The organism is Microcoleus sp. C2D2, from assembly GCF_036702495.1.
In the GTDB taxonomy this organism is placed as follows: Bacteria; Cyanobacteriota; Cyanobacteriia; order Cyanobacteriales; family Microcoleaceae; genus Microcoleus.
In genome coordinates, this window is record NZ_JAUBTO010000038.1 from 1 (window position 1) to 57,671 (window position 57,671).

The following is a 57,671-nucleotide window of genomic DNA, read 5'->3' on the forward strand; positions in this document are numbered from 1 at the left end:
GAAGATCCTGAGTTTGAAACGTTCTACACTAAGAACATTCTGCTTAACGAAGGCATTCGTGCTTGGATGGCTCCTACAGACCAACCCCACGAAAACTTCATCTTCCCTGAAGAAGTTCTGCCTCGCGGTAACGCTCTGTAATCACCGCGAAATATCAAAAATTCCAACATTTTAAAAGGGTCAGATAAAGCAGTTTAGGCTTTACCCTTAATGCTTAAAAAGCTCCTGTCCATGGGCGGGAGCTTTTTAATTTATTAAAAGTCTTGTTACGCCCTGCTATAAAAAATCAAAGCGACATAGAGGTAAAAACAAGGGGTACACCAAGAACGGCAGCAGCATTAAAAATTGCGATGGAAGTTGCCCAAAAGCGTGAGGCTGCTAAAATCGCGCAAAAACTCGCTACTCCCGCAAAACCTTATACGCCCAAAGAATTATCAACTCAAGTGTGGGTCCCGATGATTGGCAACGAGGGCAAAACTTATGTTAAATTCCCCATCCGAAACAGTGTTTACACTCGTATTACAGGGTCACTTGAGGCATTAGGCATTAAAGCAGCAAACGCTAACCCTGGTACACGAACTTCAGTTGTAGATTTTCGAGGCAACCACAAGAACGTTTTGCGAGTCCGTGTATAGCTGCCTCAGTAACCGCTCTTAACAGACAAACCTGTCGAATCCTATTAACATTGCCTTAACTTTTGAGGGGGTTTGGGGGAGTCCATATATCCCACGCTGTACCCTTTCAGCGTTGGGATATATAGACTCCCCCAAGCAAATTTTATCCGGTCAAACCCGGTAAAATTTGCAAACTAGGTTGATTTTTTATCAGGAATATATATAATCCTAACTGGAGATGAAAGCAATGCAGCATCAAGCCGTCAAAGTTAGACTGTATCTGACAACTGAACAACAGGCGATATTAGTTCAGCACTTTGGCTGTTCTCGCTGGTGGTGGAATTACGCACTCAATATGTGTATTGAAACCTACAAAGCGACAGGTAAAGGCTTTGACCCAAATTGCGTTGAACAAGCTCCTACCAAATCTCAAAAAACAAGAGGAAACACAATGGTTGTCGGAGTGTTACTCTCAAGTTTTGCAATCAACTACGCTCAACTTGGTAACTGCTTACAAAAACTTTTTTGAATAAGCGGGTATTTAGCCCGCTTATTCAAAGCCAAGAAAAACAGGCAGTCAATCCAGTACCCGCAGTCAGTCAAACTTGTTGACGGCTTTCTCAAGTTTCCCGGTCGTGTCGGCACTGTCAAAGCTTGCATTACATCGACCGATTGAAGGAACCATCAAAACCGTAACAGTCAGCATGACTCCTTCAGGGAAATATTATGCCTCCGTGCTGACAGAACTCGAAGGAGACAAGCCAGTTGCTTGCACCGATGGAAAAGTTGCAGGAATTGACTTGGGATTGAAAGATTTTGCTGTTGTCAATGATGGCATCAGGACATCCAAGTATCCTAACCTTAAGCATTTAGCAAAACAGGAGTGAAACCTCAAAAGGAAGCAGCAAAAATTAGCCAGAAAGGAGAAAGGAAGCAAGTCAAGAGACAAAGCCAGGAAACTGGTGGCTAGGGTTCACGAACGAATTAGCAATGTCCGCCAAGACGAATTACATAAGCTTTCAAGAAAGCTTGTTGACGATAACCAAGTCATCGTAGTCGAAAACCTTCACGTTAAGGGCATGGTTCGCAACCACACACTAGCTAAAGCAATGGATGATGTAGGTTGGAGAATGTTTGTCAATTTCTTGCATTACAAACTAGACCGCGAAGGCAAAGTGTTGGTAGAGATTGACCGATGGTTCCCTAGCTCGAAACTCTGTTCAAATTGTCACGGCATCAGGTGAGTGAAATGCCACTAGATGTTAGGACATGGACTTGTCCTAATTGCGATACTCATCATGATAGAGACGGAAACGCGGCAACTAACATTAGAGCAGAAGGAATCAGAATGTTATCAGTCTGGGGAACCCGGACTGCTGCTGATGGAGGGGATGTGAGTCCGAAACTGGGACGTAAGTCTAAGTTAACGCAATCCCCGTTGAAGTCAGAAGCTCACGCTGTACCTTTATGTCAGCGCTGGGTAGTTCACCCCTCAAAATCTCGATCGTCCAATTGCTGTAGAGATCGATCGAATACCTTGCAGCAGCAGTAATTTCCCCCGAGCTTGCAAAAATGTCAATTTGCATCCCCCATTTCTAATTCCTTGTGTTATTCTGATAAATGTGACTACTGGAATGATACTCAGAACGCAAGTTCTTTCGGTAACGCTGGCAATGGCTAGCGCACAAATCATCACCTTAAATCTTGTATTTAGGTGATGTGCGTTCAAATATGAAGCCATTTAGCTAAACTGGAGGTGATGCCCATGATAGAAAGTAGTAAACGCATGGGTCATCAGATTGGAAACTACCGGCTGTGCGCCGGGGCCGCTCACTAGCAGTCAGCCGTCGTCTCCAACTGGAAACGACTTCCACGGGGAACCAGGCTGAGCTAGGGATTCTCCCGGCAGTCAGGTTCTAATCTGAAGACCCGCTAGACCGCTCTCACCTCAAATAGTGTTAAATCTTGAGTATTAAAACTTGAGCTTCCACACTATTGGTGAGAGCGGATAGTTGTTGGTCAGGTTTTCTACAGGTGGGCATATCCATTTAACCCGGTAAATTTAGGAGTTGTCCCAAATTTACAGTGTAGGCTGCATCTGGTCTTGCCGTAAGCTCGATCGGGAGGTATCTCTCAAAGCTTTCAACAAAATAGGGAAAGCGCTATTAAACACATTGTCTTGCGGGTGACTATTCCGTTACGTTTACTACAAAACTTCTGTAAGAAGCCTGATGCTTCTACGCTGGTTTTAAACGGTAGCTTATGTACTCATACCTATTACTACCGGATGATTCACGTAATTTACAAAAATTAATATTCTGTAGGGATTCAGTTAACCTGCCATGGCTAATAAAAAAAATTATGGCTGACCTACTTAACCATAATGAAATTCAAGAGCGCGCCAGTCAATTGTCAGGCCCGACGGTTGAAGGCAAGCAACTGCGCTGTACCCGTTTATTAAAAGATTTTACCCTTAGGGATCGCCTTTGTGAATAAGTGGGTCGCCCCCTCAGAAGTCGCAGCACATCACCCAGACATCGAAAACTCCTACAACAAAGTTACACTTAACTTGACAACTCACGATGCCGGAGGCTTAACTGAGAAAGACTTGGCCTGCCGCCCAAGAGATTTCTACGCTAGATTAAAAGAGTTCCTGTTGGTCCAACAAGAGCCACTGTATCTAGAGACAGTCCCCGCTCGCGGAAAGCTCGCAAAAAAAATCGACTCGGGGTTAGCATCAGGTGTAAAAAAGTCGAGATGCCAAAAGTCCAATGTATAAAAGGCTATTCCCCATCATCCGACCATGATCGTATTTGAAAAGCCAGAGTTCAAGAACGAGTCTGCTGTAGAAAAAACCGATCTGATAGAAAAGCTTTTAGATATTGGCGCGGCTCTGTCGAGCGCCCAAGATTTGGGCGAGTTGTTAAACTTAATTTTATCCAAAAGTAGGGAAATTACCTACAGCGATGCTGGCAGCGTTTACTTAGTAGATAACAGCCAGGAAACATCTAAGCTGCTGTTCAAGGTAGCCCAAAACGGTTCTAAACCCAGACTGTCGTTTAAGGAGTTTTCCCTGCCGCTGACAGACAAAAGCTTGGCGGGATACGTGGCAATTACAGGTCAAAGTTTGAACCTGTCTGATGCCTACGACTTACCCTCGGGCGTACCCTACCAGCTAGATACCAGTTTTGACAGGGATATTAATTACCGCACTTGCTCGGTAATGGTACTGCCGATGCAAAACCGACAGGGCGAGACAATAGGCGTACTGCAACTGATCAACCGCAAAACAAAGGCAGATACGGTGCTGACAGCAGACAATGCCTGGGAATCGACGCAGCAGTATTCGGATTGGGAAGAAAGGATTGTTCGATCGCTCGCTTCTCAAGCAGCAATCTCGATCGAGCGCAATCAACTCCAAGAAAGCATAGAACATTTGTTCGAGGGCTTCGTCAAAGCCTCGGTGCAAGTCATAGAAGCCAGAGACCCCTGTACCTACGGCCATTCAGAACGAGTAGCAGCCCTCACAGTACGCCTGTCAGAAGAAGTAAACACCGTCAGCAGCGGACGACTGCGCTCTGTTTACTTTAACAACCGCCAAATTCAAGAAATTCGCTACGCCGCCCTGCTGCACGATTTTGGGAAAATCGGAGTGTCCGAAGCAGTTTTGACCAAGCAGAAAAAGCTCTACCCCGCACAGCTAGAAATCATTCGCCACCGCTTTGGCTTAGCTCAGCGGACTATGGAAATGGAATGCGTCCAGTCTAAATATAAATACTTGCTGGAGCATTCAGCCTACCGAAAACACCCGAGCCAGGAGCCAGAGTGCGCTCAATGCCAGGAAATCGAACAGCTAGACACTAAGCTAGCAGAGGCGAAAACCAGATTAGCCGAATACTGGGAAGTGCTGCTAGAGGCAAACGAGCCTCACATTTTGGCAGCAGAACCCCTAGCTCAACTGCGAGAGATTTCTCAACAAACTTACAGAGATATAGACGGCGCAAAGAAACCCCTGCTGAGCCCAGACGAGATCGTGCAATTGATGGTGTCAAGGGGCAACCTGACGCCGGAAGAACGAGCGGAGATAGAATCTCATGTAACTCACACTTATGATTTCCTCAAGCAAATTAATTGGACAAAGGATTTAAAAAATGTTCCAGAAATTGCCTACGGACATCACGAAAAACTCGACGGCACAGGCTATCCGCGAGGTTTACAAAAGTCAGAAATTCCAATTCAAGCGCAATTAATGACGATCGCCGATATTTACGACGCCCTGACAGCAGGCGATCGACCCTACAAACGAGCTCTGCGAACAGATGCAGCGATGAAAATTTTGCGGCAAGAAGCAGCTCACAACAAAATCAACGCTGATTTGTTAGAATTGTTCGACCATCGCCAAGTCTTTAGCGTCCTCGGACACAACTTGGATGTTAAAGTCGAATCAGCCTAGACGAGTGGGGCGGGCTGTGGTAAAAAGTAAATAAGGCGATCGGGCGCTATCTTGTGTCATCCGTCAAATCAATCGACAGCCCAAGTCGGGTATGGTTTTGACGCAGTTGATTGCAGGTTAGAAAACAGGCTCTGTGCAGCGGCCAGTCATATCTATACACTCGGTCAGCCCGAAAGAATCAAAAGAAAAATTGAATTTTAGGTCTTTTTTTAGATTATGCTAGTTGAGCAACGACTGACCACATAGAAGACTAGAAAAGTTTCTCTGTAATCGGTGTGAGGATGAGAGTGAATATGTCGAAATTTTTGTGGAGTTACCTACTAATCAGCCCAGCAGTCTTAGGAGCTACCCTAGTAGTTTCTTCGAGCGCCATGGCAGCAGACGCTCAGCAGGCTGCTGATGCGCTCAAGCCCACTGGCGCCAAAGCTGAAACCGCTGAAACCTCCGAAGCGAAACTCAATGCTTTAGCTGCTGTTTCCGAAACAACCGCAGCCTCCGAGCCAGTCGAAGAAATTTCCCAAGCCGCGGCGGGCAACGAAACCCAGGCAGCGATTGCAGATTCGGAGACCGGTGCAACTGAAAGTGCGATCGCCGGAGCCAACACAGCCCCTGCCGCCGCAAATCCCGAAGCGGCATCACAACCTACAAGTGAATCTTTAGCCGCCGCCGGGCCAACAGTCGCTCAACCAGTAGAAAATTCTGCCCCTGCAGCCCAACTAGAAACTCCAGCCCCGGCAGCTACCGCTCTCCCAGAGCAAATCGGTGCAGTTCAATTAGAAACTCCAGCCCCGGCAGTGGCAGAGTCGGCAGCACAAAGTTTGCCCAAACCGGCTGAATCTGTAGCCCAAACTGCCGCACCGCAAGATCAAAACCCAGCCGCCACATTAGAACAGCTCAACGAGTACAGCAGCGAAGGTGCGGCCAGCGGTGAAACTCAAAGTCAAGTTACCTCAGTATCTCAACTTTCCGACGTGCGGCCCACAGACTGGGCATTCCAAGCACTGCAATCCCTAGTTGAGCGCTACGGCTGTATTGCCGGGTATCCCGACGGCACCTTCCGGGGCAACCGGGCCATGACCCGCTACGAATTCGCAGCCGGTTTAAATGCTTGCTTAGACAAGGTTAGCGAGTTAATTAGAGGAGGCACTGGCAACTTAGCTACTAGAGATGACTTGGCAGCCCTCCAACGGCTCCAAGAAGAATTTGCAGCGGAACTGGCAACCCTGCGCGGCCGCGTCGATGCTCTGGAAGCTCGGACATCCGAACTCGAAGCAAACCAATTCTCCACTACTACCAAGCTGACTGGGGAAGCAATTTTTGCCCTCAGCGACGACTTTAGTGGCGACGTTAGCCTTTTTGACACAAACGGCAACAAAATCGGCAGCGACAACAACGAAACTGTCTTCCAACAGCGGGTGCGTCTCAATTTAAATACGAGCTTCACCGGCAGAGACTTGCTGCTGACCAGGCTTCAAGTCGGCAACGGCCAAAGGTTCAACCTTGGGGCTACCAGCGAAGGCACTCAAACTTGGAATGTTGTCGGCAGAACTGACAACGTTGTTGCCCTCGACACCTTGCTGTACAAGTTCCCCGTCGGTCAGCGACTGAACGTTACCCTTGCAGCCAACGCTGTCGTCTGGGACGACATTCTGCCGACAGTCAACCCTTACTTTGAAGACTTTGACGGCGGCAACGGGTCATTGAGCACCTTTGGACAGCGGAACCCGATTTATCGCTTAGGTGGCGGTGCAGGTATCGGCTTTGACTACGCTTTCGGCGGCAGGGGCTTGCTGGGCGGTGTGTTCGGTCCGACTTCTCTGTCCTTTGGTTATTTGGCGTCAAATGCAGCCAGTCCGGCTAAGGGTGCAGGCTTGACGAACGGCGACTACACGGCGATGGGCCAGTTGACTTTTACCCCCGGACGCAACTTCCAAGTTGCTTTCAACTACAACCACGGTTACTTTAGCAGAGGTAACTTTGGGTTTGACAATGGTTTATCGAATGGGCCAGACAGTATAGGCGGTTTCACCGGTACCGGCGTGGCTAATTCTCTCAACGGTTTGAGCGAAGGCTTTGCCGGCTTCGGCGCTCGCAAAGTTGTCAGCAACTCCTACGGTGCTCAGGCTTCGTTGCGGCTGAACCCGAGGTTTATCCTTGGCGGCTGGGCTGGTTTAACCAATGCCCGCATTATCGGCATCGGCGATGCGAAAATCTGGAACTACGCTGTCACCTTGGCTTTGCCCGATTTAGGGAAAGAAGGCAACTTGCTAGGGTTCGTGGTAGGTCGTGAGCCTTACTTGGATAAACTTGAAGCTGCCAGAAGTTTGCGGAGCTTCCGCAACGATGATTCGTATCACGTCGAAGGGTTCTACAAGTTTCAGCTATCGGACAACATTTCTGTTACTCCGGGCGTGATTTGGGTGACCAATCCCAATCAAGATGACGATAACGACGACATCATTATTGGTACTCTGAGAACTACTTTCACGTTCTAAGAGCACGTTAGAGGAGGCGTGGCGGGTCATACCCTCTCTGCTGCCAACTCTAGCTAAATTTAGCCCTGCTTCCGGCAGGGCTTTTTTGTGCGGTGGACGAATCAGGAAATTAAGCCCCTCAAAAAACTCGATCGCGCCCCTATTTGGCAGAGGGCTAAACGTTAAAGGTGACACCTTCTTCACCTGACTCCAAAACCCGAAAGTATAATTGCTCAAAGGAGCGATCGGACCGCATCTTATACATCTTATTTAAAAGCTTTTTTCCCCACCTTCCTCTTCCACCAGCACCCCAAGCCAAAAGCTAAACCAACACTTGCGATCGTAGTAGGTTCCGGCACAGTTTCAGACTCAGACTCGTACTCATAGCTGAGAGTAAGAGTTGAATCAGCCGCGACAGTGCCCGCGTAAGTTCCAGTTGCAGGCGTTCCTAAAACTTTAACAGTACCCATTGTCGCAATGCTAGCAGCAATTAAATCGCCCGCACACCCACTAAACATATTTAGAGACTGCGGCGAACTATAAGTCCTTGAAACTCCTGCCATCGCACTCCCACCTGTAGCCCCCGCAGCCCCCGATTCAATACTCATTTCCGGCGGATTTGCAAACAAACTCAAAACCAAATTGGGGTCAGCTTTTAAACTAGGTAAATTCACAGCAATTTGAGCATTCGTTACCGCAGTACCAGTAAAATTGCTAGCAGGAACAATACTGATATCGCTGTTAACCGTTGACTGAACTGTAACATAAGCCTTTAACAGCGTCCCCAAAAGCGAATTAAACTTAGGAAACACCCCATTCAGCGTACTATTAACTGGCTGCTGCTTCAAATTTACCGTATAAGTTTGCGTGAGAACAGCAGCTTGTACAGGTATTGCCAACTCATTGAAGCCCGAGCTAAGAACCCCAGAAACAACCGCTACTCCTAACTTTTGATATCCGTTCATTGCGACACACTCCTAAATAATCACTCTTCTTTTCGTTCGGGAAAAGTGTCTGCCACTTTCCGCTTTTTTTTAACTGCCCGACGGCAGGTAAAACTTAGAAAAATCGATAAACGTCGGCATATTTTGCACCGCCCAACGAACAACAGCAGAGAACAGAAAACCTAAAAACCAGACAGTATAAGCTATGCTAAAAGGAGCATAAGCAGCCAAAGTCCAGCAGTCTGAAGGTTCTTCCCAAATGTGTTCGCGCCGCAGTAAACGAGCGTAAAATTGAAAAGACCTCGATCGCAAATTGTTAATGCCAGTCAAAGCAACTAGCAAATAATAGCCATCAAACTTATTCAAAGGGTTGAGGTTAAAAACTACAGTAACAAGGGTTGCTACCATCAGCAAATAGCTAGCAAAATGCCAACCAGCGTTAGGCTTAGACAAAACCCAAACCCAAACCGAAAAAGCCCAGATAGCCACCTGCACCAACACCCCTGCTGCTACTACAAAAACGCGGTGTTTCCGCCTCACTAAACTGTACTGATCTGTCGTATCTGTATAGAAGCCCGGTATCAAGCACAAAAACAGCAGCCCCATTTCTGGGACAACACCGCCGTAGTGCTTCAAAGTAAAAGCGTGGCCTAATTCGTGCAGACAAACTACTACCACAATCAGTAGCACAAATGTTAACAAGGTTGTAATTTCTCCTGTTGCCCAAACCTGTTGATTGGCAGCAGAAACTTCGTCAGCCAAAGCCAGCCATACAGCCAGAGAAGCACTGATTAAAACACCCATACAAAAGCAAAATTGCCAAGTCCAAATCCAGCGGAGTTTACCTGTGTGTTTGGTTAGCCAAGCATCAGGATTGAACAGGGGAATTTGGAAAGACAATAATTGCTGAATGTTGAATTTATTTGGGGGTGGTTTTTGAGGTTGGGTTCCCTCTAACATTCCCGTTTCTGCTAGCATCTGCAGCAAGTATTGCAAATCCTCCAAAGTAATGTCATATTCCGATGCGATATCGCTTATTGGCTTCAAGCCTAACTGTGACATTACCTCTTTGTCAGCATTGTCAACTTGCAAGCAAGTAACGCCTTCTGAGTTGCGGAGTATCCAATAGCCGTCTGGGTGCGGTATCCACTGTACCGTTGATTTGAGTTTGGGGCCATAAAGAATCGTTGGAGAATCTTCACTGGGATTTTGAACTCTCGATTCCCCCTCTTCCTGAGTCACGCCGGGACACAAATTTTCTTGACTTTCTATGCGTGCAAATTTTTCACCATTTTGCATGATGTTGGGAGTTATAAATTGTAGGCTGCACTGAAAAACATTGGCAATGCAAGCAATTTGTATTTTGCTATACATATAACCGTTATTTGTATTAACTAATACCAAAAGCAACCTTGTGTTTACAAGTTGCGATCGCTGCATGATGATTTATACAGAAAAACATTGGCAATGTCAGCAATTTGTATTTTGCTATACATATAACCGTTATTTGTATTAACTAATACCAAAAGCAACTTTGTGTTTACAAGTTGCGATCGCTGCATGATTTATATGGTAATGTTTAATTAGCTAATTTTCCAATCTACGTAGTTAATTATTAATTAATAAACTCAATTAACTGCCTGGGTTTTCAAGGTCACTACTAAGCGCGGGGGCTTCAGTGTATGGGTTGGCATTCAAAAGGCTTTCAAGTTCGCAAGAATAAAGGGGTTGAGAACTCTCCCCCAAAAACTCGTCGCCCGCGAAAGACATTCATCCTGGAACGAATTATCACCCCCAGCGCCCTAGTCCCTGGTGGTGTGGATGACCGTGACGCCCTGCACCAACTCCTCAACTCTCTATCGCTGCTGAATTTTGACTTTTCAGACTGGGCCGAAAAACTTAATCACGCGACCAATTTACATTTATTTGCAGATAGCGGTGCGGGTACTTGCCCAACTTCCCCCACCCCCGATGGCGACTTGCCGCCGATTGTTGACTTTGACCCCTTGGGCTTGCACTCTCCACCAACACCAACACCAGGGCCTAATGTTCAAGGGGCTTTTGATACGCTGCCGCCCCCAATTATACTGCCCGTAGATCCGCCTGAAAGCAATAATAAAGTACCTACTGATTTAGGTGGCGCTTACACATTTACAGCCAAAACAACATCAGGTAATAACGATGCAGGGAAAGCGAACCAATACACCTTTAGCATTGCTAGTTCCGAACTCAATTCCACAGATTCAGACACCGTAGTCGTCGGGATTTCAGTCGAATCAAAAGACGGCAGTCAAGGACTCCCTCAACTGCCAGAAGTAGATGGGCTGACACCGATTCTCACATCTAGCGATACAAATAGTACCTATTCCCTATTTTCCATCAACCGTTCTGGCTTGAACCTGCTTAATTTGAACGGTGCATCAAGTTCAACCAGTGGCGCGTATTCTCTACAACTGAACGTAGCAGGCGATATCAATAGCGACGGCCGAGTTGATGCCACTGACAGGCAACTGCTAGATAACGCTTTAGGCCGCACGGCCTCTGACCCCGGTTATACAATTGACCTCGACCTCAACCGGGATGGCATCATCAACGGGGCCGACCAAACTCTCTTCAACACCAACTTCGGCTTTATTGCCAACCGGCCGCCTGTCGCCTCGCCATTCTCAACCAGTACCCATACAGAATTGGAGACAACCATACCCTTAGTCGGTAAGGCAACTGACCCCGAAGGCGACTCCATCTTGTACAAGGCACTCAATCCTGTTAACGGTACGGTGCTGTTCGATTCTAATACTAAGACGGCTACCTTCAAACCCGCGCCGGGATTCTCAGGCATCGCCAGCTTTGAATTGGCCGCCAGCGATGGCTTGAACTGGGGAGTACCAGCGAAAGTAACGGTTAACGTCAGCGGTGCACCGCTGCTTTCTTTGGACTTCGCCGAGCGTCGCCCCCAGCTTTATGCTGGAGATAGTACACAACTGAGAGTTTTGGGCGACTTTGCCGACCAAAAAGGTGTAGTGCTGCCAGCTTCTTACTTGACTTATGCTTCGTTAAACCCAGGGGTAGCACCCATTGACGCTTTCGGGAAAGTGACGGGGCTCGCTGACGGTACTTCAATTTTGAGCGCGTCTCGCAATAACATTCAAGCCGTGACAGCGGCGCGAGTAGGCGAACTGCCGATTGCTGCTGCCAACGATGACGAGTGGAAGGCGCTACTAGCAGAGATTTACGGTTTGGATGTTTACCCGAAAGCAGTAACTTTAACAACAGGAGTAAAGCGCTCTTTACTGGTAGGAATTGAAGGTTTTACTGACTCTCCAGACCTCAAATTTGGCTCTGTCGGCACTCGCTACTTCGTCAGCAACCCCAATATATTGCAGGTGAATTCAGATGGCGTAATCACTGCTTTGGGTGAAGGGGTTGCCAGCGTCACCGTCATCGACGGAGGAGCAGAAAAGGTAGTTCCAGTGCGGGTAAAAACGCCTTTGATGGGCCCGGCGATTGTGGGAGTTGATGGCGGAGTCGTACAAGGCAGCGACGGCTCAGTAGTAATGGTAGCTCCTAGTGCTTTAACTCAGGATACAACGGTTAACATAACGCCACTTAGCAGCGCTTCACTGCCACTGCCATTCCCCGACAGCATGGAGTTTGCTGGGGGATTCAATTTGGACTTGGGGAACACCCCCTTGAATATACCCGTCCAGTTGGCAATTCCAGCCCCAGTTGGCGTACCAGTCGGCACCGAAGTTTTATTTATGCGGAAGGGGTCGCTGCCGGCTGGGGCTGATAGCTGGAACGAAACTTGGCTGATACAGGAATCAGGAGTAGTAGGTGCAGACGGAATGATCCGTACCACTTCGCCACCTTTTCCAGGCGTGACAGAGAGCGGTACTTATACTATTGGGTTATTGCCCGCAGGAATGCCCTCAGTCAGTTCAATTGTTAACGCCGGCACAAAAGCAAATGCTGGACTCATCAAGCTTTCTACTAATCTCAACTTTGAGAATAGCTATTTAGGAGGACAAACGGGTGGAGTCGGTGCAGTCTCCGCCACAGAGAATCAATTCGAGGCGACAACCTCACTATTAGCTTACTTGGCGCAATCTTCAAACAAGCCGCTGGAAATGATCGGAATTCCCAAAGTTGGGGAACCCGCGGTCACTACAGCTCAGGTAGGGCTCAATGCAGAAGGAGTTCCTACAGTCTCGGCAGTTCTCAATGGGCCTGACACAGGGTTAGCAGTCCCCCTCGAACCGCCGTCGCTGGAGTCAGCCGAACTGAAGTTCTCGAACAGCGAACCTGTGATATTTTTAACAGGTAACAATTTCCTCAATGGACTCAACGGCAATCTCGGCTCTAGTTTCGGGGATTTGAAGGTAGACTTCTGGATGGGAGGTAAGAATTACTCTGGGACTGTTGTGCCGGAACTGAGCAGCTCCCTGGGAGAGAACCGCTATAAGGTGGCGGTAAAAGCTCCTATTAACATACCTCTGGGCGAGTCGGAAATTGTGCTGTCACGGCCGCAGAAGGAGCATTTTGGCCCTGGCCCTCTTGATTCTGGTGTGGTTGAGCGTTCGAGTGTTGAAGACATCCAGTTAAAGCCTATATTTTCTGATCTGATTCTGGTAGCGCAACGGAATACTGACAAAATTCAGGTAATTGACGCTCTCAGTTCGGGGACGACTCCGCCGAACCCGCAACAGCAGCCTCCCGAGAATGTGTCGGTAGGCATACCGGGGACAACGGGGAAAGACTGGGATCGTCCGGGACAGTTAGCTGTCACCAGTAATGCTACTCGCGCCTATGTACCTTTGGAGAGTACGGGGCGGGTGGCAATGGTGGACTTGCTGGCGCGGCGGGAGGTGGATATTGATGCTTCTACGGCGACTGTTGATGATATTATTTTGCCACTCGGTGCATCTCCTGGGGCGATATCTATTGACCCCTGGGATAATTATGCCTACGTCACCGACTCTAAACTCGGCAGCATCTATGTTCTGGATATCAATCCTGACTCAGCAAGCTATAACCAGGTTGTCCAGACTATCTCTGTTGAGGGTACGTCAGGACTGCGCCAGATTGCTATCAGCAGTGACGGGCGCAAGCTGTTCGCTACTGCGAAAGATGGTAATATTTACGCTGTGAATATTGACCCAGAAGACCAGCCGACGGTTCCCAATTCTAATCCTCGGAAGTGGTGGGAGCAAATTGGAAAAGTATCGACTCCTACAGGGGCTTGGGGGTTGGCTGCAACTCCTGACCCGCTCAAAATGGTTTTTACCAATGGCAACCCGAACACAGACGGAAGCGGTTTTGGGGTACTGACGGTGAGTGATGACCCGATCAATTGGGCTCCCAAAACTGACTATACAAGTTTAACGCTGGGTAGCGGGTTTGATTTCTTTGATGTAACTGAGGGAGTGGCTGTAACGGTGACGGCTGATGGAAACTATGCGTTTGTGGCGGGTCGTAATAGTAAAAAAATCATTGAAGGTGACAATCCGCTGGCGGGGGGGAATATTGGGATTATTCAAGATCCGTTGGGGCTTAATCCGAAGTTAGTGGCGGCTACTCAACAGATGCCGGAACTGGCAACTAATAATCTGGCTCTTTCTAGTGATGGGAAGTATCTGATTGGTTCTTATCCTACTCTCGGTGGTAAAGGAGATGCTTACGTCTTTGATGTGGAGGAAATTATTAAGACTGTTGAAAATCCTGGTGGTTACGATTTGACGAAGGTGGGTGTTGATAAAATTAATCCGAAGGTTGTTTCTAATAGTTTTGCGATTACGAGTAATCCTTTGGGGTTGGCTGTAGCGAAAAAACCTCATACAAATGTGTATGGTGCTAGTGTGTATGGTGGTAGTGGGGAAGATATTATTGCTCAGAGTGGCTTTAAACCTACTGGTCTAGCTCCCACAACACCACGTCGCAATGCTGATAAGGAAGAACAGCGTAACCGTGCAATTAACATAGTCAAACAGTATGCTGATACAATTTCGTCTAATGCAAGAAAATACAATGTAGCCCCAGAAGCGATCGCAGGAGCAATCCTCTGGGAAGGATTGGAAAACCCTTACGACCCTTTTAGAAGACCCGGATTTACAAGAAGTAACATACCTGGTAAAGTTCACCCAGACAGCAGTATTTTTGGGGAGGAATGTGTAGCGGAAGTGGTAGAAAATGAGCGTTTAGTTCCATTCCCTAAAATCCGGCAAGAAGTAGTTATCTTTCCACCTGTAGGTGCATTGCAAGACCCTTCTTTTTTAGCGCCGATAGCACGTCGAAATTTGATAAATAGCGATCGGGCAAAGAGATTGAAAGAGCCTGCAACAGCCATCATGTATATTGCAGCTATCATGGATCATCACGCAAAAAATTACGAGAAATTGGATCAATATCCCAAATTGAAAGCAGCAGGGTATGATATTAGGCAAGATGTTGGTGTGCTTTGCCAACTTTACCAAGCTGGTAACAGTCAAAAAAGTGCTTCTGGATTTCAAACGCGGTTTATAGCCGATCCAAAGGCACGTCCGATTGTCGGAGACGAAATGGGAAAATGGGTCAGAAACAACATAAATTTTATTAGAATTTTGTTGGGAATGTAATGGTGACGTTAAGTTAAAGGTGACACCAATCAGCAAATAACAAATTATGGACGATACACCTTAGTAGGGAATAAAAAAATGAAGCTAACCATTTTTTTTATTTTGATTATGGTTTTAAATTTGAGCGCTAGTTGTTCATTAAAGCCAAACCAAGCATCAGTTTTACCAGAACAGGCATTCCTTGCCTCTAGTTCTTTCCAAAAGCACAGGCAAGAATTAGTCGGACTGTACCCGATTCAACTCAATGGAAAAATGGGTTATATGGATTTGACGGGTCAGGTAGCGATCGCGCCTCAGTTTGATTATACTGATAGATTTATTGAAGGATTAGCTCAGGTAAAAATTAACAACAAGTGGGGCTTTATAAACCCAGCAGGAAGCATAGTAATTAAGCCACAGTTTGATGAGACAGATAGATTTTCAGAAGGGCTGGCATTGGTAGGAATTAAAGATCGTTGGGGTTTTATTGATAAGACAGGAAAGCTAACCATTCCCATACAGTTTGATTTTGCTTCTAAATTTTCCCAAGGACGAGCTATAGCGATGACTAAAAAAGGGGTGGGCTTTATAGACCCAACAGGAAAGCTCGTCATTGAGCCAACTTATTTTGAAGCAAGAGACTTTTCTGAAGGACTAGCAGGGGTAAGAATACTTAAGACTGGCTTTCCTTATGACTGTTGTGCCGATCCCAATTTTTGGGGTTTTGTCGATCGCAGTGGTAAAGAGGTTATCCCCTTGCAGTTTAGAGCGGTCGATGATTTTTCTGAAGGACTAGCTGCTGTTACAATTTATGGTAAAATGGGTTATATCGACCAAAAGGGAAAGATGGTAATTGAGCCGCATTTTGATTACGCTGGTTCTTTCTCTGAAGGGTTAGCTATTATAAAAATTAAAGAGAAGTGGGGCTATATCAACCGCAAGGGAAAGATGGTAATTGAGCCACAGTTTGATAATGCTAGTTATTTCTCCGAAGGATTAGCTGGTGTATATATCGATCGCAAGTCGGGCTATATCGACCCGACCGGAAGGCTAGTGATTAAAGCACAGTTTGATTTCACTTATCCCTTCATTCAAGGGCTGGCACGGGTAGGAGTTGGCGATAAGGAGGGATATATTGACCCAAGTGGAAAGTATGTATTGGAACTCTCAAAATAAGAAATTCTCTCGCTTGGGGCGGAAGTGAGAATTGGTCAAAGTCGAGTTGGGATAATGGGAAACTAATGCGAATTTCCTTCGATATTGATGATACCTTTATTTGCGATCGATTAGTGGCTGCTACGGTGCTTTGTGGGTAGGATCGGGGGTCGCAGGAGCTGTTCTAATTGCATTGGAAGTAACTGCAAGGTTTTTGGGGTTAGAGTTACGTTTTAGGTCTTCATAGACACTATTACTTATGACAAAACAGAACTGCTTGAAACTTAAATTATCTTGGAAAGACATTGAAAGCTGGAATTACTTAAGAGCTTTGTCTTTACCAACTCTACCGTGGGCTGCTTTTTTTTTACCACTGGTGGGATTGCCAAATGCCCTACTAGAGCAACCGTCTATCTGGGAGTCCATTTATACCCAGGCTTTTATTGAGCATGAGACTCGCTATCGCATGAGGGATTGGACTGGCACACATGGGGAGCGGGGCGAATTGGTACGGCAGGTAGTCACGAAGGCGTTGTGGCTGCTAGCACAGCAGATGGGACGGAATGTGGTACTTGATTTAGAGAAATGGGTCAGGTTTCACTTTTTCTGTCCTGAAGCCGAAAAAGCGATGAATGAGTGGGAAATTACTCTTAGCTATGCCTATATTTCGCCCAATTCCCGTCGTTATCCTCGAAAAGTTCTTCCACCCGCCGTCTTAAGCTGCTACGCATCTAAATTGAATGCAGAGACGGGCAGGATGCCCGTCCCACAAGAAGTGTAGAAAAATTGACTGTCAAATTAGATGCATAACAGCTTAGATCCCATATTACCAGAGATTTCTGAACTGGTAAATCTCGATCGCAGAACCGAGATTAAGGACGCTTGGAGGCGCGTCGCCCCGCCCCCACCATAGGAGCAGATTCCATAGGAATATATGGAACACTGCTATGAAGAGCTCCTGCTTTCTGTCGCATTCGATCGACCCCTGACGCTGAAAGCTTTGCAAACAATTGCCTCTAGACTCAATGGCACGGAACGTTCAGAAGTGATAACGCGGGCAGAGGCTCAAGCTCGGATTATGTATAGAGATGGTAAGCCAAAAAATCTGTGTGGAGATAAGTATTTGCCAGTTGAACTTCCCTGCTTTGATGTTCCATCATTACTTGACTTTTCTACTGTAGATGAGATTGCGATCGACGGAAGCCACCACGAGGATAAGACTGTGGATTAATGAGCGATACATACGATCGTCTTGCGAGCCTCTTTTGAAATGAATTTATGAAAGTCAGTAAACTCCAGTGAAGAACCGGGGTATAATCAAAGGTGAGGAGTGAGAATTGGGAACTCAAAATTGAGAATGTTTCTAAAATCTGACTTCGGAGTTGAGAATTCTGGTACTTTCAAGTGAAATTATGGTGGAACTATCGTGTAAAAGCGAATATGCAATCTTGGCTTTGCTAGAGCTTGCTGATTGCTACGATGAGGGCGAGCCTCTGCAAATTCGCCAGATAGCGGCTCAGCAAAATATTCCCGATCGATATTTGGAACAGTTGCTGGCTACGATGAGACGCTGCGGGCTGATTCGCAGCCAGCGAGGAGCTAAGGGAGGTTATATCTTGGCGAGGGAACCCTGGAAAATTACACTCCTAGAAATTATCAACTGTCTCGAAGGCTCTGAGTTCGATCGAGCTCAAAAAGACTCGCCCGCTCAAACTGTAGAAAGTGCGGTGATTTGGGAAGTTTGGCAAGAAGCCCGATCGATTGCCAACTCAGTGTTGCAAAAATACACGCTACAGGATCTGTGCGAAAAGCGCAATGGCAGACGGCAGCTCGATATCATGTATTACATCTAGTTAATATTCCCAACTAGGAATTAACATTTACTTACATTACAAACTGACAAAAATTATGCGTATTGCTGGGAACATTACAGAATTGGTAGGGCGGACGCCTCTGGTACAACTCAACCGCATTCCCCAAGCTGAAGGCTGCGTGGCTCGGATTGTGGTAAAACTCGAAGGCATGAATCCGGCATCATCGGTGAAAGACCGCATCGGTGTCAGTATGGTCAATCAAGCTGAGGCGGAAGGGCTGATTACTCCAGGCAAAACGGTTTTAGTGGAACCGACTTCTGGCAATACCGGAATTGCTCTGGCAATGGTGGCGGCGGCTAAGGGCTACCAGTTGATTTTGACGATGCCGGATACGATGAGCACGGAACGCCGATCGATGCTGCGAGCTTACGGGGCCCAACTAGAACTGACTCCGGGAACTGAGGGCATGAGCGGCTGCATCCGCCGCGCTCAAGAGATTGTGGACAAAACTCCCAATGCGTATATGTTGCAGCAGTTTCGGAATCCAGCGAACCCGCAGGTTCACCGTTCGACAACGGCTGAGGAAATTTGGCAAGATACAGACGGCGAGGTGGATTTCCTGATTTCGGGAGTCGGCACCGGCGGTACGATTACTGGTGTGGCAGAGGTGATTAAGTCGCGGAAACCCGAGTTTAAGGCGATCGCCGTTGAGCCGGCCAACAGTCCGATACTGTCGGGCGGAAAGCCAGGGCCTCACAAAATTCAAGGTATCGGTGCTGGTTTTGTGCCGCCTGTGCTGAGTGTGGATTCGATCGACGAAATTATAGTTGTTACGGATGATGAGGCGATCGCCTACGGCCGCCGCTTGGCGAGAGAAGAAGGAATTTTGTCCGGTATTTCCAGCGGTGCGGCGCTATGTGCGGCACTGAAAGTCGGCCAGCGTCCGGAAAATGCAGGGAAATTGATTGTGATGATTCAGCCTAGCTTCGGCGAACGCTATCTCAGCACTCCGTTGTTCCAAGATCCAGAACTCAATCTGGCGATGGCCCTCAACTAGGTCAGCCTTCGACCCAAGTCGCCGAAACTCACAGCAGGGCGTACAGTGTACGCCCTGCTTGGCTTGGCTTTTTAGCTTAAAGTATGGCGATAGATTGTAGCGGCATCGATCGCGATCGATGCCGAATTTCTCAACGGTCTTTTTTTGAACGAACCGCTTTCGGCGCGTTAGCTTCGTGGCCGGTAAGCGCTCTTGTCGGGAAGGAAGCAGCTAACAATTGCTGGGAGGACGGCTATAGCGGTTCGATCGCGTGGTGAGGTATGGGGGCGAGTCCTATGCCCTGTTTGGCCAATGCCCTGTTTGGCCAATGCCCTGTTTGGCCAATGCCCTATGCCCGCGAGAGGACCTCATGTTACTGAGAAAGGCTATATATGAGTCCCCAATGTCGATCGGCTTGCCACTTCAAAAGCATCAATCTTTTTCTAAAATAGATTTATGATAATTTGAAAACTGACGTTTTCAACTTACACTTCTTGGCATTTATATCAAATAAATACCTAATAAATTAGCAAATAATGATATTTTTGTCAAGCCTTTTTTCGCAAATTATCCAGATTTCAAGGAAATAACAGCGTGTCTTCCGTTACCAATCACTACAAAACCCTAAAGATTAGCCCAACCGCAACACAAGCCGAGATTAAACAAGCATACCGCCGTTTAGTCAAAGTATTTCATCCAGACAGCCACAGTTCCAAAGCCGATCACGAAGAGATTGTCCGCCTCAATGCAGCCTATGAAATATTAGGAGACGCCCAGCACAGACAATCTTACGATCGGCTATTTTCCGAGCAAACCGAACAGCAATCACCAGTCGCACAAAACGTCAGCCGCCAGCAAACACAAACAGCACGGGACGCTGACGAACAAATGGAACAGTGGCTGATTAAAGTATACAAACCCGTCAATAAAATGCTCAACAGCATCTTGAAGCCGCTTAAAAAGGAAATAGACGAGTTGTCCGCAGATCCGTTTGATGACGAACTGATAGAAAAGTTTCAACTTTATATCGAAACCAGTCGCGAGTTTCTCAAAAAAGCTCATAACTTTTTTACATCGATGCCCAATCCATCTAATGTAGCCGGAGTTGCGGCTCATCTCTACTACTGCATCAATCAAGTCGGAGACGGAATAGAAGAATTGCAGCTATTTACCCTCAATTATGACGATCGCCACTTGCACACCGGTCAAGAACTGTTTAGAATTGCCGCTAGACTGCGGCGGGAAGCACAGGAGGAATTAAAATTTAAAAGTTAGTTAGTCAAGGAGAGGGGGAGAGTGGGAGAGTGGGAGAGTGGGAGAGTGGGAGAGTGGGAGAGGGGGAGAGGGGGAGAGGGGGAGAGTGGGAGAGTGGGAGAGTGGGAGAGTGGGAGAGGGGGAGAGGGGAGAGTGGGAGAGTGGGAGAGTGGGAGAATTGCCCAATTCCCAATTCCCAATTCCCAATTCCTAATTCCCTCAGCATTCATCGCTTAAATCCGTTAAATCCCGATTCAGTGCGCGTTGCCGAACTTTTTTCCCGTATCAAATTCCAAAAAGAACTTGAATTCGCTTGCGAATTTTAAGAAAAGGAGTTTGTTCCAGAGAGTCGTCATCTAACAATCCCAAATCTCTCAAAGCTTGCTGGCGTTCCGACAATTTTTGAGCAATCTGATCTGCTAAATTCGGCTGTTCTATTAAAAGTTTTTGCAAGTCGTGGCGTTCCACCACAAACAAAATTGCATCTTCGCTAGTTTTAACAGTCGCCGTTCTCGGAGTTCCCAACAGCAAAGATATTTCCCCAAAAAACTCGCCCTCGTGAAGCGTAGCAATATACTTATTGGCTTTTTGAGACAGAACTTCGACAGTACCCGAAAGAATAATATAAAAAGAATCGCCAGGATCCTCTTCTTTACATATAACCTGTCCCGCTGAAAACAGTTGTCGATAGCCGTATTCAATTAACTGTCGCAGTTCTAAATCCGTACACTGTTCAAAATAAGTTACTCGCCGCAACAAATCTCGCAGCGTCCAATTACTAGGCGATTTAGACGCTGATTTTTTAGGCTCAGAAACCGTGGGATTAGATTTTAGTTCTGCTGAATGTTTTGCATTCTGCGGAAAAAGTTTGCCGTTGGAATTATCATCTTTGTTGTTATGAAAAAATTGAGTTAACTCTTTCGGGTTTCGCAGCCACAAATCCCGCTGGGGAAACGGAATTTCGATATTTCGGTTGCGAAATTCGTAATCTATTAAAAAATTCACGGCGCTTTTAATGGCATCGCTTTCCTGTGGCTGGTCAATCCAAACTAAAAGTTCAAAATTTAAAGCGTTATCTCCAAAACCGCGAAACCATACTTTAGGAGAAGGATGGGACAAGACATTCGATTCCATCCGCGCCGCAATTAACAGCGCTTCTGTAACTATTACTGGGTCAGATCCGTAAGCAACGCCGACGGGGATGTGGAGGCGGCATCTGGGGTCTCTGTAACTCCAGTTAATAATGTTTGTTTCGACAAACTTAATATTTGGTATGATTACAAACAGTCCGTCAATTGTTTTGATAATTGTGGAGCGGATCGAAATTGTTTCTACTGTTCCTAATAAATTGTCTATTTCAATAAAGTCTCCGACTCTAATTTGGTGTTCAAATAGCAGGGTGAGACCGCTGATAAAGTTGCTGGCGAGATTTTGCAAGCCGAAGCCGAAACCAATGCCGACAACGCCAGCTAAAACGGTGAGAGAAGTGAGGTTGATGCCGGCACCTTGCAGGACGATTATACAGCCAAGAGTTGCTAAAATATAGCTAACGATGGTGGAAATTGCTTCTCGGCTGCCCCGATCCAATCCCATCCGAACTAGCAGGCTGCGCTTGAGTCCTTCACTGATAATCTTAGCTATAATCAAGGCAAATATAGCTAAAACTATCATTTTGAAGATCGCACTAATAGACAGATGAGTGTCCCCGATATAGAATAGCGGGGTTGTCATCGCACCCCAGAAATGTTCAAAAAAGCGATCGGTTCGTACAGTAATCCAATTCATTAATATTTGGTAATGGGTAATTGGTGATTGATAATGGGTGATAAGTTTTGAGCGCAACTGAACGCCAAACTGCTAACTATTGCAGAGCTTAGGCGAAAAACTCGAACGGTGGAGTGCCCTGTGTTGCAAAAAAGATGGATTCCCTTCCGGATATCCGCTTCAGGCACTTTCTCAAAGGCTAGTAACTGATGGGTTAGTAACAGATGGCGAAAAACTATTTTGTAGCGGTATTTTCTGCCGGATATCTGTATGGTGGCGTAAAATGGGCCCGGCGGCTCTCACGAGCGACTACGTGTTGCCAATATCTGGAAAATTGGTAGAAATTCATTTACAGCACCCTCAATTTATTGAAAAATTCCAGCAAAAATTAGTTTATCCTTAAGAAGTAAGTCCTTTACAGAACTTAACAAGCTTACCTTACTTGACTTTTATGCAGTGCATCATCAATCGTCGGGCACAGTTTTCGGCGAGTCACCGGTACTGGCTGCCGGAATTGAGCGAAGCCGAGAATTTTGAACGGTTTGGCCCAACTGCCCGCGCACCGGGACACGGACACAATTACGTCCTTTACGTTTCCATGATAGGAGAACTCGACGAGTACGGCATGGTGCTCAACCTGTCTGATGTCAAGCACGTCATCAAGCGGGAAGTTACCCAGGATCTCGATTTTTCCTTTCTCAACGAAACGTGGCCGGAATTTGAGCAGACTCTGCCAACTACGGAAAACATAGCACGGCAAATTTGGCTGCGCCTAGTCCCTCATTTGCCTGTGACCAAAATTCAATTGTTTGAACATCCCGAACTTTGGGCTGAATATTTAGGAAACGGAATGGAAGCTTATTTAACTTTGTCTACTCATTTTAGCGCGGCCCATCGCTTGGCTCGTCCTGATTTGAGCTTTGAAGAAAACTCGGAAATTTACGGCAAATGTGCTCGTACCAACGGTCACGGTCACAACTATCATTTAGAGGTGACTGTTAAAGGGGAAATTGATGCGCGGACTGGCATGATTGCTGATTTGGGAGCTTTGCAAAAAGCCGTTGACGATTATGTTGTTGAACCGTTCGATCACACTTTTTTAAATAAGGATATTGCTTATTTTGAGAAGGTTGTGCCGACTGCGGAGAATATTGCTGTTCGGATCGGGCAATTGTTGCGATCGCCCGTTCGGGAATTGGGCGCGGAGTTGCACAAGATTAAGCTGATTGAAAGTCCGAATAATAGCTGTGAAATTTACGGTGCTGATTTAGAGGAAGCGGCGACACAAAGTCAGCAGCCGGAAGCGGTTTTAGCTGGGGTTTAGTGCTGAATATCTGCTGGTAGATTCACGAGTCTTCTCTTTAGATCCGAGAGTCCGGCAGTCCGAGAGTCCGACAGGGGTTGAAAACCCCTGTCTCATAGCTAAAGTCCTCTGAAAGAAAACTACAATTAATCATATTTTCCTTCAGAAGTTGGCTCATTTTTAGCTGATTCCAGATCATTATACTTTTGTGAGAACTTCAGAGCGATCGCCTGGAGAATCCTCAAAGATTGCGCCTTGTTTAATCAGGTCTTGCTTCATCGATTCAGAAATGCCTGAGTGCGAGCTGAATCGGGCTTTCTCAACCTTAGTCTTACTCAGGTTGGCACCACTCAGGTCGGCACTTCTCAGGTCGGCACTTCTCAGGTTGGCACCACTCAGGTCGGAACCACTCAGGTTGGCACTATTCAGGTTGGCATCAATCAGGTCGGCACCACTCAGGTCGGCACCGCTCAGGTCGGCACGAATCAGGTAGGCACCACTCAGGTAGGCACCACTCAGGTCGGCACGAATCAGGTAGGCACTATTCAGGTCGGCACCACTCAGGTCGGCACCGCTCAGGTCGGCACGAATCAGGTAGGCACCACTCAGGTCGGCACCACACAGGTCGGCACCGCTCAGGTCGGCACCACTCAGGTCGGCATCAATCAGGTCGGCATCACTCAGGTCGGCATCACTTAAGTCAACCCCCCTCAAGTTTCGATCTCTAATTTCCTGAGTAACAATCTCTCGTACTAGATGCCACTTATTATTGAGTTCGTTACTTTCGTCATCCTCTGAGCTTTTACTCAAAAGATGTCTAAATGCCTGAATAGCAATCTTTTTTACTAGATGCCACTTATTATTGATTTCGTTACTTTCGTCATCCTCTGAGCTTTCACTCAAAATTTGAACATCTTCAACAGGAAAACCGCTTACTTCCTTTAATTCTCCTGATTTGATGAGAGATACAAGCCGATCGATATCCTCTTGAGAACCCTTTACAAATAACTTGATACTGCCCTCTTTAATATCAATTATTTTGACAGTATCTCCCGAATATATTCGTAAAATAGCTTCTAAGCTTTTCAAATTAATATCTGAATTTATCTCTCCTCTTAAAATAACAATAGCTTTAATTTGTTTAGTGTCTTTATCGATAACAGTAACTTGACGGTTAAGTATTTGTGTTAACATTTCCCTACCTACTTCATTATTAATATCAAGGCTGTTGCAATCATTGATTATTTCTAGTTTTTGAGATTGTGCCTCTTCTGGTAATACCGCAATTTTCATCCAATCTAATTTCAGTTCTTGACATATCTTCTTAAAGGAATCAAGCTGAATGGGCTGGCAATTAAAAAACTTGCTAACTGTACTGCGTGCTAAACGCGGAGGTTTGGCAAAGTTACTTTTTGTATCAAATCCTAGCCTGATCAGAGCGTTTTCTGCTATCTTTACACCTTCTGAAGATGCGGTGATAGTTATCCTCGTCTTTTTTTTGATGCTTAGGTCAGTCATAATCTGGAGAGTGTTTTGACACGATCGCTGACAAAATCGAAACTAGAGCATAGGACAATCATAGAGCAATCACAAGATAGCCACAAGTAAATCATTGTGTAGTCAGGGTTTCAAGCATTTTGCTTCACACTAGAAGTATAAAGTTTAGGCTCAACGAAACCCATGAATAACCAGCGAATCACCCACTCTGACTCCACAATAAAAATGATTATTGCCAAAGAACGATCGCGCCAAGCCCACCATAGTTTTAACTTGGCCCTTGTAAGTACCGCAGCCTGTGTCTTCATCAGTTTTGCGGGAGTTGGGCTTGTACTTCTGGGCAAAGCCTCAGAGAGCACTATCACGGCAACTGGAGGTCTGGCATCGACTGCTTATTGTCTCAAGCTGTCCAAAGATGCCAATGACAGACTTGATAAGGTTGCTTCCGATCTCAACGACGATCGATAGCAGGTCGATCGCAGATAATTAGAGCAATAGCACTGACGCAACAATCATCAGGATCGATATAATATCCGAGAGTCCGACAGGGATTGAAAACCCCTGTCTCATAGCTAAAGTCCTCTGAAAGAAAACTACAATTAATAATATTTTCCTTCATAAGTTGACTCATTTTTAGCTTCTTCCACAGCATTATACATTTGTGAGAACTTCAGAGCGATCGCCTGGAGAATCCTCAAAGATTGCGCCTTGTTTAATCAGGTCTTGCTTCATCGATTCAGAAAAGCCTAAGTTCGAGCTGAATCGGGCTTTCTCAACCTTAGTCTTACTCAGGTTGGCACCAATCAGGTCGGCACCAATCAGGTCGGCACCACTGAGGTTGGCACCACTGAGGTCGGCACCACTGAGGTTGGCACCACTGAGGTCGGCATGAATGCGGTAGGCACGAATCCGGTCACCAATCAGGTTGGCACCACTGAGGTTGGCACCACTGAGGTTGGCACCACTGAGGTTGGCACCAATCAGGTTGGCATCAATCAGGTCGGCGCCACTCAGGTCGGCACTTCTGAGATTGGCACTTCTGAGGTTGGCACCACTGAGGTTGGCACGAATCAGGTTGGCACCACTGAGGTTGGCACCAATCAGGTAGGCGCCAATCAGGTAGGCACTCATCAGGTAGGCACCGCTCAGGTCGGCACTTCTGAGGTCGGCACCGCTGAGGTAGGCACTCATCAGGTTGGCATCAATCAGGTTGGCACCACTCAGGTCGGCACCGCTGAGGTCGGCACTTGTCAGGTTGGCACCACTCAGGTCGGCACCGCTGAGGTCGGCACTTCTGAGGTTGGCACCACTCAGGTTGGCATATCTCAGGTCGGCATCACTTAAGTCAAACCCACTCAAGTTTCGATCTCTAATTCCCTGAATAACAATCTCTCGTACTAGACACCACTTATTATTGAGTTCGTTTCTTTCGTCATCCTCTGAGCTTTCACTCAAAATTTGAACATCTTCAACAGGAAAACCGCTTACTTCTTTTAATTCTCCTGATTTAAGGCGAGATACAAGCCGATCGATATCCTCTTGAGAACCCTCTACAGTTAATCGGATGCTGCCCTCTTTAATATCAGTAATTTTTAGAGTCTCTCCTGAATATTTTCGTAAATTCCATTCAACCCGACTTAAATTTTCGCATGATTTTATCTCACCTATCCATTTTATTTTAGCTTTAATTGTATGAGTTTTTTCATCTCTTACAGTCACTTGACGGTAAAATGTTTGTGTGTGCAGTTTCTCCCCTCCTTCATTAATATCAGGGTTGAGGCAATGATTTATTGCTGGTAGTTTAGAGTGTTTTCCTTCTGATATTCCTGCTATTTTCGTCCAATCTAATTTCAGTTCTTGACATATCTTCTTAAAGGAATCAAGCTGAATAAGGCGGCACTGAAAAAACTTGGTAATTGTACTGCGCGATAAAAGCTGAGCTTTGGCAAAGTTAATTTTTGAATCAAATCCTAGCCTTTTCAGAGCGTTTTCTGCTATCTTTACACCTTCTGAAGATGCGGGAATAGTTATCTTCTTCTTTTTTCTCATGCTTAGGTGAGTCATAATGTGGAGAGTCTTTTGAGACGATCGCTTACAAAATCGAAACTAGAGCCTAGGACAATCATAGAGCAAGCACAAGAGAGCGACAAGTAAATTATTGTGTAGTCAGGGTTTCAAGCATTTTGCTTCACACTAGAAGTATAAAGTTTAGGCTCAACGAAATCTATGAATAACCAGCCAATCACCCACTCTGACTCCACAATATAGCAATTCTAAATGAGTCGTAAATTTTTTACCCCACCCCAGCCCTCCCCGATGCCTTGGGGAGGGAGTAAGAAATTCACAAATGATTTAGGATTGCTATAGAAATGATTATTGCCAAAGAACGATTGCGCCAAGCCCACCATAGTTTTAACTTGGCCTTTGTAACGACCGCAGCCTGTGTCCTCATCAGTTTTGCGGGAGTTGCGCTTGTACTTCTGGGCAAAGCTGATTAGGGAACTATCACGGCAATTCTCCGGTCTAGCATGGACTGCTTATTGTCTCAAGCTGTCCAAAGATGCCAATGACAGACTTGATAAGCCGGAATGACTGTTGACTGTTGACTGTTGACTGTTGACTGTCGAAGGAGGGGTGGAAAAACTCAATGGTTGAGTGTTAACTGTTGACTCGATTTTATTATTGTGATGCAACCGGAAACGATATAAGGAGATTTCCTCTTTTGAGGAGGTTGTGCCGACTGCGGAGAATATTGCAGTTCGGATCTGGCAATTGTGGCGGGCCCGTTTGAGACTTGGACTCCGAGTTGCACAACATTAAGCTGATTGAAAGTCCGAATAATAGCTGTGAAATTTACGGTGCAGATTTAGAGGAAGTAGCGAGTGAACGTCAGCAGCCGGAAGCGGTTTTAGGTGGGGTAAGGAGTCAAAAATCGGGTCGGTTGGGGCGGGTTCACCCGGATATTTGGCTAATTGTGCAGATTGGTGAACCCCGCCCTACCAGCCTAATCATGATTCCGAGAGTTATCCAACCGCATTAGTGGCGAGAATATATTCTTTTACCAAAGTTCCACAGCCAGAATTATTGGCACTTTTCCTGAAAAGTCAGCCTGCGCGCGTATTTTGGAGATAGTAAGTCAGCATTCCTCTAGTCAGCTATTCTAACTGCTGAGAGTATGAGGTCGATCGCCCGATCGCTGACAACCAAGCACTAATTTCTCCTAGGTAAGTTGACGTTTATGCGCGTCTCAAATGTAGCTCTCTTGACTCTGGCTGCCCTCGCATCCCAGAATTTAACTGCTAATACTAGCGCCAATCCTGCTGCACCTTCTATCTCTCCTCAGACACCGCAGGCTAGCAACTTTGTTGATGGCATAAATACTACCGCATCCCGTGCCGCTGAGTCAATAAGCTCGCCTGAGACGATCGCCCACGAACAATTTTCCCCAAATACTACCGCATCCCGTCGGGCCGAGTCAATAAGCTCGCCTGAGACGATCGCCCACGACCAATTTTCCCCACGAATTGCTGTAAAATCCCAGACTGGTTTGCTGGTAGCTTCGGCTCAACCAGAGTTATTTGCTGCAAAAAGCCAGGCGAATACTCCTGCTGCATCCGGCGATGAACTAACAAAATCTTTACAAGAAACCTGGCTGACTAAATTAATCGAAACCGGGGTTGAAAGCAATCCTCAAGTTCGCGAGGTTTTCGCTTTTATTTCCCCGCTTACTGGCAGTGCTGAATCTGGCTACGATTTTAATAATACTATAAATCTGCTCAATATTTTACTAATTCTTGGTACTGTATTTCCACCAGTGAGTATTGCCTTTTTTTGGCTGATGCGGCGGCTGGTAATCAAACAGTTGGTTGCTGATGCCAATAAACGATTGCAGGGGATTGGTGTATTGGAATCAGAACTGATAAGTTCTCGCCAACTAAATCAAAAATTGAGGGAGGAATTAGAAGCGCAAATGAGTGCAGCTAAACAATCCATTGATTTTTTAACTAGAGAAAGTGAACTTGCCAAATCTTCCGTCCAGCAAATTGAGACTCTCAAATCTCAATTTCTCATGCACCTGCAAGTTTTGCTGGCAGAAGTTTACGAGAAAAAATCTCAAATTGTTCAAGAAATTTCCCAAGATCCCGCAGTTGTTGGCAAAGAAGCTCTCCAACTCGCACCTCAACCGCAGTTAAACAATTCCCCAAATTCGCAACCTGCACCCCCTAGCGACGAAAATTTCATTGCTGACGATTATATCAAGCAAGGCGAAGGGCTTTATTTTCAAGGCAATTATGATGAGGCAGTAGTCTGCTTTGAAAAAGCTATTTTAGCGAATAATAATTTGGATGAGGCTTGGTATTGGCGCGGAAATGTGTTAATAAAATTGCAGCGCCACGAAGAAGCACTCGCCTGTTACGACCAAGCAATATCAATTAAACCGGATAACTACGAAGCGTGGTATAATAAAGCGAATTTGCTGGGAAAATTGCAGAGGTACGAAGAGGCGATCGCCTGTTACGAGCGAGCAAGTTCGAGCGAATCCCGAAAATACGGTTGTTGGCACAGTATAGCGGCTTTGTTGGGTAAATTGCAGCATTACGAAGAAGCGATCGCCAGTTACGATCGCGCCCTGGCTATCAAAGCAACCGACAGCGAAATTTGGCACAATCGAGGGGCGATGCTGGGCAAAATAGAGAAGTACGCAGCAGCAGTCGATTCTTACGATCGCGCTCTGGCTTTTAATCCCAACAGATACGAAACTTGGTACAATCGAGGCAATATGCTGTGGAGACTGCTGCGCTACAGCGATGCTATTGATTCTTACGATCGGGCTCTACGCATCCGGCAAGACAAATACGAAGTTTGGTACAATAAAGCTGCTGTGCTCGGAAAAATGCAGCGCTATCAAGAATCGATCGAATGCTACGACAAAGCAATAGCCCTTCAACCGCAGGATTTTGAAGTGTGGCACAACCGAGGCGCAGCTTTCGAGAAACTGTCGCAGCACTCCGCAGCAATTGCATCTTACGAATCAGCAATTACCCTTAATTCCGAGTGTTACGAAGCTTGGTTTGGTAAAGGCGAATCTTTGGCTTCATTGCAGCGGAATGAAGAAGCGATCGCAGCTTATGAGAAAGCGATTGCTATTAAGCCAGATTCCTACGATGCTTGGCGTCATCTGGGGATAGCTTTGTCAGAATTAAAGCGCTATAAGGAAGCAATGGCAGCTTACGATCGAGCTATTGCCATCAAACCTGATAATGCGGAAGCTTGGCGCGAGCGAGGCGCAATTGTATCAGAATTAAAACAGGATACAGAAGGATTTGCCGACGGCAAAAAAGAGAAGGAAGAACCAGCCACAATCCAATGAATATTCGGACAGTTAGTTAGGAGTAAGGTGCGCCGCTGCGTGTGGATCCGAGTTTTTTGCCTAAGGTGTACCGCTTTGTGTACACCCCTATTTTTGGTTGGCTTAAGGTGCGCACCGCTCCGCGTACACCCGAATTTTTGCTGCATAAAAGCTCTACAATTATTTTAAAATATCGTCCTGAAATCGGTTGATTTAATAGAAAGATATATAGCGGTTAATGGGTATATGAGGTAGAAAATTAAACTTAAAAAGGTTGACGACACAGGGTTTAGGCGGACTCTATCTTTCTTTGTGAGAAAAGCTATAGCTTAACTAAGCTGTCACGCATTTAAATTGCATATTCAGGGCGGGCGAGACACCCCACAAGACACCGAATTGTTTGTTGACATTCTATTTAAATGCCGCAACAGCTTATTAGCAGTAATAACAATCGGCGATCGGCATTATTTCCTAACTGGAATTAGATTTTTTGTAGCTGCTTTAGGGGCTGAAAACCTCTCGCTCACAAGGAAAACAGGTTGAGAACCTAAAAACGCCTGAAATCTTTGTGAATACTAGATTTATGCCTAGTTTAGCTAAAAGTCATTATAGCTCAGGGTTTAAAGCCATTTTCGCTTCGGTTTTTGTCTAAGTCCCGCTTAGTTGAATAAGTAGTAATTTCCAGGCAAAAATTTAAAAATTTTTGGAACAGTGCTACAGCATTCTCATTTTTCACTATTAACAGGATATCAAAGCAAAAATACAGTTACCAAAACAGCGGGACAGCAAATAATTGCAGTGAGGGATTTGTTTTAGGTAAAAAAATCTAGTCAATAGTGACATAAATACCAGGTTTTTATCCCGAATCATCTGTTAATTAAAATCCCGCAGTCTTGCGCAGAACAATCTCTACAGGTGCTTCTACCAAAACCAAAAATAATTAACCTGTGGAGTAAAAAAAATGGCAAACATAACAGGAACTCTCGGCCCCGATGTCATACCGGGATTTTTACCAGACGGTCGCGTAATTAACCCGGGAACCTTACTGAGTGACGACACCATCAACGGCCTCGACGGCAATGATGCGATCGAGGCAGGGGCAGGAAACGACCTCATATTCGCCGGCCCAGGTAACGATATTGTTAACGGCAACCAAGGCAACGATCAAGTATACGGTGGCAAAGACGACGACCAAGTATACGGCGGCAAAGAGAACGACTTAGTTAGAGGCGACATCGGCAATGACAGCGTTTTCGGCAACAACGGCAATGACACCGTGTTCGGCGGCAAAGACAACGACACCATGTTCGGCGGCAAAGACAACGACTTGATGCTGGGCGACCTCGGCGACGACGTACTCTACGGCGACCTCGGTTCTGATACCATGAGCGGCGGCGGTGGAAATGACATTTTTGCGATCGGGCGAGTCGGCGACGGCAGACCCACAGCCACCACCGGCGGCCCCGGAGTCTTCGATGCCGACCTGATTACCGACTTTCGAGCCGCCGGCAACGATGTCATCCAGTTATTTGGGGGGCTGCAATTCAGCGATTTGCAGTTCATCGACGGCACCGGCTTCAACGGCATCAGCATCGGCAACACCCTAATTCGCGATACCGGCACCGGCGAGTATTTAGTCAACATCCAAGGTTTTAGCGCTGCCCAACTGAGCGCGAATCCGGCCTGGTTCCAATTAGCTGGATTCCCGACACCGACGCCGACTCCAACGCCTGCGCCGACACCGACGCCTGCACCGACTCCGACGCCTGCGAGTATCTTCCAGTTCGACCAAGCGAGTTACACGGTGAATGAAGGCGGCGCGGCTACGATTAACGTTACTCGCACGGGTGGCACGGGTGCTGCAACCATTAGCTACGCTTCTGTTGACGGTTCGGCGACTTCTGGAGGCAGTGCACCGGATTACACTGTGGCGGCTGGTTCCCTGAATTTTGCTGAGGGGCAAAATAGCGCTAGTTTCACTGTGACGGCTTTGAGCGACATGATGCTGGAATCGCCGGAAACGGTGAATTTGGTGCTTAGCGGTGGGAATGTGGGCAGCAATCCATCAATCTTGACGATTCTGGATGTGCCGCCCGTCCCAACTCCGACTCCGACGCCTGCTCCGACGCCGACTCCGACTCCTTTTCCGACTCCGACTCCGACGCCTGCTCCGACGCCGACTCCGACGCCGACTCCCGGTCAAAACACGTTTTTCTTCAGTGCAGCTACTTACAGCGTCAACGAGGGTAGCACTGCTCCGATTACGATCAATCGCGGTGGCGACCTTTCTGTGTCGGCAACGATTGTGTTCGGCACTGGGGACGGTACTGCTCTGGCTGCGGGTTCTCAACCGGATTACACGGCTGTGGTTCAAAAAGCGGTGAATTTTGAACCCGGACAAGCTAGCGCGCAAGTTCCGGTTCAAAGTTTATTTGATAGCCTCACAGAGCCTACTGAGACGGTGAATTTGTTCTTGAGCGGCGGTAGTTTGGCGAGTCCTTCAGCAGCGGTTCTGTCGATTGTTGATACTACTGCTGTGCCTCCTACTTTCTTTTCTTACGGTTCGTCTCCGGGTCCTGTGCCTGATGGCTCTGCTGGAAATTTCACAATTAACCGCAGCGGCAATACTGGGGTTTCGGCTTCGATCGACTTTTTGATTGCTGCTCCCGGCGGCAACCAACCTGTGAATAATGTAGATTTCAATATTGTCGGGCAGTATACTGCGAAGCCTTCTGGTGGTGCGGTGAACTTTAATCCCGGTCAAACTAGCGTCACTCTGACACTTAATAATGTTTCTGGTTTGAATAGTGGCGTGGTGAATTTAGGTTTTGGCCCAGGACCGATCGGTGCTCCGGCATCGACTGCAATTACTCTGCTTTAAGAGTGTTAGTATGGACGAGCAATGCTGGCCCTACTAATATGTCTGCAAGTTGTTAAATGCTTTTTGGATCGGGTTTGTTTTCTAAATTTTTCCTCTTGTTACCGCTCTGTTTGGGGCGGTTTTTTTTATAGTAAATTACTTCGGTTACTCGATCACCAGTTAAATTCGGCTCTGTTTGGGGCGGTTTTTTTTATGGTAAATTTAGGTAAGCTGCAAACAAGGAGAATAGTTATATGTCTGTTCAGCTTCAAAAACGGTTATTTACAGTAAAAGAATATCATTTGATGACTGAGGTTGGTATTCTCTCCGAGGGCGATCGGGTCGAACTCATAGAAGGGGAGATTGTTAAGATGGCTGCAATTGGTACTCGTCACGCAAGTTCTGTTAAGCGTCTCACCAGGCGCTTCAGCCTCATTCCAGAATATCTGGCGACTTTGGGTGTCCAAGACCCTATCCAGTTGACTGAGCGCACTGAACTTCAACCGGATGTTGTATTGCTGGAACCTCGCGCTGATTACTACGCTACTGCCCATCCAGTACCGTCTGAAGTTTGGCTGTTAGTTGAGGTTTCAGATAGTACGGTTGATTATGACAGAGATGTGAAAGTATCCATTTACGCTCGATCGCTCATTCAGGAAGTTTGGCTGGTAGATTTAGTTGAAAATTGTTTGGAAGTCTACCGTCAGCCAGGCCCGAACGGTTATAGTTTAATGCTCAAGTTTTGGCGCGGTCAACAAGTTGCGCCGCTGGCTTTTCCCGATTTAGAAGTGAGTGTTGATTTTATATTGGGTTAGTATGAATAAATAATGGCAGCTTACGATCGAGCGATCGCCATTAAGCCTGAGAATGCGGAAGCTTGGCGCGATCGCGGCGCAGTTGTATCAGAATTAAAGCAGGATACAGACAAAATTGACTCGGGGGAATCTGATATTACAAATGCCTCAGATGGCAAGGTGGAGCAACCTAAGTCAGCAGATTCGATGTAAGAATTGATTATTACATAGCACTTTTCAGTAAAATCCGGTACGCCTGGGAATTAAAATGCGATCGGCGCGTACTTCACTTATTTGAGAATCGGTATAGTGGCTTAGGGGAAAATCGGGTGAGTGCGATCGGCACCGGTGACTCTGGCGAGACTAAATTGTGGGTAGGAACGCCCTGCGGCGTGAGTTGTTACAGCTATTAGCGAAAAAAATGAGCTATGAGGAGGCTCAGTCAAGTTTAAAGTCTAATCATCTAGGCATTATGCCGAATAATTTGTTTATTATAGAAAAGACGGTTTGGTTATAGATATAACTTCACTCTTGCATGATTGCCCCTAGTGAGTTTCAGCCCTACTTACAATCGCGTCTAGATACTTCACGGGAGGACACCAAGCGTGAGGTAAGCGATCGCTATATTCCAACGCTAGCAGAGTTACCCTTGCGGGTACAAACCGCTATATCATCTGAGCCAGACTCACAGGAACAACAAAAGGAGAGGCCAAAGCAGTTCGCAGTGCTAGAGGGATTGCGAAAGTATGCCACAGATCATGTGCTGTTAGTGGGTAAACCTGGTTCGGGGAAATCGACTTCGCTGCAGCGGTTGTTGTGGGAAGAAGCAAGGCAGTGTTTAGAGGCGATCGAGGAGGGTAAGAGTGAGATTCCCCCCATACCTATACTGATTGAACTGCGCGGTCTTAAAGGTTCAGTGTTAGCAGCGATTCAAGAAAAGCTGGGGTGGTGGCTTGACCTTGATGAGAAAACCTTGAAAGCTCTCCTCCGTGATAGACGATTGTTCGTGTTCTTAGATGGGTTGAATGAATTACCTAACGAACAAGCTTGGCAAGCAGTAGATCACTTTAGACAGGTATGTGTTGATTTAAAAGTTCCTTTAATCATTACAACACGGGAATTAGGTTCAGGATTGCTTCAAGGAAATGTTAAGAAGCTGGAAATGCTACCCCTGACTGAGCCTCAGATGGAGGAGTTTGTCTACAAGCAGTTGCCGGAAACGGGTGGGAAACTGTGGCTGCAAATTCAAGGGAAGCTTGGGGAGTTGGCAGAAACGCCATTGCTACTGAAGATGTTATGTGATGTTTTTGAACAGAAGGGAGAGATTCCTAAAAGCCGAGGCGATCTATTTCGGAAAGAATTTGCGCGACGGTATGAGGAATTTAAGCCTGAAAGACTTCGCAATGTTTCTAAGGACTCGCGTCGCTTTGCGTTCGATCTATTGACCTACCTCGCCTTTACGATGGTTCAAGGAGAGCCGCATATCGATTCCTCCAAACCTAGTGCCTCCTGGATTGCTATTCCTAAAACTGAGGCAGAAAAAATACTAGCCACGTTTTTGGCAGGCGATCGCACACCAACTTTGGAGGATACGACAAAAGCAAAAGAGTGGTTAGAGGATTTAGTGGAATGGCATTTACTCCAAGTAGCTAGTGACCGAACCCAAATAGAGTTTCACCATCAACTGTTTCAGGAATATTATGCGGCGGAGCGGCTAGCGCCACAGTTGGCGGAGTTGAGTAATGAAGAATTCCAATATTACTACTTAAATTATCTAAAGTGGACGGAACCGCTAGCAATGGCGATGTCGTTTGTGCAGTCTGAGGCATTAGCAGTGTCGTTTGTGGAGTCTGAGGCATTAGCAGTGCGGATAGTGAAACTGGCACTAGATGTTGATTTGCAATTGGGAGCAAGACTAGCTGGAGAAGTTAAGCGTGAAAATCAAGCCAGAACAGTAAATATGATTACTGATTTAGAAGTTTCAGAAAAATTTAAGGTTAGACTATTGGGCATGACAGGTTCTGATGTTGCTATTCCTTTCCTCAGCCAAGCTCTAGAAAATAATAACGACATCTTTACAAAAAATGAAGTTGCTGATTGCTTAGAGAAAATTCATAGTTCTGCTTCAATTCCTCTCCTTAATAAAATTTTAGAGGATGCTGATTTTCAACTTAAGTTAAAGGCGGCTTGTTCATTAGCTCGTTATGGTGATGAAACGGCTATACCAATTCTTAAAGAGGCTCTCAATAACAAAGAATACCATTTTAGAGCTCTTCTGGCCCTAGAGAAAATCAGTCGAGATGTTGTGATTCATGCACTAAATGAAATCTTGAGTATAGGAGATATAGAGATGCGCCGTCAAGCGGTATCTACTCTTCATGTTTTGATTCAGCAAAAATATGAAAATATAGTACCTCTTTTAATAAAGGCATTGGGTGATGAAGATAGAGAAATTAGGTATCAAGCAGCATATGTTTTAAAAAATAAAGGAGGAGAAGACGCTCTCGCTGCTTTAGCTAAGCTATGGAAAGATGAAGACATTTTAGTCCGAAATATTGTTTATATTACGTTTAAGGGACAAGAAAGAAAGGATTTAATATCGGATCTGACAGAATCTCTTTTATCCGAGGATTCCGCACTTCGTAAGAAAGCAGCAGAAACTCTAGGAAGACTGGGTACAGAATCCAAAACAGCCATTGAAGCACTCTTTAAAGTTGCCTTTGCAGATCCAGAGTTTCAAGTTCGCAATAGTGCTTCAACCGCTCTGATTCAAATCGGCAACTCAACATTAATACAGACATTATCCAAAATTTTAGAACAAGAAGAAGAAAAAGTAATTGAATACAGTTCAAATCACTGTGTAGCAGTTTTTACATTAATGCTGATTCGCTGTAAGGAAGCCATCCCTATATTATCTCGCGTTTTAATAGATAATAATAGAAGTCCTATACTGCGTGGATTGGCAGCTAAAGCTCTTGGTGAAATAGGTGATTCCTCAGTTAATAATATACTTATGGAAATACTGAATAATAATCAGATACATGATTATATCTGGTTTCAGAGTCTTTTGGCTTTAGGAAAACTTGGTATTGAAGGTCTTGAAGGCAGGATCGCTAATTTTCTAAAGCATCCAAATTCTGATAGACGAAAAGAAGCTGTAGAAACTTTAGTAATCATTGGAACTGCTACAGCAAATGTTGGTTTAACTCAGGCTCTTGCTGACGAGGAATTTTCAGTTCGTTTCACTGCTGCTTGTGCTTTGGCAAGAAACGGTGATCGAGCCGCTATCCCTGTCTTAATTGAAGCACTGGGACAGCGAAATTTTATAGGATGGGAAGATACAAAAGTATGCGAAGATGCTATAGAGTTTCTGAGTCAGATTGGAGGAATAGCTCTTATTGCTCTGAAGGAAGCTCTAAATAGTTCGGACTACCAAGTTGAACACAATGCTAAAAAGGCTATTATAAAAATAAGCAAATCTCCCAGAAAAAATTTGTTAAGCAACGACTCTGAAAGCAATGACTTTTTAACATTTGATACTTCCCTTAATGAATTATTAGCAGAATTTAATGATCCTGATGAAGAATCAAATTTTATAGAAAGTTTTTCTTCAGTTTTTGATGCGTATTCGGAATCGGTCTCTGAATTGAATAATGATGCTAGCCCTGAAGATATCTCTCTACTTTATAGACTTTTTGTTGAAGAACAATCAAGTGATTTATTGAATTATATCCTTAATATAATCTTTTCCACTCAATCACGTTGCCAATTCTACAACTATGGCATCACCCGGTTGCCACCCCCTCACAGAACTAAAAGCGGAGAGGGGGAATTAGAAGATTTGCTATATAATAAGTTAGACATACTTACCCAGGAGTTCAAAAAAGTGTCAGAAGAACCCAAGCGCGTCATTCATACTCACAACTACTTTGAAGAAGGCACTCATACTCATGCCCACAATTACACAAACGATGAAACCTTAAAACAACAAACCATCGAACTTCGCCAATTGGTACATCAACTTCAGCAAACCCACCAACCAACCACCGAAGTCGAAGCTGCTGAAATCATTGATGTCGAATTTCGCGAAATCCAAAATACGAACCCGACTCGATGGCAAAGAATCCGAAAACAACTGCAACTTTTAAAGCGCCAACTCCTTAACCCGGAAAGTCACTTTAAAGCCACCAAAGCAACCGTCGCTGAAGTCGCTAAACACTACCTCGAAGAAAGTGTCGTCTCCAAAGCCTTTATCACTTACCTCGAGACTATGAGTGCTGAGCCTGACTAAGGATAATAAATCCTGCAAATCCCGATCGCACTCCCTATCTCCATCCTACGATTCCATCAACGATCGCACCCACTGAAAATCACCCTCGCTCAACGGCGGAACAGGCTGCACTGAATAATCGATCGCCAAATCTAAAGCTGCCTCCTGATAAACTTCACCCAAAACCTCAGATAAATTCACAACAGGTTCTTCATCTCCTGACTGCAAAGGAAGCAAGAATTGAGGAATCGATTCACGCAGATTAAACGGGTATAGTTCAGCTTCCGGACGGAGATTAGCCCGACTAACCAGAATGCGGTAGTGCGATCGAATCGCTTGGGCCATTGGCATAAAGTTTCCCCTTCTCAGCAGATCGATTTCCACCAAGTGAGTAGCGCTGTTCAGAACTTTTTGTCGCTTCGTCAGGTACTTGTCTCGACCTTCACCGCCTTGTTTATTCTTAGGTGAGAGGACTTCTACAACCGTTACCACCCGCCCAGTCTTTACTTCCCTAATCTCCAGATAGCGTTCCGTGATTTCCTCACTTAAAGGTAATGTCACTCGAATTGGCGCCGGCTGTAAAACCCTAGTTGTTACACCAGAAGTTCGTGAGGCTTCAGGGTTTTGTTGAAAAACAGAGGCATCTGGAATACCGACGAGTAGAGCATCCAAGTAAACCCGTTTCTCCACAGCAGCTCGATACTTGGGTATAAGTGAGGGATTGAGCGATCGCGCCAGCTCGACAATCAGCCAGGAGTGAACCTCTGACCACAGAGCAGGATTTTCAAGATAAGGATTCATCCCTGGAAAACTCGGTGTCATAATCGCAAGAGAAGAAATGAGAAAACGGATGATGGAAAGTAGTGCATTCCATCCATACTATATCTATACCTTTTTTTGGTGAGCAATGTCCTCTACCTACCCGTGGCTATACATATCTTTAACTTTATCGTCCTCAAAAAGCTTCTGAATAAAAAAAACGCGCCGATTGATTGGCAGAAAGGTTGCGCCAAATGGGAATTAATCCTGATGAGGTGTGATTGGTTTTAGGTTGTTAAATGGGATACCATCACACTTTTTTTTACAGCATAAATATCAGAAGCCGGGAAAGGGCGATCGCACCACAGTGCAAGCATATAGACACAGTGCAAGCACCCTTTGAGTGCAGATACCCCTTGGCAAGCAAGGCTGTTTCATTCGGGGAGTTTGTCAGATAAATTATACTATAATAAGTTTAATTCCTCAAATCAGTGCAAGTTTTATGACTATTGCCAAATCATTTGAATTGGAAGTCACCCATCTCCCAGACCACACTGAATTACCAGAGTCGGACGGTACTTTTGTAAAAAACTTTCAAGAATTTCCTCAAAGCATTATTCTCACTGATTCACTCCGACCAATATTGCAACGAATTCATCCTGACGGACGCTATCGCATCGGTCAAAATTGTGGGATTTATTGGGGTTTAACTGACCCACTCGAACGCGGTGCCGAAGCGCCCGATTGGTTTTATGTGCCGAATGTTCCCCCACTATTAAATGGTGAGGTGCGACGTTCTTATGTATTGTGGAAAGAATACGTTGCACCGCTGATTGTTTTGGAATTTGTGTCGGGGAACGGTGCAGAAGAGCGAGACAGAACGCCGCCGCCCGAACCCGGTCAAGCCGAAGAACAAAAGGTGGGCAAATTTTGGGTTTACGAACAGGCGATTCGCGTGCCTTACTACGGCATTTATGAAGTGAAAAAAGCCGCTGTAGAAATGTATCATTTAGAAGACAATCGCTATCAGCGCATGAGTGTAAATGAGCGCGGTCGCTATCCGATTCCTCAGCTTGGAGTTGAGTTGGGAATTTGGCAAGGTGAATATGATGAGATGAATTTACCTTGGTTGCGTTGGTGGGATAGTGAAGGGAATTTGCTGTTAATTGGAGAGGAACGTGCCCGAGAAGAACACCTGCGGGCGGAACAAGAACACCTTCGCGCGGAGGAAGAAAAACAACGCGCCGATCGCCTAGCAGCAAAATTGCGCGAAATGGGGATTAATCCTGATGAGGTGTAATTGTTTTTAGGTTGTTAAATGGGGTGCGATTGCCTTCGGGATAGCTTCGCTCGCTTGTACTTTTTAAACAGCAGAAATATCAGAAGCCCCAAAAGACCGATCGCACTTTCGATCTCCTCACCCCATTGTTTATATTAAGATTTCCTTAATTGCTTTCATTTGGTACAGACATCAGTGCTACTATTAACAGCTTAGCTAGGGGTGCCCGAATATCCGGGCTGAGAAAACACCCTTAGAACCTGAGTCTGGGTAATACCAGCGGAGGGAAGCTGTTTATCAAGGAAATTAAATATGCGTACCGAATGGATCGCTAAGCGTCAGGGCCAGAGCAATGTATCTCAAATGCACTACGCCCGCCAAGGTGTAATTACTGAGGAAATGCACTTTGTTGCTAAGCGAGAGAATCTCCCGCCAGAACTGATCCGCGCCGAAGTAGCGCGGGGACGGATGATTATTCCCGCTAACATCAATCACCCGAATTTGGAACCGATGGCGATCGGTATTGCGTCTAAATGCAAAGTCAATGCTAATATCGGTGCATCTCCCAACTCTTCCAATATGGAAGAAGAAGTTGACAAGCTTAAACTAGCAGTCAAATACGGCGCTGATACTGTGATGGACTTGTCCACCGGCGGCGGCAATTTGGATGAAATTCGCACTACGATTATCAAAGCTTCACCGGTGCCGATCGGTACTGTACCAATTTACCAAGCTTTAGAAAGCGTTCACGGTAATATGGAAAGTCTGACCCCCAATGACTTTCTTCACATCATTGACAAACACGCTCAACAAGGTGTTGATTACCAAACAATTCACGCCGGAATTCTGATCGAGCATTTGCCGTTGGTAAAAAATCGGTTGACTGGGATTGTCTCTCGCGGCGGCGGCATTTTGGCCCGGTGGATGCTGCATCACCACAAACAAAATCCCCTCTACACTCACTTTAACGACATCATTGAAATCTTCAAAAAATACGATGTTTCGTTTAGTTTGGGAGATTCTCTGCGCCCCGGTTGCACTCACGATGCGTCGGATGATGCTCAATTAGCTGAACTCAAAACTTTGGGACAATTAACTCGCAAAGCTTGGGAACATGATGTGCAGGTAATGGTGGAAGGCCCGGGCCACGTGCCGATGGATCAAATTGAGTTTAATGTCAAGAAACAAATGGAGGAGTGTTCGGAAGCACCCTTCTATGTTTTGGGGCCGTTGGTGACAGATATTGCGCCTGGGTACGACCACATTACCTCAGCAATTGGGGCCGCGATGGCTGGTTGGTACGGTACTGCAATGCTGTGTTACGTGACGCCGAAGGAACACTTAGGATTGCCGAATGCTGAGGATGTCAGAAACGGGCTGATTGCTTACAAAATCGCGGCTCACGCTGCAGATATTGCACGGGGCCGTCCGGGTGCGCGCGATCGCGATGATGAACTCTCGAAAGCGCGTTACAATTTCGATTGGAACCGTCAATTTGAGCTGTCATTAGATCCAGAACGGGCAAAGGAATATCACGACGAAACTTTGCCGGCAGATATCTACAAAACTGCTGAATTCTGTTCGATGTGCGGACCTAAGTTCTGTCCGATGCAGACTAAGGTTGATGCCGATGCTTTGACGGAATTAGAGAAGTTTTTGGCTAAGGAACCTGTAGCCCAAAGCTAATTGGATTAATTCGTAGGGTGCTGATAGCGCACCTTACTTAATCCTAAAGCTGTTTCATTTCTTCTGGGGCGGGCATCCTGCTCGCCCAAAAGTAGCGTGCTGATGGCGCACTTTATATCAAATCCCTTGACATCGGAATTATTATCTCTCTCTTATCTTTCTCTGTGTCCTCTGTGCCCTCTGTGGTTTAATCATCCCGATACAACCGGAATTGATATTACTTAAGGTTATATCGCAATCCTAAATCATTTGTGAATTTCTTACTCCCTCCCCAAGGCATCGGGGAGGGTTGGGGTGGGGTAAAAAATTTACGAGTCATGCAAGGATTGCTATATTAAAAAGGGTTTCCGAAAAGAAGAATTGCGATGTTTCCTTGCAGGTAATTTTTTGTTACCAAGGAATCCAGAATTTTATCGAGATTGGAATGAGCAAAAAAAGTAGCTATTTGCTCTTTAGTTAATAGCTTGCCATCTGGGTCATGCCCAAATTATTTATTTCGCCTTGTCAATAGAAAACTCTTCATCAACTCAATTTCGTCTAAACGGCACTCGCCTCGCAAACCCAGTTCCCAAGAATGAAGAGAATTGCCACTGCGATAGTCAATTAGCCGCCTACCCTGTACTGGTAAACTAACTGAGCGTGGGGATTGACTTCGCTGCTTAAGAGGCATTCCGTTTCCAGATTCAAGGAACAGCGGCGGATTCAAACGCTAATTTCATGCCGCCTATTCCTGCGAATAAGTCAATAAAACGGATTTTTTTCATGGCGATTAAGCCGGCGGTAAAAACTCCTATTTTGTACTGTTTTTTAATGGAGGCAGATCCTCTAGATCTTCATTACCAGGCAGAGCCTGGTAACGAGAAACGAGAAATTTTCAATTCCTAGGGTGGGTTAACGCAGCGCCAGGCTAATGCACCATTTGAGCTAAGTAAAAGATTTACCTGGATATGTTAGCTCGCGCTGTCTGTTGGCACATTGAAAGAATGCGGCGATCGTTTGAGCTAATTGTGCGAATAGAATGCAGATTTGTTAGCTGAGTATTGACTTCAACTGTTTGAATTTTTCCGGCTGAGATTGCCTTGCCGTACAGTGTATTTCCCTGAATTTTACCAGTGAAGCACGCAAAGTCCGATCGCGGCGCGTAGATTGCACCAACGACGCGATCGTTCTGGCGTTCAAACACAATATAGTTTTGAAGAACTTGGTTGGGCTGTGGCGAATCTCCGTACAGGTAAATACCATCTGGCAAAGCAGCAACATTAGTCTTAGATGGATTTTGTTGTGCTTGAAGCGGTTGTTGCTGAATTCCAACACCAATTAGTGTCAGAGGACAAATAAAGGCTGTTGCCAGTAGTTTCCATTTCCCTTTAATAGATGCAGGTAAAATCATTGCTGCTTCTCCTTGCGTTGGGTCATGTAACATTTTAAAACAGTTTTCTCTAGTTAATATCTCACTCAGGTTATAATTCCGCTATGCTAAAATATGCCGATTGGTAGAGATTCTGAACCTGAAAGCTTGCGCTCCTTTAGCACCGAAAACTTTATTTTCCCTTGTCCTCCAAGTACCTGAGCTGATTTTGATAATAAAATTAGAGGGGGCATAGTTTCTAATCCCACCCAATAAAACACCGATTTCCTCACTTCAAATGGAGGCAGAGCCTCTAGATATTCATTACCAGGCAGAGCCTGGTAATGAGAAAAAAATATGAGAATTCTTGTGGAAGAGGCCCGAAAGCCTGTTCATGAAAATGGTGATATTCGGTCAATCGATTTGAGATTTGAGATTTGAGATTTTAGACTGAAGCATTGACCCCACGGATAAATTCGGGGGCAAGTCGATCGGATACAGGTTTTTTATTTCTCCAGGGATGAATCCGGGGGCTTGTATCCTGGATGCTTTCGGTCAATCGATTTTAGATTTTAGATTTTAGATTTTAGACTGAAGCATTGACCCCACGAATAAATTCGGGGGCTTGTTGATCGGATACAGGTTTTTTATTTCTGGATCCTGAGTCTGCGAAGGAATGAATCCGGGGGCTTGTATCCTGGATGCTTTCGGTCAGTTCTATCGCACTTTTGCCTATTTTTTGCTAGCCATCCACTTTTGAAGATCGTTAATCGTAAAAACTGTTTCAAAGTTTAATCCAACCGATTGATAAAACTGGGCACCACCTTGCTCTCTGTCAATCAGCGACAACACGCGATCGACTTTATAACCCGCACCCCGCAACCGTTCCACCGCCTGCATCGCCGACTTACCCGTCGTCACCACATCCTCCAAAACCGCCACATTCGTGCCCTCTGGCAACAGTGGTCCCTCAATGTACGCCATTGTCCCGTGTCCCTTCGTCTCCTTTCTGACAATTAGCGCCGGAATCGATCGACCTTCGAGAGCCGAAACCACACTCACAGCAGTTACAATCGGGTCAGCACCCAAAGTCAAACCGCCCACAGCTTGCACATCCGACGACAGCATCGACAACAGCAAACGCCCCGTTGCCAAAGCACCTTCAGCGTGCAGCGTCACCGGTTTGCAGTTAATGTAATAAGAACTTTTCTGCCCCGAAGACAGCACAAAATCGCCTTCGCGATAGGCAAACTCGCACAACAAATCTAGAAGTCGATCGCGCAACACTTTTAAATCCGCAGCATTCATAACTCACACCGTGTAAAAAACACAAATAATCCGCCGATAATCAGTTTATAGTGGAATCGGAATTAATTAAGGAGGCTGAATATATGAGTCAAAAGTTAAAAAGCCTGAGCGGCGCGTTGATTCTCGCTGTCGCCTCTGCCGCGCTGGCATCCGTCAAACCAGCTCAAGCACAAACAGAGCGATTTCACCCGATTGCTGACGACTTCAACCGACAAATCTTTGAAGCTTCAGGAGACTTTTACCACAACGTCAGCTTGCAAGGTTACTTGGGCGACTATTTAGGCATCGGTTCCCCCAGCGGCGTCGTTGCCTTTCCCGAAAAAGAAATTGAGCGGGATTCGAGTCGCGTCAGCGGCCTTTACCGACGAATAATGCAGCGGCAAGTTTCCAGCGACCCGATTCTCCGCGTCCCGGATGCAGTTAATCCCTTCGATTCCTCAGTCATGGCACTGCCTGCAGCTTGCCAGTTAGCACCTCAACCGAGCGGCTGTTTCCCCAATCCCGCCGGGCTCCAAGATCAGTCACTTCCAAGAGACCAGCAAGATTCACAGAATGATCCAGGTCCCGTCCGAGGACTTTATCAAGTATCGCCGACTCGCAAAAATTAATCGATCGACAGTTGCGATTTTTGAGCCGAGGCGGGTTTACTCTCATCTCGGATTTGTCTGAGAGAGAAAGTCTGAACCCGCCCAAAAATTCATGTTTTGGCAATGCTTTCGGTAAACGCGCAACTGGCTTTTTTTTTTACTATCGCGGTTATTTTACAGGACTAAATATTATCCAATATTTATCAAACAATGCTGCCGTCAGGCATGATTGTTCCTTTCAAAATAGCTTGACCCAGATTAGCTCCCGCCAAGTTCGCTCCTCTGAGATTTGCCCCGGTCAAATTCGCCCCTTTCAAATCAGCTTTGCCGAGGTTTGCCCACCGGAAATCGGCAGCGCTCAACTCCGCAAAACTGAGATTTGCCTTGAAAAGATATGCTCCCGTGAAGTGAGCTTCCCCGAGGTGAGCTTTAGAGAAATTGGCTGCATAGCAATGTGTTTCAATGAATTCGGCTTGAGTGAGATTGGCTTGACTGAGATTAGCAAAGTTGAGGTTGGCGCCCATCGCATTAACTCGAAACATCACCGCACCGATTAAATTCGCATCTGCGAAATCGGTTTGTTGGAGATTGGCCGCAGTGAGGTCAGACCCAATTAAATTAGCACCGCTCAAATCAGCTCCCCTGAGGTCGGCCGCTCGGAGGTTGGTTCCAGTTAAATTAGCTTTAATTAAATTAGTTTCGAGCAGTTGCGATCCGGCAAGATTTGCTAAACTAAAATTAGATTCTGCGAGGTTTGCCGAAATTAATTTAGCCTTAAACAAGTCTGTTTTAAAAAGGTTCGAGCGCCAAAGATGCGCACCTCGGAGATTTGCTTCTGCGAGGTTAGCTTCGCTGAGATCCGGTTCTATATTTGGGTTGAGACTTCTCCATTCAATCCAAGTAACTGCACCTTTTTTTAACAGCGCTAAATGCTGTGTGTTTGCCATAATTGCATCTCCTTTAACGGCTATTCCTTGCGACCAAAAATTGTTGGATTTTCTCGACCCGTCACGTTTTCCACCGCCGCAATTGCTGCCTGGGAACCTGCTATAATATCTCGTTCTGCGCCGCCGAGGTAAAGCCGTCCGAAACTGCCTACAGCCTGAACCTCTAAGATGTTAATAGATGCGCCTTTTTCTGCTTCATTGGCCGCCAGCGCTGCATAGGCCGCAGGTTCTACTTCTAAGACATAAAGCGTTTGTCCCGCCAGCAGCAACTGTCCGCGGCGGCTGCGGTTGATTAATTGTGTTTGGTGGGGGTCAATGTTGCGAATAATTTGACTGGAAATCACTCGCGGTTTGATACCTTCTTCTCTGCGGACTCCGATGAATTCTAGAATTGCTTTGCCTGCGGCCCGAGTTTCCCCCTGCAGGCCCGAGTGTACTTCCAGAAGGCCGTACAAGCGTTCGACTATCTGGACTCCCGGGCGCACCGAGGCAGATTTGAGGGCGACATCGGTAATTCTGTTAATTTCGATACCGGGCGAGATTTCAATCCACAGCGACGCATCCCCCGGCAGCGGCAAGAATCCGGCGGCGACTGTGCCGATGTATGCTGCGTGCTGCGGCTGCAAGTTGTCTAGAAATACGTAGCTGCGTAGCTCTATACCCAAAAGTTTTTATCTCCGTCGATCGAGTTCCCACAGTTGTCTGTGCAATATCTGAGTTTACCTTTTTTTGTCAACAACACTTTGTCTGTTGTCGGGACTGCCGGAGTTCCTCACAAGCCATCGATGTGCCAGGCCCGCGATTTCTAGTGTCGCACTGCCTCACAAGCGAGCAATGTTTAATTTCGTCTTGCTGCTAAAAATGTGATATCAATCTGTAGTTATAGGTGGAACATAAGTATGTTTACTGCTAGAGGTGGATTTAACTTTAATAGGCGATCGATATAGTTGTGATAGTTAAAGATTTTAACCAACAGAGAGCATTTGAATTATGAAACGTTCTGATTTATCCAAAGCAATCGGTGCAGGTATTATCGCTGCTGGTTTAGCTCTAGCACCAACTCATCTGCCTGCTTCTGCTCAGACAGATACAACTGGCGGTACTACGAACGGTACTAACACCACTACCACCACCACAACTCCTGGTTCCGATGTCGCAGGTGCTGATGCCGATCGCGATTTTGATTGGGGATGGTTGGGATTGCTTGGCTTGTCGGGTTTGTTCGGTTTGATTCCCCGCAAACGCGAAGAAAATGTCCGCTATACCACTACAACGGGCGATCGCGATCCAGCCGTGCGCACCGACTACCGCTAAGAATTGAGTCGAGCGGCGGCGGGCACCCTGCAGGATAGTTGTAATAGTTAAAGATTTTAACCAACAGAGAGCATTTGAATTATGAAACGTTCTGATTTATCCAAAGCAATCGGTGCAGGTATTATAGCTGCTGGTTTAGCCCTAGCACCAGCTCATCTACCTGCTTCTGCTCAGACAGATACAACTGGCGGTACTACGAATGGTACTAACAGCACAACCACCACCACAAGTCCTCGCTCGGATGTTGCAGGTGCTGATGCCGATCGCGATTTTGATTGGGGATGGTTGGGATTGCTTGGCTTGTCGGGTTTGTTCGGTTTGATTCCCCGCAAACGCGAAGAAAATGTCCGCTATACCACTACAACGGGCGATCGCGATCCTGCCGTGCGCACCGACTACCGCTAAGAATTGAGTCGAGCGGCTGTGGGCATCATGCAGGGACAGGATGTTTTAACCTGTCCGACGATAGCAAATAATCATCAAAAAACCTCCATCTGTGGGGGTTTTTTATTGGAGATGATGCGCGATCGAACGACTATAAAATTGGTTAGATCTGATATCAATTCCGGTTGCACCGTCCGTGATTGTTGACTGTAGACTGTAGACTGTAGACTGTAGAAGTCGGGGTGGAAAAACTCAATGGTTGAGTGTTAACTGTTGACTTGATTTTATTATTGTGATGCAACCGAAAACGATATGAGATATTGTACCGTCAAGAACCGGCTTTCGACCTGTTCCATAGTAGATGGATTTTCTTCTGTGCCGTTGCTCTGAGCAACGCCCATAAAAGCCTTATTGAGAATAGTCCAACATCTCAGATCGAACCGGATTTGATATTATTTATTTCTTCCTTTCTTCTTCCCTTCTTCCTTCGCGTTCTTCGCGTCTTCGCGGTTCATTAAATAAAAACCTTTCAGACACAAAAACACCTTAAACAATGCTTTCGCCCGATCGATCCAGCACCCCCAAAATCGCCTGCACCAACTTCTGGGGGTCTAAAGGCTTAGAAAGGTGCCGCTGGAACCCTGCAGCCAGCGCCTGCTGATAGTCAATTTCTCCAGCATAAGCGGTGAGGGCGATCGCCGGAACCAGTCCCCCTTGCTCCTTAGGCAGAGCCCGCACCTGCTGCAGCAACAGATAACCGTTGGTGTCGGGCATTCCAATATCGCTCAACAGCAAATCCGGCACAGACTGAGTTAAAACCGCCAAGGCATCGGCCGCGTTAGAAACTGCTGTAACCCTTGCCCCAGAATTCTCAAGCAGAAAAACCACCAAATCTCGCGCATCGGCATCATCATCCACCGCTAAGACCTTGATACCGCTCAAATTGAAGGATTGCTCCGGCGGCCCAGCTGCTGCAGGACTTGTCTGAGGTTGCACGGGCATCAGGGGTATCCTGACGGTAAAAGTCGCGCCTTGTCCTTCGCCTGCACTTTCCGATTTCACCGTACCGCCGTGGAGTTCGACGAGATGGCGGACGATCGCCAATCCTAAACCCAACCCGCCAAACTTGCGCGTCATCGTGCTGTCAGCTTGCCGGAAGTAGTCGAATACATAGGGCAGAAAATCAGCTTCGATACCTTTTCCAGTATCAGTTACAGTAATTTTGGCGTCGGTGTCAACCCGATCGAGAACGACTTCGATTTTGCCTCCGGGCGAGGTGAACTTGACGGCATTTGACAGCAAATTCCAGACTACCTGCTGAAGTCTGCCCGCATCGCCCAACACCGGGCCGAGATTCGGTGCAAATTGAGTGCTGATTTGAATCGACTTAACTTCCGCCGACAGACGCACCGTTCCAATGGCAGCGCCGATCGCGCCGGCTAAATCCACCGGTACAACATTCAAGCTGAGCTTGCCTTGCAGAATCCCCGACACGTCGAGCAAATCTTCGATCAGCTGGGTTTGTAGTAGGGCGTTGCGCTCGATCGTCTCTAAGGCGTAACGCTGCTTTTCCGGTGTCAGAAGGTTCGCTCGCAGCAGCTTCGTCCAGCCCACAATCGGATTTAAGGGAGTCCGCAATTCGTGGGACAAAACAGCCAAAAATTCGTCTTTGACGCGGTTAGCCCGTTCTGCTTCTTCCCGGGCAGCCTTTTCCCCGGCTAGAAGGCGTTCCCGTTCCGCTTCTGCAACTTTTCGATCGGTAATGTCAGTGTTGGTGCCACACCAGCGCAGCACCTTGCCTTGCTCGTCGCGAATCGGGACGGCGCGGGAGAGAAACCAGCGGTACGATCCGTCTGTGCCGCGCAAGGGGAAAGTATCTTCCCAGGCTTCGCCTGTTTCAATGCAGCGCCTAAATTTTGCGACAACCCGATCGACGTGTTCCGGGTGGTGTACCTGCTGCCAGCCCCAGCCTTGCATTTCTTCTAGGGTCCTGCCCGTGTAGTCAAACCAGCGCTGATTGTACCAGAAAATCCCGCCGGTGGCATCTGTCATCCAGGCCAACTGAGCGATGTTGTCAGCTAGAGCGCGGAACCGAGCCTCGCTTTCGTGCAGGTCCTGCATGGCTCGCGCGTGCAGGATCACCGTCCAGAGGCGAGCCACCATTTCTTGCATCAGCGAAACTTCATCGGGCCGCCAGTGTCGCACCGCCTGTGATGTCAGCACCAAAAGAGCCACCCAGCGCCCTTCCTGAAGGCAGGGAACATCGACCAAAGCGCGAATGCTAGCGGCCCCGTAGTTAGCGACCAAATGCGCTGTATGCGGGTGATTAGCGATATCTGAGATGACAAGTGTTTGACCTGCCATAGAGAGAGCTTTCAGTTCTGCCGTCTTAAAGTCGGAGAGTTGATAGGTGCCGGCGGCGCTGGCAAGGTCGGACTGGTGCCAGTCTTGGCGGACAATTGCCAGGTCGGCTTCTAGATTGATTTCGTGCCATATGCAGCGATCGACCTTTAAATACTCTCCCAGACTGTGCATGGCTTCCCACAACATTTCAGCGGGGTTGGAGCCCTGCCGCAAGCGGATTTCGAGCTCGGAGAGAAACTGCTCGTTGAGTTGGGCTTGTTTGCGATCGTGAATATCGGTATTCGTGCCGATCCACTCGACAATCTCGCCCCCTGCGTCGCGAATCGGGATGGCGCGCGACAAATGCCAGCGTTCCATTTGGTCTGCTGCCCGCTGCAGGCGCAGCTCAAGTTGATAAACTTCTCCGGTGATCCGACATTCTTCCCAGCGGGCAAAAGCTTGTGCCGCATCGGACGGCGGCATCACGGACTCCCAATTGTTTTTAGCGGCTTCCTGGTAAGACATTCCCAGATATTCCGACCATTTTTGTTGATTGGTAAAGCGAATTTCCCCGGCGGAGTCTACGTTCCAAATCAGGTGGGGAAGCGACTCAGCCAGGAAGCGGAAGCGGCGGTCGCTTTCTGCTAAGCTTTCTTCGGCTCGTTTGCGATCGTCAATATCAATGCCGATACCGGCCCACTGCACCACCTTTCCCTTCGCGTCTTTGAGGGGGACAAGTCGCGCTAAATGCCAGCGGTAGGTGCTGTCAAACCGGCGCACCCGGCACTCGAATTCGTAAGATTCTCCTGCTTCAATCGCCTTGGTGCGCGTGGCGACAACTGTTGGCAGATCGAGAGGATGAAATAATTCCAGCACCGGCTCCGCCAGCGGCAATTCTGCTGGAATGATGCCCGTGTAGCTTTGCCAGTGCTGGTTGCAAAACTCTAACCTGCCGTCGGCAGTGTTGATCCACATTAATTGCGGGACGGCATCGGCGAGGGTGCGGTAGCGATTTTCGCTTTGCCGCAGTGCTTCTTCTATTTGCCGGCGCTCGGTTTTGTCCTGCATGATTTTCAGCAAACCTTGCACCTCGCCGGCTGCGTCGCGCAGGGGCATCACCAGCCCGCTGCCCCAAAAGCGGCTGCCGTCTTTGCGGACGTGCCAGCGCTCGTTTTCTGCCTTTCCCTGAGTCAGGGCTATGTGCATTTCTGCTTCCGGCCTTCCGGCAGCAGAGTCTTCTGGGGTGAAGATGATGCGTCCGTGCTTGCCGACGATTTCAGCTTCGGTATAGCCCAGCAATCTCTCGGCGCCTGCGTTCCAACTGGTAAGGTGTCCGTCAGTGTCCAGGGTGAAGATGGCGTAGTCTTTGGCGCTGTCGAGAATCAACTGCAGGTGGGCTTCCCGATCGCGCAGTGCTGCTTCTGTTTGTTTGCGCTTGGTAATGTCGGTTGTGAAGCCGACAACTTTGGTCACTTCACCTTGCTGGTTGCGGATCGCACAGCCGCGTTCCCAAACATCGATCCAGCGCCCGTCTTGATGCCGGACTCGGTATTCGAGTTCGTAGCGCTCAGCACTTAAGATTGATTCCCGCCCGGCTTGGAGGCGCGCCAAATCGACGGGATGGATGCGTTCTATCCACCACTCTGGTGTTGCCGGTGCATCGTCTGGGCGGACACCGACGATCGAGTACAGTCCCTCGGAACGGTAAACTGAGTTCGATGCGAAATCCCACTCAAACACCATGCCGTCGATCGCCCTTGTAGCTAACTGAAAGCGGTTGTTGCTTTCTTGCAAGGCGAGTTCGGCCATTTTGCGATCGGTAATTTCCTGCACCACGACATTAATCCCGACAATCTCCCCGCCGGTGTCTTTGAGCGGCAACCAATTCAGCAGCCAAGTGCGAACAACACCGGGTTGAGCTTTGGTTTCACCGCTGATTTCAAAATTCCGCTTCGGTTCTCCGGTTTCGAGAATGCGGCCCAACACAGGTTCGGCTGTGTCTGCCAAGTCGGGGACAATTTCCCGTAGGGTGCGGCCGATGTGCATTTCGACGGGCAAGCCGTTGATTTTGGCCAACCCCTGGTTGAGCCGCACGTACCGCAAATCTGTGTCTAAAACGGCCAAACCCACGGGAGTTGTTTGGTAGAGCCACTCTATCTCTGCAAGTTGACGGCGCACGGTTTGCTCGCTCTCGTGCAGGGCGAGTTCGGCCATTTTGCGATCGGTAGCATCAAATATTACTCCGATAAACCGCACTGCTTCGCCTGAGGAGTCGTAGAGATGGCGCCCGAACGCGCTCAACCAGCGGATTTCTTTGTTGTCTGCCCGGATGATGCGGTATTCGGGGGAGTAGAGCGATCGCGTTTCCCGAGCTGTTTTGATTGCTTGCATGACTTGCTTTAAGTCGTCTGGATGCACGCAGCTTTTCCACACAGCCCGGGTTGTTTCGCCACTCGGTACGGGTTCGCAGCCGAAAATGCTGAAAAGGTTCGCCGACCAAATTAGTCGATTTGTTCGCACGTCTAAATCCCAGGTTGCCATGCCCGATCCTTCGATGGCGATGCTCAAACGTTCTTCGCTTTGTTTGAAGGCAATTTCAGTTTGTTTGCGATCGCTGATATCTGTGAGGGAACCCACGGCCCGCAAGGGATTGCCTGAGGAGTCCCAAATTGCTCGCCCTCTGGCTAAAACCCATTTTTCGCGCCCGTCGGGACAGTGGATGCGGTACTCGCAGCGATAATGTGAGGTTTCTCGATGCAAGTGCTGCTGCCAATTGCTTTGCATTATCTCCGCATCATCGGGATGAATGTAGCTCAAAAATTGGCTGAAGTCCTTAACTTCTTCCGGTCCACGTTCCAAAATCTCTAAACAGCGATCGCTCAGGATCTGGCAATTTGTTTGCAGGTTGCAATCCCAAATGCCGTCGTTGTTGCCCTGCAAGGCTAGCTGCCAGCGTTCTTCGCTTTGTCGCAGGGCTTCTTTTGTTCGATCGGCGCGATCGATTTGTAGGGCGGCAACGGCAAAGTCTGCTAGGGCGATCGCGATCTGCAAGTCTTCGGCATCGAACTGGCGATCGTCCTGGTGAGATACAATCCATATTGCCCCCAGCGGTTGATTTTCTGCTTGCAGCGGCACAACTAACGCTTCGGCGATCGGCAATTCTAGCTGCTGCAAGTCGGTAAAGTATTTTTCTGGAGCGAAATAAAGCTGGGGAGTTTGGCGATCGAACCCGGCTCCGGACAAACGCAACGTGCGGGGTGTGTTTCTGTTTTTTGCTGCGAACCACGCGCCCGCCAAGGCTTTCCACCGAAAGATTTGTTCGGAACTGGCATTTTCTTCTAGCAAGCAGACTCCGACGCTTCCTGCACCACACAAATCTTGAGCGATGGCAACCAGTGTTTTGAGCAGCGTGTGGGGCGAGGATGCCAGTTGTCGAGCCAGCGTTTGCAGCGCCCGGTTTTCTGCTTTGAAATCGTGAGATCGAGGGGTGCGGCGCGACAGTTCCTCGGCGATCGGAATGCCGGTTAAATTAGTTTGTGGGGTTTGCCAAGCTTCCATCAATTAGTCGTCTCTACGTCTTTCGGTATGAGCTGGCGAGCGTATATCAGCGCGCTGTTAAAGCATCTGTTATATTATAGGCTCTACCCACATACAGAATATGCGATCTATCTTGGAAATTACTTTTTAGTTTTCCGGCTAGTTGATTGGGAGCAGTCTAATTTTGTAAAAAGCGTTTTTTAGGAGTGCGAGCATCCCGATCGCTTTATATATTTTTAGCGACCAAGATGCTCGCACTCCTGTCAAAGCAAAACAGAGATGTACTCAGATGATGGGAGCATCTCAATGAAAGTAAAAAGCGTTGTTTAGGAGTGCGATCGTCCCGCACAAAACATTATATACATATAGCAAGCAAGGTGTGGAACCCGCGATTTATAGTGCCGAAGTGCTACAGCGAGCAATATTTAATTTTGTGCGCCTGCTAACAATCTCATATCAATTCGCCCCCACAAAGCTTTAAAATAGTATTCAAAAAATCCTTTAATTCAGTACACTTTTTAGCAGCATCCATGAGATCTTCTCCATCTAATATGCTTTTTGCATCCCGTGCTTTATCATAGCTCCGACGTTTCCCCTGTTCAAATATTTCTTTAATCCGATAAGAAGGTGGATTATTGTGATTTACCAGTTCAGGAGAACCGCTAGGAACCGCTCTATTGCCTCCTGATATTTTCTGAATTTTTGACCAAAAAGGTAACAGCCAAGCTTCAAAGTCATGGGAAGCTGCATGGGGATAAAATTTAGGATTGTTCCCTACCCATTTTTTCATTTGAGCCTTAGCATCCGCTGCATCTTGAAAATCTTTAGTACCCGTATAAACATCTGTTACTGCTATCACAGCATGATAACCATCTTTTCCTAAAAGATTTTCAACTACACGCTTTAGCTTGTCTCCTTTAGGAATGCGACCGTGTTGAGGTTTAGTATCGAGTCTTGGCATTTGCTGCAAACGCGATTCCAAAAATTTTCGCAATATAGGCATAAAAGCTGTTTCTGTCTTTCCTTCTACTATGATGGCAATCTTCACGTTCACGGTCTGCCTCCAATGATATTCATTGCCCAAAGCTGATCCAAGCTATAATCTTCTAACCAGTGTTCTAATTCTATAGAGTCAGCCCAAGTTAGAGTTGTTAATCCATCTTCAGTATTGCAGACAAGCACCTCTTTAGGCTCTAAAAATCCGATCAGTCTATCTGAATGAGTTGCTACAATTAGTTGAGTTCTTTGAGAAGCTTCTCTCATGGCATGAGCTAGTTGTTGTAACAACTCTGGATGTAAACTAACTTCCGGCTCATCAATCAGCGTGACAGCGGTCAAATCTCGACTTTGCAGTAAGGTGATTAACCAGAGAAATCGCAGCGTCCCCTCGGATAGTTGGTGCATATAAAAAGGATTAGAAAAATTTCGCTCCTTCCAAGTCAGTGCTAAAGTTCCGGCTGCTACTGGCGGAAAACTCAACCTTTCAAAATCAGGAAAAGCTGCAGCCAGTGTATCTTGAATAATTTCAAATCGATTTGGATCTGTTTCTCGCAGATAATAAAGGCATGAAACTAAATCTTCTCCCTTGGTACCGGGCAAAGTTGCAGGACGCATAGATTGAGGTAGACGGATAGGACTTTGAGGGGAAAGATTCAACTCCCAAGCCTTATAAAAGCTACATGAAGCTAAGTGCTGCCTCAATGTTTCTGGTTCCCGATACATCTTAGGAACCTGAGCGAGTGAGCTTTCCAAAGGATTGTACTGCCAGTTTGGACGTAGTAGCTTTTCATCGTCTGGACTGAAATATTTGACATCTAAACCGCGAGATTCAATATACTTAAAAGGTTGAGAAGCATTGGGATCGCGCCGTTGGGTTAGAGTTTCTGAACCAATTTCATAGAATGGACCTTTGGTTGCAAGTTTCAGAGAATATTTAAGGGGTTCCTGATTCTCTATAGGCATTGATAAGGAGATTGACACGCTATCAGCCCGGTCTAATGTTACCATCTGAGTTAGACCGCTCAACTCTGAAATTTTGGACTGTAACTGACCGTTCGCTGATGCTGCTAAAAGTGAGAATATTTCTAAGAAAGAACTTTTCCCAACACCGTTAGCACCAATCATCACTGTCAGAGGTCGCATTTCCACCTCTGCCGAAAACAAACGGCGAAACCCCTCGATCTTTAGGCGCTCAAATGTGTTCATAACTTTTGCTCTTGAGCTTGTAGAATCGTAATATGCACAATTTTATTCCAGAATCGCGCTTTTTTCCATATCTGACTTGGACTGAAATTGAGTCTATGCCGGATAAGGAAAATATAGTTATAATTCAGCCACTAGGTGCGATCGAACAGCACGGCCCCCATTTGCCTTTAATTGTAGATGCGGCAATTAGCCAGGCGGTGACAGGCAAAGCGCTGGCAAAGTTAGATGCAAATATTCCCGCTTATGCTTTGCCAACTCTTTACTACGGCAAGTCTAACGAACACTGCCATTTTCCCGGTACAATTATGCTCAGTGCTCAGACACTTTTAGCAGTAATTGGCGAAATTGCTGACAGTATTTACCGGGCAGGATTTCGGAAATTAGTGTTAATGAATGCTCACGGCGGACAGCCGCAGGTGATGGAAATTGCGGCGCGGGACATTCATCAAAAATATCAGGATTTTTCGGTTTTTCCGCTGTTTGTTTGGGGCGTTCCGAATGTGGCTGCTGAATTATTAACTGCGAAGGAGTTGGAGTTTGGGATTCACGCGGGTGATGCAGAAACGAGTTTGATGCTGTCAATTTTGCCGGATCAGGTGAAAATGGAACTGGCTGTTACAGAATATCCGAAAAATTTGCCGATCGACAGTTTGCTGAGTATGGAAGGGAATTTGCCTTTTGCTTGGCTGACGCGAGAGTTGACTGAAAGTGGTGTGTTGGGCAATGCGACGGCGGCGACGAAAGAAAAGGGAGCTCGTATTCTCGAATCTCTCTCTGACGGCTGGGTACAAGTTATCAAAGATGTGCAAAAATTTCGCCAGCCGCGAAGTAATTAAAAATTAAGAATTAAAACTCAAATATTCCTGGACGCAGGGGGCCGGTGAAACCGGGTTCGATCGACAAAAATACTTCGTTAGAGTCTCACACACGGGCGTAAAAAACCCGGTTTCTTTTGTCCGAGTGCGTCCAGGACTTTCAAAAATTGTTCTAATCCGTGTCAAAATAAGTCTAAGAAATTTTTTGAGTTGGAAAACTAACGATGAGTGTAAATTCTAAATTGCAGCGTGCATTTGAGCAAGGCCGCGCCCTGAAAATTATCAGCGGTTTAAATAATTTTGATGCCGCGAACGTTGCGGCTGTCGTCAAAGCAGCGGATCTCGGCGGTGCTACCTTTGTCGATATTGCTGCCGATCGAGATTTGGTATTGATGGCAAAACAGTTGACAGATTTGCCAATTTGTGTATCGGCTGTGGAACCGGAAAAGTTTGTGCCTGCGGTAGAAGCGGGCGCTGATTTGATTGAAATTGGCAACTTTGATGCTTTCTACGCAGTAGGCCGCCGCTTTGAAGCTGAGGAAGTTTTGGAGTTGACTCGCCAAACTCGATCGCTATTTCCGAACATCACCCTTTCTGTGACAGTTCCCCACATTTTGGAACTCGACAAACAAGTGCAGTTAGCAATAGAATTAGTCAAAGCTGGCGCCAACATTATCCAAACAGAAGGCGGCACCAGCGCCCAACCAATTCACGCCGGCACATTGGGATTAATTGAAAAAGCAGCGCCTACTTTGGCCTCCGCCTTTGAAATTTCCCGCGCCGTATCCATCCCCGTACTCTGCGCTTCCGGCATCTCCAGCGTCACTGCACCGCTCGCTATTGGAGCCGGCGCTGCGGGTATTGGTGTCGGTTCTGCTGTCAGCAAACTTAATAGCGAAGTGGCGATGATTGCGGCTGTTTGCAGTTTGGTTGAAGCTTTGGCTTTGGTTTCGCGATCGCACTTTGCGACTTCAATTTAATTAAGAA

General features: G+C 46.7%; 41 protein-coding genes, 3 pseudogenes and 1 riboswitch. Of the genes and pseudogenes, 31 read left to right on the forward strand and 13 right to left on the reverse strand.

What is annotated here, in order from left to right; all coding sequences use genetic code 11:
• From QUB61_RS14695 to QUB61_RS14720, 6 genes and pseudogenes are all read left to right on the forward strand, one after another.
• Positions 1–141: pseudogene (locus QUB61_RS14695) on the forward strand (photosystem II D2 protein (photosystem q(a) protein)); the annotation flags it as partial.
• Between the two features lie 209 nt (positions 142–350).
• Positions 351–635, forward strand: a complete 285-nt coding sequence (locus QUB61_RS14700; protein ID WP_333125026.1) for a hypothetical protein — start codon at positions 351–353, stop codon at positions 633–635.
• 226 nt (positions 636–861) lie between these two features.
• Positions 862–2,166, forward strand: a pseudogene (locus QUB61_RS14705) (RNA-guided endonuclease InsQ/TnpB family protein).
• A gap of 809 nt (positions 2,167–2,975) precedes the next feature.
• A pseudogene (locus QUB61_RS14710) lies at positions 2,976–3,259 on the forward strand (4a-hydroxytetrahydrobiopterin dehydratase).
• Between the two features lie 158 nt (positions 3,260–3,417).
• Positions 3,418–5,067, forward strand: coding sequence for an HD domain-containing phosphohydrolase (locus QUB61_RS14715; RefSeq protein WP_333125029.1), 1,650 nt, complete (start codon positions 3,418–3,420; stop codon positions 5,065–5,067).
• A 293-nt stretch (positions 5,068–5,360) separates the two neighbouring features.
• Positions 5,361–7,562: an iron uptake porin gene (locus QUB61_RS14720; RefSeq protein ID WP_333125032.1), complete on the forward strand. Its 2,202-nt coding sequence runs from the start codon at positions 5,361–5,363 to the stop codon at positions 7,560–7,562.
• Between the two features lie 245 nt (positions 7,563–7,807).
• Here QUB61_RS14720 and QUB61_RS14725 read toward each other — a convergent pair whose 3' ends face one another.
• Together QUB61_RS14725 and QUB61_RS14730 are read right to left on the reverse strand one after the other, a co-directional pair.
• The gene (locus QUB61_RS14725) at positions 7,808–8,506 is read right to left on the reverse strand and encodes a PEP-CTERM sorting domain-containing protein (RefSeq protein ID WP_333125035.1); all 699 of its coding nucleotides are present in this window, start codon (positions 8,504–8,506) and stop codon (positions 7,808–7,810) included.
• A 69-nt stretch (positions 8,507–8,575) separates the two neighbouring features.
• Positions 8,576–9,859 (reverse strand): hypothetical protein, encoded by a 1,284-nt coding sequence (locus tag QUB61_RS14730; RefSeq protein ID WP_333125037.1) that lies wholly within the window; start codon positions 9,857–9,859, stop codon positions 8,576–8,578.
• A 308-nt stretch (positions 9,860–10,167) separates the two neighbouring features.
• Between QUB61_RS14730 and QUB61_RS14735 the strand changes: the two genes are divergently transcribed.
• The 8 genes from QUB61_RS14735 to QUB61_RS14770 all read left to right on the forward strand — a co-directional run bounded on the left by QUB61_RS14735 (position 10,168) and on the right by QUB61_RS14770 (position 20,355).
• Positions 10,168–15,096: an Ig-like domain-containing protein gene (locus QUB61_RS14735; RefSeq protein ID WP_333125040.1), complete on the forward strand. Its 4,929-nt coding sequence runs from the start codon at positions 10,168–10,170 to the stop codon at positions 15,094–15,096.
• A 78-nt stretch (positions 15,097–15,174) separates the two neighbouring features.
• Positions 15,175–16,251: a WG repeat-containing protein gene (locus QUB61_RS14740; protein ID WP_333125044.1), complete on the forward strand. Its 1,077-nt coding sequence runs from the start codon at positions 15,175–15,177 to the stop codon at positions 16,249–16,251.
• A 238-nt stretch (positions 16,252–16,489) separates the two neighbouring features.
• Complete coding sequence (locus tag QUB61_RS14745) at positions 16,490–17,011, forward strand: hypothetical protein (RefSeq protein ID WP_333125046.1); 522 nt, start codon at positions 16,490–16,492, stop codon at positions 17,009–17,011.
• A 153-nt stretch (positions 17,012–17,164) separates the two neighbouring features.
• On the forward strand, positions 17,165–17,461 hold the full coding sequence (locus tag QUB61_RS14750; RefSeq protein ID WP_333125048.1) for a hypothetical protein: 297 nt from the start codon (positions 17,165–17,167) through the stop codon (positions 17,459–17,461).
• Between the two features lie 181 nt (positions 17,462–17,642).
• On the forward strand, positions 17,643–18,083 hold the full coding sequence (locus tag QUB61_RS14755; RefSeq protein WP_333125050.1) for an Rrf2 family transcriptional regulator: 441 nt from the start codon (positions 17,643–17,645) through the stop codon (positions 18,081–18,083).
• A gap of 55 nt (positions 18,084–18,138) precedes the next feature.
• Positions 18,139–19,101 (forward strand): cysteine synthase A, encoded by a 963-nt coding sequence (gene cysK / locus QUB61_RS14760; protein WP_333125052.1) that lies wholly within the window; start codon positions 18,139–18,141, stop codon positions 19,099–19,101.
• Positions 19,102–19,184: 83 nt separating this feature from the next.
• On the forward strand, positions 19,185–19,358 hold the full coding sequence (locus tag QUB61_RS14765) for a hypothetical protein (protein WP_333125053.1): 174 nt from the start codon (positions 19,185–19,187) through the stop codon (positions 19,356–19,358).
• Between the two features lie 316 nt (positions 19,359–19,674).
• Positions 19,675–20,355, forward strand: coding sequence for a J domain-containing protein (locus QUB61_RS14770; RefSeq protein WP_333125056.1), 681 nt, complete (start codon positions 19,675–19,677; stop codon positions 20,353–20,355).
• Between the two features lie 264 nt (positions 20,356–20,619).
• On the opposite strand, the gene QUB61_RS14775 is transcribed toward QUB61_RS14770, so the two are convergent.
• On the reverse strand, positions 20,620–22,119 hold the full coding sequence (locus QUB61_RS14775) for a cyclic nucleotide-binding domain-containing protein (protein WP_333125059.1): 1,500 nt from the start codon (positions 22,117–22,119) through the stop codon (positions 20,620–20,622).
• A gap of 79 nt (positions 22,120–22,198) precedes the next feature.
• Between QUB61_RS14775 and QUB61_RS14780 the strand changes: the two genes are divergently transcribed.
• Together QUB61_RS14780 and QUB61_RS14785 are read left to right on the forward strand one after the other, a co-directional pair.
• Positions 22,199–22,501: a hypothetical protein gene (locus QUB61_RS14780; protein ID WP_333125062.1), complete on the forward strand. Its 303-nt coding sequence runs from the start codon at positions 22,199–22,201 to the stop codon at positions 22,499–22,501.
• Positions 22,502–22,549: 48 nt separating this feature from the next.
• Positions 22,550–23,422, forward strand: a complete 873-nt coding sequence (locus QUB61_RS14785; RefSeq protein ID WP_333125065.1) for a 6-carboxytetrahydropterin synthase — start codon at positions 22,550–22,552, stop codon at positions 23,420–23,422.
• Positions 23,423–23,599: 177 nt separating this feature from the next.
• Here QUB61_RS14785 and QUB61_RS14790 read toward each other — a convergent pair whose 3' ends face one another.
• Positions 23,600–24,919 carry a pentapeptide repeat-containing protein gene (locus QUB61_RS14790; RefSeq protein WP_333190006.1) on the reverse strand — a complete coding sequence of 440 codons (1,320 nt, stop codon included), beginning with the start codon at positions 24,917–24,919 and terminating at the stop codon, positions 23,600–23,602.
• A gap of 162 nt (positions 24,920–25,081) precedes the next feature.
• Here QUB61_RS14790 and QUB61_RS14795 point away from each other — a divergent pair, with 162 nt between their 5' ends.
• Positions 25,082–25,366: a TRADD-N-associated membrane domain-containing protein gene (locus QUB61_RS14795; RefSeq protein ID WP_333125070.1), complete on the forward strand. Its 285-nt coding sequence runs from the start codon at positions 25,082–25,084 to the stop codon at positions 25,364–25,366.
• 183 nt (positions 25,367–25,549) lie between these two features.
• Here the strand turns inward: QUB61_RS14795 and QUB61_RS14800 are convergent, their stop codons facing one another.
• Positions 25,550–26,962, reverse strand: coding sequence for a pentapeptide repeat-containing protein (locus QUB61_RS14800; RefSeq protein ID WP_333125072.1), 1,413 nt, complete (start codon positions 26,960–26,962; stop codon positions 25,550–25,552).
• A gap of 305 nt (positions 26,963–27,267) precedes the next feature.
• On the opposite strand from QUB61_RS14800, the gene QUB61_RS14805 reads away from it, so the two are divergent.
• The 7 genes from QUB61_RS14805 (at position 27,268) to QUB61_RS14835 (ending at position 38,193) form a co-directional block, all read left to right on the forward strand.
• Positions 27,268–27,396, forward strand: a complete 129-nt coding sequence (locus QUB61_RS14805; protein WP_333125075.1) for a TRADD-N-associated membrane domain-containing protein — start codon at positions 27,268–27,270, stop codon at positions 27,394–27,396.
• A 308-nt stretch (positions 27,397–27,704) separates the two neighbouring features.
• Positions 27,705–27,938: a hypothetical protein gene (locus QUB61_RS14810; protein WP_333125078.1), complete on the forward strand. Its 234-nt coding sequence runs from the start codon at positions 27,705–27,707 to the stop codon at positions 27,936–27,938.
• A gap of 198 nt (positions 27,939–28,136) precedes the next feature.
• Entirely contained in the window at positions 28,137–30,269 is a 2,133-nt protein-coding gene (locus tag QUB61_RS14815; protein ID WP_333125080.1) for a tetratricopeptide repeat protein, read from the forward strand.
• A 940-nt stretch (positions 30,270–31,209) separates the two neighbouring features.
• Entirely contained in the window at positions 31,210–33,129 is a 1,920-nt protein-coding gene (locus QUB61_RS14820) for a Calx-beta domain-containing protein (RefSeq protein WP_333125083.1), read from the forward strand.
• Positions 33,130–33,362: 233 nt separating this feature from the next.
• Complete coding sequence (locus QUB61_RS14825) at positions 33,363–33,923, forward strand: Uma2 family endonuclease (RefSeq protein WP_333125086.1); 561 nt, start codon at positions 33,363–33,365, stop codon at positions 33,921–33,923.
• A gap of 12 nt (positions 33,924–33,935) precedes the next feature.
• The gene (locus QUB61_RS14830) at positions 33,936–34,115 is read left to right on the forward strand and encodes a hypothetical protein (protein WP_333125089.1); all 180 of its coding nucleotides are present in this window, start codon (positions 33,936–33,938) and stop codon (positions 34,113–34,115) included.
• 436 nt (positions 34,116–34,551) lie between these two features.
• Positions 34,552–38,193, forward strand: coding sequence for a HEAT repeat domain-containing protein (locus QUB61_RS14835; protein ID WP_333190008.1), 3,642 nt, complete (start codon positions 34,552–34,554; stop codon positions 38,191–38,193).
• Between the two features lie 45 nt (positions 38,194–38,238).
• On the opposite strand, the gene QUB61_RS14840 is transcribed toward QUB61_RS14835, so the two are convergent.
• Positions 38,239–38,994: a DUF4058 family protein gene (locus QUB61_RS14840; RefSeq protein WP_333125094.1), complete on the reverse strand. Its 756-nt coding sequence runs from the start codon at positions 38,992–38,994 to the stop codon at positions 38,239–38,241.
• 439 nt (positions 38,995–39,433) lie between these two features.
• On the opposite strand from QUB61_RS14840, the gene QUB61_RS14845 reads away from it, so the two are divergent.
• Positions 39,434–40,231, forward strand: a complete 798-nt coding sequence (locus QUB61_RS14845) for a Uma2 family endonuclease (protein WP_333125096.1) — start codon at positions 39,434–39,436, stop codon at positions 40,229–40,231.
• A 187-nt stretch (positions 40,232–40,418) separates the two neighbouring features.
• Positions 40,419–40,515: riboswitch (TPP riboswitch) on the forward strand.
• Between the two features lie 7 nt (positions 40,516–40,522).
• Positions 40,523–41,896, forward strand: a complete 1,374-nt coding sequence (gene thiC / locus QUB61_RS14850) for a phosphomethylpyrimidine synthase ThiC (protein WP_333102218.1) — start codon at positions 40,523–40,525, stop codon at positions 41,894–41,896.
• Positions 41,897–42,833: 937 nt separating this feature from the next.
• On the opposite strand, the gene QUB61_RS14855 is transcribed toward thiC, so the two are convergent.
• Together QUB61_RS14855 and pyrE are read right to left on the reverse strand one after the other, a co-directional pair.
• Entirely contained in the window at positions 42,834–43,319 is a 486-nt protein-coding gene (locus tag QUB61_RS14855; protein ID WP_333125099.1) for a hypothetical protein, read from the reverse strand.
• A 657-nt stretch (positions 43,320–43,976) separates the two neighbouring features.
• Positions 43,977–44,552 carry an orotate phosphoribosyltransferase gene (pyrE, locus tag QUB61_RS14860; RefSeq protein WP_333125101.1) on the reverse strand — a complete coding sequence of 192 codons (576 nt, stop codon included), beginning with the start codon at positions 44,550–44,552 and terminating at the stop codon, positions 43,977–43,979.
• An 83-nt stretch (positions 44,553–44,635) separates the two neighbouring features.
• On the opposite strand from pyrE, the gene QUB61_RS14865 reads away from it, so the two are divergent.
• Positions 44,636–45,160, forward strand: a complete 525-nt coding sequence (locus QUB61_RS14865) for a hypothetical protein (protein WP_333125103.1) — start codon at positions 44,636–44,638, stop codon at positions 45,158–45,160.
• A 182-nt stretch (positions 45,161–45,342) separates the two neighbouring features.
• Here QUB61_RS14865 and QUB61_RS14870 read toward each other — a convergent pair whose 3' ends face one another.
• Together QUB61_RS14870 and QUB61_RS14875 are read right to left on the reverse strand one after the other, a co-directional pair.
• Positions 45,343–46,086, reverse strand: coding sequence for a pentapeptide repeat-containing protein (locus QUB61_RS14870; RefSeq protein WP_333125105.1), 744 nt, complete (start codon positions 46,084–46,086; stop codon positions 45,343–45,345).
• Between the two features lie 20 nt (positions 46,087–46,106).
• A complete protein-coding gene (locus QUB61_RS14875; protein WP_333125107.1) occupies positions 46,107–46,751 on the reverse strand; it encodes a hypothetical protein in 645 nt (214 codons plus the stop codon).
• 325 nt (positions 46,752–47,076) lie between these two features.
• Between QUB61_RS14875 and QUB61_RS14880 the strand changes: the two genes are divergently transcribed.
• Together QUB61_RS14880 and QUB61_RS14885 are read left to right on the forward strand one after the other, a co-directional pair.
• On the forward strand, positions 47,077–47,400 hold the full coding sequence (locus QUB61_RS14880) for a WGxxGxxG family protein (RefSeq protein ID WP_333125109.1): 324 nt from the start codon (positions 47,077–47,079) through the stop codon (positions 47,398–47,400).
• 81 nt (positions 47,401–47,481) lie between these two features.
• Positions 47,482–47,805, forward strand: a complete 324-nt coding sequence (locus QUB61_RS14885; RefSeq protein WP_333125112.1) for a WGxxGxxG family protein — start codon at positions 47,482–47,484, stop codon at positions 47,803–47,805.
• Between the two features lie 525 nt (positions 47,806–48,330).
• Here QUB61_RS14885 and QUB61_RS14890 read toward each other — a convergent pair.
• The 3 genes from QUB61_RS14890 to QUB61_RS14900 all read right to left on the reverse strand — a co-directional run bounded on the left by QUB61_RS14890 (position 48,331) and on the right by QUB61_RS14900 (position 55,869).
• Entirely contained in the window at positions 48,331–53,685 is a 5,355-nt protein-coding gene (locus QUB61_RS14890) for a PAS domain S-box protein (protein WP_333125115.1), read from the reverse strand.
• A 430-nt stretch (positions 53,686–54,115) separates the two neighbouring features.
• Positions 54,116–54,718 carry a DUF4276 family protein gene (locus QUB61_RS14895; protein ID WP_333125118.1) on the reverse strand — a complete coding sequence of 201 codons (603 nt, stop codon included), beginning with the start codon at positions 54,716–54,718 and terminating at the stop codon, positions 54,116–54,118.
• Complete coding sequence (locus QUB61_RS14900; protein WP_333125120.1) at positions 54,715–55,869, reverse strand: AAA family ATPase; 1,155 nt, start codon at positions 55,867–55,869, stop codon at positions 54,715–54,717. The genes QUB61_RS14895 and QUB61_RS14900 overlap by 4 nt, the downstream gene beginning before the upstream one ends.
• Positions 55,870–55,901: 32 nt before the next feature.
• Between QUB61_RS14900 and QUB61_RS14905 the strand changes: the two genes are divergently transcribed.
• On the forward strand, positions 55,902–56,705 hold the full coding sequence (locus QUB61_RS14905; protein WP_333125123.1) for a creatininase family protein: 804 nt from the start codon (positions 55,902–55,904) through the stop codon (positions 56,703–56,705).
• 203 nt (positions 56,706–56,908) lie between these two features.
• Complete coding sequence (locus QUB61_RS14910; RefSeq protein WP_333125126.1) at positions 56,909–57,664, forward strand: DUF561 domain-containing protein; 756 nt, start codon at positions 56,909–56,911, stop codon at positions 57,662–57,664.
• Positions 57,665–57,671: the final 7 nt, after the last annotated feature.

What these genes read in the sequence shown, in the direction of transcription:
- QUB61_RS14890 (WP_333125115.1), bottom strand. Translation starts at nt 53,685, where the DNA reads ATGGAAGCTTGGCAAACCCCACAAACTAATTTAACCGGCATTCCGATC.
- QUB61_RS14905 (WP_333125123.1), top strand. Translation starts at nt 55,902, where the DNA reads ATGCACAATTTTATTCCAGAATCGCGCTTTTTTCCATATCTGACTTGG.
- QUB61_RS14845 (WP_333125096.1), top strand. Translation starts at nt 39,434, where the DNA reads ATGACTATTGCCAAATCATTTGAATTGGAAGTCACCCATCTCCCAGAC.
- QUB61_RS14715 (WP_333125029.1), top strand. Translation starts at nt 3,418, where the DNA reads ATGATCGTATTTGAAAAGCCAGAGTTCAAGAACGAGTCTGCTGTAGAA.
- QUB61_RS14820 (WP_333125083.1), top strand. Translation starts at nt 31,210, where the DNA reads ATGGCAAACATAACAGGAACTCTCGGCCCCGATGTCATACCGGGATTT.
- QUB61_RS14700 (WP_333125026.1), top strand. Translation starts at nt 351, where the DNA reads ATGGAAGTTGCCCAAAAGCGTGAGGCTGCTAAAATCGCGCAAAAACTC.
- QUB61_RS14745 (WP_333125046.1), top strand. Translation starts at nt 16,490, where the DNA reads ATGACAAAACAGAACTGCTTGAAACTTAAATTATCTTGGAAAGACATT.
- cysK (WP_333125052.1), top strand. Translation starts at nt 18,139, where the DNA reads ATGCGTATTGCTGGGAACATTACAGAATTGGTAGGGCGGACGCCTCTG.
- QUB61_RS14840 (WP_333125094.1), bottom strand. Translation starts at nt 38,994, where the DNA reads ATGACACCGAGTTTTCCAGGGATGAATCCTTATCTTGAAAATCCTGCT.
- QUB61_RS14855 (WP_333125099.1), bottom strand. Translation starts at nt 43,319, where the DNA reads ATGTTACATGACCCAACGCAAGGAGAAGCAGCAATGATTTTACCTGCA.
- QUB61_RS14785 (WP_333125065.1), top strand. Translation starts at nt 22,550, where the DNA reads ATGCAGTGCATCATCAATCGTCGGGCACAGTTTTCGGCGAGTCACCGG.
- QUB61_RS14870 (WP_333125105.1), bottom strand. Translation starts at nt 46,086, where the DNA reads ATGGCAAACACACAGCATTTAGCGCTGTTAAAAAAAGGTGCAGTTACT.
- pyrE (WP_333125101.1), bottom strand. Translation starts at nt 44,552, where the DNA reads ATGAATGCTGCGGATTTAAAAGTGTTGCGCGATCGACTTCTAGATTTG.
- QUB61_RS14825 (WP_333125086.1), top strand. Translation starts at nt 33,363, where the DNA reads ATGTCTGTTCAGCTTCAAAAACGGTTATTTACAGTAAAAGAATATCAT.
- QUB61_RS14800 (WP_333125072.1), bottom strand. Translation starts at nt 26,962, where the DNA reads ATGACTCACCTAAGCATGAGAAAAAAGAAGAAGATAACTATTCCCGCA.
- QUB61_RS14755 (WP_333125050.1), top strand. Translation starts at nt 17,643, where the DNA reads ATGGTGGAACTATCGTGTAAAAGCGAATATGCAATCTTGGCTTTGCTA.
- QUB61_RS14765 (WP_333125053.1), top strand. Translation starts at nt 19,185, where the DNA reads ATGGCGATAGATTGTAGCGGCATCGATCGCGATCGATGCCGAATTTCT.
- QUB61_RS14865 (WP_333125103.1), top strand. Translation starts at nt 44,636, where the DNA reads ATGAGTCAAAAGTTAAAAAGCCTGAGCGGCGCGTTGATTCTCGCTGTC.
- QUB61_RS14885 (WP_333125112.1), top strand. Translation starts at nt 47,482, where the DNA reads ATGAAACGTTCTGATTTATCCAAAGCAATCGGTGCAGGTATTATAGCT.
- QUB61_RS14910 (WP_333125126.1), top strand. Translation starts at nt 56,909, where the DNA reads ATGAGTGTAAATTCTAAATTGCAGCGTGCATTTGAGCAAGGCCGCGCC.
- QUB61_RS14740 (WP_333125044.1), top strand. Translation starts at nt 15,175, where the DNA reads ATGAAGCTAACCATTTTTTTTATTTTGATTATGGTTTTAAATTTGAGC.
- QUB61_RS14725 (WP_333125035.1), bottom strand. Translation starts at nt 8,506, where the DNA reads ATGAACGGATATCAAAAGTTAGGAGTAGCGGTTGTTTCTGGGGTTCTT.
- QUB61_RS14815 (WP_333125080.1), top strand. Translation starts at nt 28,137, where the DNA reads ATGCGCGTCTCAAATGTAGCTCTCTTGACTCTGGCTGCCCTCGCATCC.
- QUB61_RS14900 (WP_333125120.1), bottom strand. Translation starts at nt 55,869, where the DNA reads ATGAACACATTTGAGCGCCTAAAGATCGAGGGGTTTCGCCGTTTGTTT.
- QUB61_RS14830 (WP_333125089.1), top strand. Translation starts at nt 33,936, where the DNA reads ATGGCAGCTTACGATCGAGCGATCGCCATTAAGCCTGAGAATGCGGAA.
- thiC (WP_333102218.1), top strand. Translation starts at nt 40,523, where the DNA reads ATGCGTACCGAATGGATCGCTAAGCGTCAGGGCCAGAGCAATGTATCT.
- QUB61_RS14735 (WP_333125040.1), top strand. Translation starts at nt 10,168, where the DNA reads ATGGGTTGGCATTCAAAAGGCTTTCAAGTTCGCAAGAATAAAGGGGTT.
- QUB61_RS14790 (WP_333190006.1), bottom strand. Translation starts at nt 24,919, where the DNA reads ATGACTGACCTAAGCATCAAAAAAAAGACGAGGATAACTATCACCGCA.
- QUB61_RS14750 (WP_333125048.1), top strand. Translation starts at nt 17,165, where the DNA reads ATGGAACACTGCTATGAAGAGCTCCTGCTTTCTGTCGCATTCGATCGA.
- QUB61_RS14880 (WP_333125109.1), top strand. Translation starts at nt 47,077, where the DNA reads ATGAAACGTTCTGATTTATCCAAAGCAATCGGTGCAGGTATTATCGCT.
- QUB61_RS14795 (WP_333125070.1), top strand. Translation starts at nt 25,082, where the DNA reads ATGAATAACCAGCGAATCACCCACTCTGACTCCACAATAAAAATGATT.
- QUB61_RS14775 (WP_333125059.1), bottom strand. Translation starts at nt 22,119, where the DNA reads ATGAATTGGATTACTGTACGAACCGATCGCTTTTTTGAACATTTCTGG.
- QUB61_RS14805 (WP_333125075.1), top strand. Translation starts at nt 27,268, where the DNA reads ATGATTATTGCCAAAGAACGATTGCGCCAAGCCCACCATAGTTTTAAC.
- QUB61_RS14720 (WP_333125032.1), top strand. Translation starts at nt 5,361, where the DNA reads ATGTCGAAATTTTTGTGGAGTTACCTACTAATCAGCCCAGCAGTCTTA.
- QUB61_RS14730 (WP_333125037.1), bottom strand. Translation starts at nt 9,859, where the DNA reads ATGTATAGCAAAATACAAATTGCTTGCATTGCCAATGTTTTTCAGTGC.